The following is a 41,737-nucleotide window of genomic DNA, read 5'->3' as shown; positions in this document are numbered from 1 at the left end:
CGCGACGGCGCCGAAGCCGCTAAGTGGGGCGGGTAGTCCGGCTCACCCGAAAACTCCGGCCGGAATCGTCGGTCCCTGCTCCAACACTGACGGCTTGAGGACGACGTTGAGCGCACCCAGTGCGCCTGCCGGCAAGTCCGGTAACGCTTGAACCGCAGTCAGGAAGCGTCGTTGCGCGGTCTCGTCGACCACACCCTCGGCCAGCCCGGTGAACTTCGCGGCATACTCCTTGCGCCCAAAAGGCCTGGCGCCCAACGGATGTGCATCGGCGACGGCCAGCTCGTCGACAATAACCTCGCCGCTGCGCAGGGTGATTTCCGCACGGGCCCCGAACGCCCGGTCCGCCGGTTCGCTGGAGTGGTAGCGCCTGGTCCACTCGGGGTCCTCCCGGGTCGAAATCTTGTGCCACAGTTCGACGGTGTCCGGCCGGTGTGCCCGCTCTGGTGCGTAGGAGCGTTCGTGATGCCAGGTGCCGTCCTGTAGTGCGACGGCGAAGATGTACATCACGGAGTGGTCCAGCGTTTCGCGGGACGCGTCCGGATCCATCTTTTGCGGATCGTTGGATCCGGTGCCGATGACGTAGTGGGTGTGGTGGCTAGTGTGCAGCACGATCGTCGCAATGCGGTCCAGGTCGGCGATCCGCGTGCGGAGTCGGCGAGCCAGATCGATCAGGGCCTGACTCTGGTATTCCGCAGAGTGCTCCTTGGTGTAGCTGTCCAAGATGGCGCGCTTGGGTTCGCCCGATTCGGGCAGCGGCACCTGGTAGGTGTGCTCCGGGCCGGAAAGCAGCCACGCGATCACGCCGTCCTCGCCTTCCCAGATCGGCGCCGGCGCCCCCTCGCCCCGCATGGCCCGGTCGACTGCTTCGATCCCGACCTTGCCGGCCCATGCCGGCGCAAATGCCTTCCAACTCGAGATCAGACCCTTGCGGGACTGCCGCGTCGCAGTGGTCAGGTGTAGCGCCTGCCCGATCGCCTGGTAGATCGTCGCCATGTCGAGTCGCAGCATGGTGCCTAATCCGGCAGCCACCGAAGGACCGAGATGTGCGACGTGGTCGATCTTGTGCTCGTGCAGGCAGATCCCTTTGGACAAGTCGATTTGAATCTCGTACGCGGTGGCCAGTCCGCGGATCAGGTCCGCCCCGGACAATTCGAGGTGCTGAGCCACCGCCAACAACGGGGGGATGTTGTCGCCCGGGTGTGCGTACTCGGCAGCCAAAAACGTGTCGTGGTAATCCAATTCGCGTACTGCCGCACCGTTGGCCCAGGCGGCCCACTCCGGAGAGTAGTCGCCCTCGACGCCGAACACCTTCGCGCCGGTAACGACCGGGTGGGCCAGCGCTTGCGCGCGTGCGACTGCGACCGGACGTCGCAAGGCTGCGGCCGCCGACACCGCGGCATTGTCGATGATCCGGTTGATCACCATGGCCTCGGTGTCAGCTGGGACGGCTACCGGGTCGGTCGCCACCTCGGCGATCTTCCAAGCCAGGTGCTCAGAGCGGGGAAAGTCGTCAGCGCTGCGGCGGGCCCGCACCTCATGGATACGCATAACCGGCACAGTACGCAACAGCGCCGACTTCGCTTCGCTGTGCGCGAATAGGGCTGTGCTGCATGGCATCCGGCCGGGTTTGTCGGTGGCTGTCCCTAGAGTTCGGGGTATGTCGGGCGGCACGAGCGCAGAGATCGTCCCCCCGACGTCATTGCCACCGGGTATCGCCCCGACCAGCTCACCGAATACGCCCGCGTCTACAGAGACTGCCTCAAACCCGACGGCAACTTCCTGCCCGGGGAGCCCGATCGGGCCCGCACACGCGGCCTCACCCTGGGCCGTTAACAGCCCGACGGGATGTCGACGATCAGCGGCCTGATCACCCCGAAATTCCGGGCCACCCTGGAAGCGGCGTTGGCCAAACTGGCCGCCCCCGGCATGTGCAACCCCGACGACCAGGCCCCGATCATCGAAGGCCGCACCGGCGAAGAAGCCGTCGCCCGCGACAAATTCGCGCGATTTCATGCTGCAATGTACGAAAGTCATCTTCGCCAAACCCAGTGATGATTGGGAGTTCCCAGAACGGTGGATCATCGTCACCGTGGTCGTCGAGAATTTCACGAATAGCGCGTTAAACATGAGCAGCGCTTGGCGGTTGAAGTTCGAAGACGGGCTAGTCACCACGCTGGCAGGCCACGCCGTCACCATCCCGGTCCAGCGCCGGGTGATAGTCGATGTCTCCCCGTGGAATGTTGGTCCTGCCATCAGCCCAAGCCTCAGCACAATTCGCGTAATGGTGGGGCAGGTCGCTGGACGCAGGACTGACGGTCAGGCTGCTGGTGCTGCGAGGTGGCCCAGCCGGTCGCTGGGCCTCGTCGAGCTTGTACCCGGCAAACACCATCACCACCGCCACGATCACCGCGATGACCGACACGATGGCGCGGATCTGCGCCTGAGTCAGGCGCGGGGGCTTATCGCCGTTCGCAGGCGATGCCATCGTTGTCTCGGTCCAGCTTCTGGCTATAGGCCGGGTCGCCCCGGGGAATGTTGTATCTGCCGTCGGCAGCCGCCTGAGCGCAGGTCGCGTAGGGCGGGTCTGCCTGCGCAGCGGGTGCGACAGAGACTCCGATACCCAGGACGGCGGCGACAGCGGCCATGGACAGGATTACAGCGCGGATCGACATTGATCCACTCCCTTCTTCGTGGTTGAACGAAGGGAGCGTAAGAGAGCAGCAGGTGTCGCCGGGTCGGATTCGGCAAACTCTTCGTTGCGGGGTTTACCATCCCCACATGGCCGACCCAGTAGCCAAGCCGAAGTTCGGCAACCGCCCGTACGAAGCCTACTTCTCGGCCCGCAGCTCCTCGGCTTCCGCCTCGTCGATCTCGGCATCAGCAAATCCACGGCATCCTCGCGAGCCAGGCGGCGACCGCAGGGCGTAGACCATCGGCTCGACGAACTCGGCGCGGATCGACACGCTCCGGCAGGTCTTGCAGCGGTACATAGGGCGCTTGGTCTGGTAGTCGCCCAGGCCGACCAGGTAGCCACCACAGTTCTCACGGCCACACCAGAGCATTCGGGTCGACGGGTGGGCCAGGGCCATGAATGCTTCCAACTCGAAAGGACGACGATGCAACCTGTCGAGATCCCACGCCACCACGGCCTGTATCCGGGCCATACAGACCGCCATACAGTCCTCGCGCTGTCGGGCGAGGCCGAGCTCTTCGCCGGTGACGTCGGAGCTGCACCACCCCGAATGAAGACCTGAAACCGACCAGGCCGACGATCCGTAGCGCTATTGCGGCTGCGGCGCCGGTGGCCGATAGAAAATCAGCAGCTGCCCGATGGCGCCGGCCAGACCGAGCCCCAGCGAGATCGCCAGGCCGCTCCATCCGGTCATCCACAGCTTCTCGCCGAACAGCAGGTAGTCCAGGCTGAGCTTGCCCGAGCCGACGGTGGCCACTGCGACGGCACTCAGCGCCAGCACCAGGTTGTACTCCCAGCCCTCTTTGACGATGAAGAAGCCGTTGTGGCGGTGCACCGTCCACGCCGCGACGATCATCAGCGACACGAAACCCGCCGCCGGGATCGGCGTCAGCAAACCGGCTGCCAGGCCCAGTCCGGCGGCGGTCTCGGTGCTGGCGGCCACGGTGGCATGAAACTTCCCGGGCTTCATTCCGATGCTCTCGAACCAGCGCGCGGTCCCCGGTATCCGGCCGCCGCCGAAGAATTTGTTGAGGCCATGCGCGGCCAATGTCAGACCCAGTACCAACCGCAGAATCAATAACCCGACATCGATGGCAGTCATACAGTTCAAACTAGATCATCGCTTGTGACGGACGCGGCCAACCACCGGTGTGGGACCATTGCGGGCGTTCCGGCGTTTGCCCGCAGCACCGATCGGGCAGCTCAAAGACTAGGGGGTGCACCATGGCTCGGGTCGCACCACGCCATGATTCCCCCGTCGGCACCCTGCACGACAGCGTCGTATTGCTCGACGGCCGGGCTGATCGGCCCCGGGAGATCCTGGGCAACAAGGGCCACGGCATCGACACCATGCGCAGGCACCATTTGCCGGTGCCGCCCGCTTTCTGCATCAGCACCGAGGTCGGCACCCGGTATCTGGCCGATCCCGCGCCGACGATGGATGCAATCTGGGACGCCGTCCTGGACCGGTTGGGGTGGCTGGAAGAGCAAACCTCGCGCACCTTCGGGAAGGGGCCGCTGCCGCTGCTGGTCAGCGTGCGCTCGGGCGCCACCCAGTCGATGCCCGGCATGATGGACACGATCCTCGACCTCGGGATGAACGACGCTGTCGAGCAGGCGTTGGCCCGGTACCAGGCCGCGGCATTCGCCCGCGACACCCGCCGCCGGTTCACCACCATGTACCGGCGCGTGGTCGGAGACGACCCGCCCGAGGACCCCTACGCACAGTTGCGCGCGGGCATCGAAGCCGTGTTCGCGTCATGGAACTCCCCTCGCGCCACCGCATACCGCGGACACTACGGCCGCGACGCGCGCGGCGGCACGGCCGCCGTGGTGCAGGCGATGGTGTTCGGCAACCTGACCGCCGACTCCGGTGCCGGGGTGTTGTCGTCACGCAATCCGATCACCGGAGCCAATGAACCGTTCGGCGAGTGGTTGCCGGGCGGCCAGGGTGACGACGTGGTGTCGGGACTGGTCGATGTCGAGCCGATCCATGCCCTGCGCGATCAGCAACCGATCATCTTCGACGAGTTGATGTCCGCCGCCCGACGCCTGGAACGCTTCCACTCGGACGTGCAGGAGATCGAATTCACCGTGGAAGACGGGAAACTCTGGCTGCTGCAGACCCGGGCGGCCGAGCGGTCAGCACCTGCCGCGGTGCGCCTGGCTCTGCAGCTCCGGCACGAACAGCTCATCGACGATGCCGAAGTCCTGCGCCGGGTGACTTCCGCGCACATCGAGACGGTGCTGCGACCCGCGCTACAACCGGAAAGCCGGTTATCCGCAGCGCTTTTGGCCAAGGGTCTACCGGCCTGCCCAGGTGTCGCAACCGGCACCGCATACACCGACGTCGACGAGGCGCTGGACGCCGCCGACCGCGGCGAGCAGGTCATCCTGGTGCGCGACCACACCAGACCCGAGGACGTGCTCGGGATGCTGGCCGCGCAGGGCATTGTCACCGAAGTCGGTGGCGCCGCGAGCCATGCCGCCGTCGTCAGCCGCGAACTGGGCCGGGTGGCGGTGGTGGGCTGCGGTCACGGTGTCGCCGCGGCGCTGGCCGGCAAGCAGATCACCGTCGACGGTTACGAAGGCGAAGTACGCCAGGGCATTCTGCCGCTCACCGCATGGTCCGAGGACGACACTCCGGAGTTGCGCGAACTCGCCGAGATTGCGCGACGGGCGGGAGTCGACCGGTGACCGAATTGGCTGTGCTGCAGGCTGTTCGCCTCAAAGGGCGGGTCAGCGTGCCCGACCTGGCCGCGACCCTGGGGATGGACCACGACACCGTCGGCAAGACAGTAGATCGACTGGCCGACGCCGGGCTACTGGTCGAGGGACCCACGGTACGGATCTCCCCGACGGGTCGCGCCCGGCTCGCCGAATTGCTCGCCGCCGAACGCCAGCATGTCGCCTCGGCCACGATCACCGCGGTCTACGACGAATTCCGTTCGGTCAACGGCGAATTCAAATCTCTGGTCACCGACTGGCAGCTCAAGGACGACCGGCCCAACGATCACGCCGATGCGGATTACGACGCCGCAGTGTTGGCCCGCCTCGACGATGTGCACCGGCGCCTGGTGCTGATCATCGGCCCGGTCACCGCGCAACTGCCGCGCCTCAGCGCCTACGTGACCAAGTTGGACGTCGCGCTGAACCGGGTGAAGTCAGGTGAGATCCCTTGGCTGACAAGGCCACTCATCGATTCCTATCACACCGTGTGGTTCGAACTGCACGAGGAACTGATCCTGGCCGCCGGTCTGACCCGGGAGGAAGCTGCCCGATCCGGCGACGCAGGCTAGTGACTACAGCGCCGTGTCCAGCAGCCGCATGTAGGCATCCACATCGGGAACAGCCGATCCCGACGCGTTGATGCTGACCGCAACGGTGTCGCCGATGCCGTGCACTCCGTGGGTCAGGCCCATCAGCGGGGACAGCGACGGGTACCCGGCGGTCAGCACCACCGGGGCGTCCCCGAAGCGCAGATCGGCGGGGCCGCGATGCACGCTGGAGACCACCGTGTTGCCGGCCACGTGCGCGGGCCGGGCGTCGACGTCGAACTTCGATACTCCCCAACGCAATAACGCCGCGGGGACGCTGGCGAATGCACGGTCACCGGCCCGGACGGCGGGGTGCTCGAGGCGACGACGCGCGTTGGCCAGGTCGACGCCGATCCGCTGCAGCCGTTCGGCGTGCGCGAGTTGCGGATACAGCCCCACCACGGCGTTGGCGAAATGGTTGCAGCCCAGGCGGGCACCCGATTTGGCTATCGGCACCTCGGCACCCAATGAATCGATGTCACCGCCCAGCATTTCCGACATCGCGTCCGAGACCGCGGCCAGTACGCCGACGGTGACGGTGGCACCCGGTAGTTGGGAACGGTGGCGTACCAACGTGCGAATGGACCGCGCACCCCGTGGCCGGGCATTGGTGGCCAGCGGCGGCCGGGTGCCCAGGGCCGGCGCCACCAGCCCGGCTTCGGTATCGGCAACCAACTGCCGGTGGGTACGCACCGCGTCGAGCGCCCGCAGCGGCACCAGCCCGGACCGCGGCCTGGGGACCTCTGGCGCCGGGCCCGCCCTGCCGAACAGGAACGCGGCCAGCGCGGCGCCCCGGCGGCCGTCGGCGAACGCGTGCGTGGCCTGCACAACGACAACGGCGCCCGGTCCGGATGCTCCCGGAATGCCCTGCACCGGGGTGAATAGATGGATGCGCCAGGGGATTCCACCCCTGCTCATTTGGTTGTCGGCCAGGCCGGCCACTGCCGCGAGACAACCGTCCCAGCTGTCGTCGGCCAGATCGTGCCGGGCGGTACAGGCGGGCCCGACGTCGGCGGGCACCCACCGTGGATAGCGGACGGCACAGTCGTCCTCGGCGCGAATCGCCAATGCGGGGCTGGCCTGCGCCCGTCGGCGTACCTGCTCCAGAGCATGCTCGACGTCGTCGGGTGCACCGTCGAACGCGTAGAGCAGGAACTCGTCGTTGGGGACTTTCGCCGACATCCAATAGAACTGGGCGTCGACGGCCGCCATCCGCGGCATCAGGGGGAGCCGATGAACGCCAACACCAAGTCGGCCACTTTGTCCGGCTGTTCGAGCTGCAGGAAGTGTCCGGCGCCGGAGACGATGGCCACCTCGCTACCGGTGGGCAGCACCGGCTGCACCCAGCGCGCGAAAGCCGGTGTCATGCAGCCGTCGTCGTTGCCGTGCAGGTACAGGCTCGGCAACATGGGCGCCTGCACCCAGTGCCGGTGCAACTCGGCGTACTGCTGCGGCGGGCGGGTATTGCGGATCGTGGCACGGTACGGTCCCAGCGCCGCCCGCCAACTCTCCGGCGTGCCGATCGCGGCGTCGACGTGGCGCAGGTCCTCGTCGGCGCGGTAGCCAGGCGACCACCGTCGCCACAGCAGCGGCAGCACCCAGGACGCCGACCGTTCCGGCAACCACGGCAACTGGAAGTAGCTGATGTACCAGCTGCGCACCAGCTGGGGTGGTATCTGACGGAGCAGCCGCCCACGCTCGGGCACTTGCCCGAACGGGCGGAAGGCACCGACCGGCGGCACCGACATGATCACCGCCTTGGCGAATGGGGTGTCGGGCAGCGCGGCGAGCCCGGCGGCGGCCATCGCACCCCAGTCGTGACCGATCACCACGTCGCGCTCAGTGCCGCCCGCGGCCGCACGTACCCGCAGCGCGTCGTCCATCAACGCCCCGATGTGGTAGCTGCCGTCGGTCGGGATCGACGACGGTGCGTAACCACGCATGAAGGGGGCCACCACCCGCCAGCCGGACGAGACCAACCGGGGCGCCACCTTGCGCCAGCCGTAGGCGGTATCGGGAAAGCCGTGCAGGCACAACGCAATCGGGGCATCCGCAGGACCCCACATCAGGGCTTTGAGGTCGGCGTTGGGGCTCCTCACGTCGACCCAGCGTGGTTGTGGCAACACGACTCCTGTTCACCGGCTCAGTCCAACGTAACCGGCAGCCAGGGCGAGCAGAAGCCCGAGCTCACACTTGCACGACAGCTTCCTCCAGATCGGCCACCACGATCCTGCTCATCCCGTGCATCGCCCTGGTGGCCGCGGCGGCGCGTGCCGGGTCGGGGTCGCCGACCAATTCCATCAGCCGGTCCGGGACGACCTGCCAGCTCAGGCCGAACCTGTCTTTGCACCAACCGCACTGCGATTCCTGGCCGCCCTCGGTCAGCCGCTGCCAGTAGTAGTCGACCTCGTCCTGGTCTGCGCAGTGGATCGTGAAGGACACCGCCTCGTCGAAGGTGAAGTGCGGTCCGCCGTTGATGCCCAGGAATCGGGTGCCGTCCAGCACAAACGTCCCGAACGCCACGGATCCCGGTTCACCCGGCCCGGCGTCGCTGTACCGCGTGAACCCCTCGACGTACGAGTGGGGGAACACCGACGTGTAGAACTCGGCCGCCTCTTCGAGGTTGTCGTCGAACCACAATGAGGGCGTGATCGCTGGCATGTCGCCTCCCGGTTGTTGGAAATACCTGCACCGAGATAGACCCGGGCCGCGCCTGAAACTCATCGGCGCTTGCCCCGAAAGATTACGAGTGTAATCATCTGACGGGTGGACTTAGCTGGGTGGTTGACGTGCGACGGGTGATCCAGTATTCGACGGGCAATGTCGGCCGTCACGCGCTGCGCATGCTGATCGAACGGCCCGATCTCGAGCTGGTGGGTGTGCACGCGTCCAGCCCGGGCAAAGTGGGCCGTGACGCCGCCGAACTGTGCGGACTCGCCGCGCCGACAGGCATCACAGCGACCGACGACGTCGATGCCTTGGTCGCCTTGAACGCCGACTGCGTCGTCTACACCTCGCAGGCCGAAACCCGGCCGCAGGAGGCGATGTCGGAAATCAGCCGTTTCCTGCGGGCCGGCACCAACGTCGTGGGGTCCTCCTTCGTGTGGCTGGTGGCACCGGGACACGCCGGTCGGTGGTTGCGCGAGCCACTGCAGCGGGCCTGTGCCGACGGCGACACCACGCTCTACATCAACGGCGTCGACCCCGGCTTCTCCGGCGACACCCTCGCCTACACCGCGCTGAGCCTGGCCGAGCGCGCCACCAGCATCACCGTGCAGGAGATCTGCGACTACGCCAGTTACGATGACGCCGAATTCACCGGTGTGAGTTTCGGTTTCGGCACCACACCGGATCACACGCCGATCATGTTCAGCCCCGGTGTACTCACCTCGATGTGGGGTGTGCAGGTGCGCAGCCTGGCGCAGGACCTGGGCGTCGAGCTCGACGAGATACGCGAGCGGTGCGAGAAGTGGGTGACACCGCAGCCCATCGACTGCGTGATGATGCACGTCGAACCGGGACAGGTCGCGGCCGTGCGCTTCGGTGTCGAAGGGGTGCGGGACGGCGCAGTCGTCATCACCATGGAGCACGTCAATCGTCTTGGCGCGCAAGCTGCTCCCGACTGGGCCTATCCGCCGGACGGTCGTCCCGGCGTGCACCGGGTGGTCGTCGAAGGCAGCCCGGGCGTGGAAATCAACACCCACCTGGGTAGTGCCCGCGTCGACCACAACGACGGTGGCGTGATCGCGACGGCGGCAAGGGTTGTCAATCTGATCGAGGCGGTGTGCCGCGCACCCGGCGGGATCCTGGCCGCCCACGACCTGCGGCCGCTGGATCACCTGCGTGGCGTGATGTGGTGACCCCGTGACAGCACCGCGCCGACCGCCGTCCGGTGGCCAGGCGCGTGCCGAACGCAGCCGCCAGGCCGTCATCGACGAAACCGTCCGCTACGTGCTGCAGGAGGGATTCGCCCCGCCCAGCATGCGGCAGATCACCGAGCGTGCCGGATTGACCTGGGGCGCAGTGCAATACCACTTCGGAGACCTGAACGGCATCTTGATGGCGGTGGTGGACAAGGGATTTGCCGACCTGCTGCAGACCCTCGACGACCTGCCCGCGCAGGTGGCACAGATCCGGTCGCAGGACCGACCGGCTTTTGTCGTCGAGGCGGTCTGGCGCGCGTTCTCCAGCCCGACATCGATGGCCGCCCTGGAGATCCTGATCGCTACCCGCGCAGCCCGCACCGCGTCAACCAACGCCCACCTGACCGCGATGACGGCCCGCATGACAGAGATCGGTGAGCACCTCGCCACCGGCATCACCCCGGGGCAGGCAAGCCGGCTGGGCAACCTCATCTGGAGCACCATCCGCGGCCTGGTCGCCCTTCAGCTCACCTGGCCCACACCGCTGGACAGCACCCGCAACCGCGAGATGCTCGTCGAGGTCATTCGCGCCTACCTGGCTTCTGCACCCCAACCGAAGGAGACTCATCACATGCCCAGCCCCCAGACGGTCGAGTTCTCCGGGGTCGACGGGATCACCCTGGTCGCCGACGAATGGAACCGCGGCGTGCCCGATCCGGCAGACCGGCCGACGATCCTGATGCTGCACGGCGGTGGCCAGAACCGGTTCTCCTGGAAGAACACCGGCCAGGTCCTGGCCGACGACGGCTATCACGTCATCGCGATCGATACCCGCGGACACGGAGACAGCGACCGCGCACCCGATGCCGACTATGACGTCGAGACGCTGACCGCCGACGTCATGCACGTCCTGGACGTGATCGGCCGCCCCGTGGTGATCATCGGGGCCAGCATGGGCGGGTTGACCGGCATCCTGGTCGCCGACCGGGCCGGGCCGCAGAAGGTGACCAAACTGGTCCTCGTCGACGTGGTGCCGCGGTTCGAAAAGAACGGCAGCGCCCGGATCCGGGACTTCATGATGACCAACATCGACGGCTTCGAAACTCTCGAACAGGCGGCCGATGCCGTCGCCGCCTACCTGCCCCACCGGACCAGGCCACGCAGCCCGGAAGGTCTGAAGAAGAACCTGCGGCTGCGCGACGGCCGCTGGTACTGGCACTGGGACCCGGCGTTCATGACCAAGCCCGGCGACGACCCGGAACTGCGCACCGAGGGCTTCGAGCAGGCGGCCGCCGACCTGACCATCCCGGTCCTGCTGATTCGGGGCAAGTTGTCCGATGTAGTCAGTCCCGAAGGCGTGCAACACTTTTTGTCTCAGGTGCCCGGCGCGGAATTCGTCGAGTTGTCCGATGCGGGGCACACCGCGGCGGGCGACGACAACGACGCCTTCAGCGAGGCGGTGGTGCGGTTCGTCGAGGGTTAGTTCGCCGGCTTCTCCGCGTGCCCGCCGAACTGTTTGCGCATCGCCGACAGCGCCTTGTTGGCGAAGTCGTCGAGGTCGCGTGAGGCGAACCGGGACTGCAACGCGGTGGTGAGCACCGGCGCTGGAACGCCTTCGTCGATTGCCGCGATCGAGGTCCACCGGCCCTCACCCGAGTCGGAGACCCGACCGGAAAAGCCGTCCAGATCGGGCGATTCATGCAAGGCGATCGCGGTCAGGTCCAGCAGCCAGGAACCGATCACGCTGCCGCGGCGCCATACCTCGGCGACATCGGGGATGTCGAAGTTGTACTGGTAATACTCGGGGTTGGACAACGGCGCGGTTTCAGCGTCGCCCTCTTCGATGCGGGTGCCGATGTCGGCGTTGCGCAGGATGTTCAGGCCTTCGGCGAGCGAAGCCATCATGCCGTACTCGATGCCGTTGTGCACCATCTTCACGAAGTGGCCGGCTCCGGCCGGGCCGCAGTGCAGGTAACCGTTCTCGGGTTGGGCGACCCTGCCTTCGCGGCCCGGGGTCCGCTCGGCTGCGTTCACCCCGGGCGCGATGGTGGCAAAAATCGGTTCGGCATGGTCGAAGGCGTCCTGGTCGCCGCCGATCATCAGACAGTAACCTCGCTCGCGGCCCCACACGCCGCCGCTGGTGCCGCAGTCGAGTAACCGAATACCGTTGTCGGCCAACGTCTTCGCATGCTTCATGTCGTCGCGGTAGTACGAGTTGCCGCCGTCGATCACGATGTCGCCGGCCTCGAGGATACCGGCCAGTTCGTCGATCACCCCCGTGGTGATGGTTCCGGCGGGCACCATCACCCACACCAGCCGCGGGGCGGCCAGTTTATCCCGCAACTCGCGCAGCGAGGAGACACCGGTGACGTTCTCCTCGCCGGCCATGGCCTTGACCGCATCGGAGCTGTGGTCGTACACCACGCACTGGTGTCCGCCCGTCACGACGCGACGGACGATGTTGGCGCCCATCCGGCCGAGGCCGACCATGCCCAGCTGCATCTCGTCTCCTTCGCGCCGGGTCACCGGCAGTTCCACGAATCACCAACAGATCTGAGGTGCCGACTACACCGTCAGCATGTATTTCCCGGGGCCGCCCTCGTCAACCCTAGACATCATCGGCCCGGCGAGATAGCCGTACAGCGGCCTGTCAGGATGTTCGGCATGGGCGATGCGCTGCGGATCGCGGTCTACATCCTGGGCGGCATCGCCGTAGCCGAAGCCGTCGGATTGGTAGTGCTGTGGCGACTGCTGCACCGTAGCCGCGCCGAGTTGGCCGAACTACAGCACCGCGCCGACGTGCGCACCCGGTTGTGGTCCGGCGGCCGCGAAGCGGTCAAAACGGTGTGGAACACCGCCAACTTGGTGCGCAAAGAAGGTTTCGGAGCGGCGGTGCGCGGCTCTATCGAAGACTTGGCCGACTGGGCCGAGGTCGAACGGCCCGACCTGGCCAAGGTCACCAAGGATGGGCGTGTGGTGATCTTGTTCTCCGACATCGAGGAATCCACCGCGCTCAACGAGCGCATCGGCGACCGCGCCTGGGTCAAGCTGATCGGCGCGCACGACAAGCTGGTGCAGGAGCGGGTGCGAAAGCGCGAAGGTCACGTGGTCAAGAGCCAGGGCGACGGATACATGGTCGCGTTCGCCCGAGCCGATCAGGCGGTCCGGTGTGGAATCGACGTGCAGAACGCGATCTTCAGAGACGGACAACGCAAGCGCCACCAGGAGATTCGGGTCCGGATCGGCATCCACATGGGACGCTCGGTACGCCGCGGCGAGGATTTGTTCGGTCGCAACGTCGCGATGGCCGCCCGGGTTGCCGCGCAGGCCGAAGGCGGCGAGATCCTGGTGAGCGAACCGGTGCGCGACGCCGTTCGGGAGTGCGACGACATCACTTTCGACGACGGTCGGGAGGTGGAGCTGAAAGGCTTCTCCGGCAGTTACCGGTTGTTCGCGGTGGGGGTCGGATCCGATTCGGACTGATCGCGGTCCGCAGCGGACTCGGCCAGCCGCTGATGCAGACGGGCCCGGACCTCGTCCGGCGTGTACGCGCGGCGTTTGCGTTGATCGCGCACCACCACAGCGCCACCGGCAACGACGCCCGCGGCACCGGCCAACCCGATCCACTTCCAGATGTTGCGCATCAGCACAGGCTATAACGGCCTGATCCTGCCTAAAGTGCTCTGGTGGACTCGAGCACCCTCACCCTGGAGCAAGCGCTGACCGAAACCCGCACCGGTGACCTGTGGTTGTTCCGGGGCGGCTCAGGACCGGACCGCGCCATCCAGACCTTGACCAATGCCCCGGTGAATCACGTCGGCATGACCGTGGCCATCGACGATCTGCCACCGCTGATCTGGCACGCCGAACTGGGCGACAAGTTGGTGGACGTGTGGACCGGCACCAACCATCGTGGTGTCCAACTCAACGACGCGCGCGAGGTGTTCCAGCGGTGGACGCAGAACTACCACCAGCGCTGCTGGTTACGTCAACTGACGCCGTATGCCAGCCGCGAGCAGGAGAACGCGCTGCTGCAGGTGATCGCCCGGATGAACGGCACGGCCTTCCCGACGACCGCTCGGCTGACCGGCCGCTGGTTACGCGGGCGGTTACCGACCATCAACGACTGGTTCCGCGGAATCCCGTTGGTGGACAAGAAGGTTCGCGCACACAGCGAGCGGAGAAAAGCGGCGCAGCGCAACATGGGCATGGCCACGGCGTACTGCGCGGAGACGGTCGCTATCACCTACGAGGAGATGGGCCTGCTTCTCACCGACAAGGACACGAACTGGTTCGACCCCGGCAAGTTCTGGAGTGGCGACACGCTGCCGTTGGCGCCCGGCTACCGACTCGGCAAAGAGATCGCGGTCAGTTGAACTGAATTCCCGCATTCGGAATTCGACATTCCGACAATGCGACCAGGAATACGCAAGGAGCTTCGCGGGTATATTCCACAAAGTCTGATAAGCAGGTTGGGGAATTTGACGCAAACCACACCCTGGGCACATTGTGATTCAACCCACAAATGCGCCGCAGGGTGTGGCTGCGGTTATGGTTTGCTGCGACAGGAAACGTTGGTCAGGCGACTGGCGCGTCGGGTTCGCCGACGGGACCCGGGGTAGGCTCGCCGGCCTCAGCAGCGGGTGGAGCCATCTCCGGCGCCGCCGCGTCCACCAGCACAGGCGGACCGTCCGGCACCGGCAATTCCCCTTCAGGCAGGTCGCCTGCGGGCAAGAACATGTGGTGGGTGAAGCCGGCCTGGTAGGCACCGGCGCCACCGATACGCACGCCACCACCTTCTCCGCTGGACACGGCCGTGCCGTCGGGCAGCGTCACCGCAGTGTGCCCGCCATTCCAGCCGATCACCAACGCGTTGGGAGCGGTACCGGGCTGAAAGCCTCGAGCCGCCAATGCGGCCGCTTCGTTTCCGGTATTGAACCTGTTGCCGAATACGGGTTGGTCACTGGCAGCATTTGCGACCCACGAAGCCAATCCTGAACAGTCGGTCCCGGCCGGCGAATCTCCACCCGGAATGTACGGCGTCCCGGACACCTGATTAACGAGTGCTAAAAGCGTGGCTAGTGCAATCATGAATCGGCACGCTACCGACGAGTTCGATAGGTAATCAAAATTTGTGGTGCCGGTCACGCCGTTTCCAATAGCGGATTGACCTGCGCTTACAGCAGCGATGTCACGTATCAATCAATAAAGTGAAACAGATGTGATCAGTGTGATTATTGTAATTGGTCAGCAAATTACGCTACGCAAACGCGTGAACGTTTGACGTGCTAGGACAGCTATCCTCGGTTGAGCGGAGCAATGCTGCAACGTGGACGCCGGGAGATGACTTGGACTCGAAAATCAATGGTCGCGGCCGGTGCAGAGCCGCTCAATGAACACCGAATCGTGTCTCCACTGCGTGGCGTGGGTCATATCGATGTCTACACGAGGGATACGTCACTTTCGCCGTCCCAGCGACCATGCGGCGCCTACTCCGGGATCACCCAGTCCGACCACCGGTTGGCCGGGTTGACCCGATACGCACCGGGGAAGACCCGGGCCATCAGCGCCGGCATGGCCTCGGTTCCGGGCAAGGTTCCCACCCGTTTCCACGTTTCGGGGTCCTGGCAGGACAGCTCGAAGGTGAGTTGTACTGGAATGGACCCCGGCATCGCCTCCGCGCAGGCCTGCGTCGCCGTCACCGTCCGTTCCGCTGCCGCGGTGGGCGCGAGAGTCAGGACTGCGCCCGCGATAACCAGGACTGCCAACGATCTGATCATCTGCGTCTCCCGTCGTCCTTGCCGGTGCTTACACCGGAGTCCAGTGGTTGCTCGGCATCGGGGCCGGGGCCGGGCGATGCCACCCGTCAGGCCGGCAACCGAGCTCGCCGGCGCGGCGCGGGTCAAGAGCCCCTTCGACCGCTGTGCCATCCGCATCTCTCAAGAATTTCCTCGACCGCGTGTGAAGGCAAGTGCTGATGTCAAGCGCAGGCGGCACCAGCCCGTTGCTGGCTAAACTGCGATGGACTCAAGACTCGAGGGGACAGATCATGGTGCCGAAAGCCTTCGCGTTGCTGGTCGTGGCCGTGGGGTTAGCCGCACCGGCCTTCGCCGACACCAAAGACGACGCGTTCCTAGCCAACCTCAACACCTCCGGCATGAGTTTCGGTCCGCCGGACAAAGCGATCGCGGTCGCGAAGACCATCGTCTGCGGGTCCCTGCACGACAATCCCGGCAACACCAATGCGGAGCTGATCGCCAAGGTCATCGATGCGACCAGCTGGCCGTCGTTGAACGCCGCCTACTTCACCGGCGCCGCCATCCAGGCGTACTGCCCCCAGTACGGCGGTGCCCTGACTCCGCCGAGTGTTCCCAGCAAGGTTCCCACCTCGCCCCCCAGCACCGCCCCGGCGGGACCGACGACACCGAGCGTCCAGTCAGCGTGACGGCGGGTCGGCGCGTGCCCTCCTCGCGGCGCCGGTGAGTTCGACGCGATAGGTCACCGCGGCAGCCGCCCGACGGCGCGCACCTCCTCTGGCACCTCATCGAGGGTGCAGGTCTCTCTCAGGCCACTTGAGGAAGTCCGCGCTGGCAGCCCTCAGCGCACGCCACCGAGGAACTCGACGAGCAAGTTCTCTACCGCGGCGCCTCACATCACCTGCCTACTACGCGGTCCTGCTCGATTGCAGATGGATTTCCAAACCGAAACTCGATCGCCACCGCTCCCGGTCACGCCAGCCCAACCCACCCAATCTGGCCTGCGACCAGGACGGCGACCACCACCAACAGGACCACGTCGACCGGGCGGATGCGCACGTTGTCGGCCGGGCTCATCCTCATCTCGCGGGCAATCAGGAATAGCGGGAACGTAACGCTGATCGCGGTAGCGAACCCGCCGAAGACATAGAGCCACACGAACTTCACGCCGTGCTTTCGAGCCTCGACCACCATCAGGACCACAGCGGCAAGCGCCAACACGACAAGATCACCGGTGTACGACCGGCTTGCCGGAGTGACTTTCAGGTCGTTCATGAAGTCGTGCATGAACCCCCCGAAGGTGTAACTGAGATTGGGCACCCAGGTCGCAAAGAGTCCGACGAAGGCGATGCATCCGTAGACCGCGCACCGCACAGTCCGGGAAGTGAAGCCGCGGGACGGGGCCTCGGCGGGGTCAGTTGAAGTCATTCACCAACGCTAAAAGGCCACGACCTGTTTTCACAGCAGAATCCCGGCCCGACGGCTATCCGTGTCGGAACTCCACCACGTCCCCATCGGCCATCACGTAGTCCTTGCCCTCCATCCGGACCTTGCCGGCGGCTTTGGCCGCTGCCATCGAACCGGCGGCGACGAGGTCGTCGAACGACACGACCTCGGCCTTGATGAATTTCTTCTCGAAGTCGGTGTGGATCACGCCGGCCGCCTTCGGCGCGGTGTCACCCTGGTGGATCACCCACGCGCGCGCTTCCTTGGGCCCGGCGGTCAGATAGGTCTGCAGGTTCAATGTGTGAAATCCGGCCCGCGCCAACGCATCCAGGCCCCGCTCGGTCTGCCCGATCGACTCCAGCAGCTCGGCGGCGGATTCGTCGTCGAGTTCGATGAGTTCGGATTCGATTGCAGCGTCGAGGAATACGGCATCGGCCGGCGCGACGAGCGCACGCAACGCGGCGATCCGCTCGGGGTCGGTCAGCACCGCCTCATCGGCGTTGAACACGTACAGGAACGGCTTGGTGGTCAGCAGGTTCAACTCCCGCAGCAGCGTGGCATCCATCCCGGCACCGAACAGCGTCTTGCCGCCGTCGAGGATCTGCTGGGCGGCCACCGCTGCGTCGTACAGCGGCTTGCGCTCTTTGTTGGTGCGGGCTTCCTTCTCCAGCCTGGGCAGCGCACGCTCGAGTGTCTGCATGTCGGCCAGGATCAACTCGGTCTCGACGATCTCGATGTCGGATCCCGGGTCGACCTTGCCTGAGACATGCGTCACATCGTCGTCGGCGAACACCCGCACCACCTGGCAAATGGCATCGCACTCGCGGATGTGGGCCAGGAACTTGTTGCCCAGGCCGGCTCCCTCCGACGCCCCCTGGACCAGACCGGCGATGTCGACGAAGGTCACCGGCGCCGGCACGGTCCGCTCGGATTTGAACAGTTCGGCCAGTTTGTCCAGCCGCGGATCGGGCAGCGACACCACACCCTCGTTCGGTTCGATCGTCGCGAACGGGTAGTTGGCCGCCACCACGTTGTTGCGCGTCAACGCGTTGAAAAGGGTCGACTTGCCGACGTTGGGCAAACCCACGATTCCGAGGCTCAGGCTCACGGGAAGGCAAGTCTACGGGGGACGCTATCGGCGAGTGCCTGGCGATATACGGGCTCTCGCCCGAATTGCCGGTACGGTCAACGTGTGTCAGCGCAGCGGGACAGGTCGACGGTGCAGCCCAGCCACCGCTCGATCGTCCCTACCATCCCGGGTGTGCCCTGGTGGGCGGCGGTCCTCATCGCGGTCGGAACCACCGCGGTGGGGTATCTGATCGACTCCGGACATAAGGAGCTGACCCATGTCTTCGCCGGGTGTTACATCGCCGGATGTGTGGCGGCGGTCCTGGCGGTACGGCAGGCCGCGGTGTTCACCGCGGTCATCCAGCCGCCGCTCATCCTGTTCTGCAGCGTGCCCGGGGCCTATTGGCTGTTCCATGGCGGCAAGGTCGACAAGTTCAAAGACCTGCTGATCAATTGCGGATATCCGCTCATCGAGCGTTTCCCACTGATGTTGGGCACCGCGGGCGGGGTGTTGCTGATCGGCATGATCCGCTGGTACTTCGGCAAGAACGCCGCAGCTGTTCCCGATGCCGCCAATGACGATGAGACCGCGCCCGAGCGGCCCTCGCTGTTCAGCGGCATCGCCGCCAGAGTGAGCTCGCTGTTGGCCGGTCTCTCGGGTGACGACGTCGATGCAACTGAGGCCCCCCAGCCGGCCCATGCGAGGTCTCGGACCGCGAAGACCAGCCGGACCGCGCGAACCAGCCGTTCGGCGCAGCGCCCGGCCCGGACCCGCTCCCGGCATGCTCGGCCGGACGATCCGTACGAGACCGACGAGGAGCGCCCCCGCCGCAGCGCCCGTCGCAGTTCGGTGGCCGACAAACCCGACTTCGACCCCGCCGACCCGCCCCGCCGCCCCCGTCGTCGCCGACCGGACGAGGGTGACACCGATCGGGGCGCCCCGCCGCCGCGGGACGTGCGTCGAGAACCGCGCCCGCGTCGCGGCTCCTACGAACGGTCCTACGAACGGCCAGAGCCCCGTAGCAGCCGCTTCGATCCGTACGACAGTTACGATCGTCCCGAGTCACCTGCCCGTGGTGAACGCCGTAGCCGACACGAGCGGCGCAGCGGTGGCTACGAACCATATCCGCCGTACGAACCGTCCTACGAGCCCCGCAGCCGTCGCGCCGCACCCGCGGGATCGAACGGGTCCAACCCGACCCATCATCCGATCTCCCAGGTGCGGTACCGCGGTCAAGCCGGTCAAGCCGCGCGAGGTGAATCCCAGGACGAGCCGCGTCCGGAACGTCGCAATGGCTCCCGGGCACCGCGCAGGCGAACCCCTGATCCCTGGGACTACGAGGCTTAAGGCTTGGACCGCGCCGGGCGGATCTCCCGGGGCAACGCGAACACCAGCGTCTCGTTGGCCGTGGTCACCGGTTGCACCATGTCGTAGCCATGCTCGGCGAGCCGCTCGAGCACACCCCGCACCAGCACCTCGGGGACCGATGCACCGGAGGTCACCCCGACGGTGTGGACACCGTCCAGCCACGCCGGGTCGATGTCGTCGGCCCAGTCCACCAGGTACGCGGCCCGGGAGCCGGCGCCCAGCGCCACTTCGACCAGCCGTACCGAGTTCGACGAGTTGCGGGAGCCGACGACGATCACCAGCTCGCATTCCGGCGCCATCGCCTTGACCGCGACCTGACGGTTCTGGGTGGCATAGCAGATGTCGTCGCTGGGCGGATCCTGCAGTTTCGGGAAACGCTCGCGCAACCGCTCGACGATCTCCATGGTCTCGTCGACCGAGAGCGTGGTCTGCGACAGCCAGATCACCTTGTCCTCGTCCCGGACGGTGACGTGGTCGACGGCTTCGACACCGTCAACCAGCTGCACGTGATCAGGGGCTTCGCCGGCGGTGCCGATGACTTCCTCATGGCCCTCGTGGCCGATCAGCAGGATGTCGTAGTCGGCGCGGGCGAACCGTCTGGCCTCGTTGTGCACCTTGGTGACCAGCGGGCAGGTCGCGTCGATGGTCTGCAGGTTGCGCGCGGCGGCGGCCGCATGCACCGTCGGGGCGACGCCGTGCGCGGAGAACACGACGATCGCCCCCTCGGGCACCTGGTCGGTTTCCTGCACAAACACCGCACCGGCGCTGGCCAGCGTGTCCACCACGTGCCGGTTGTGCACGATCTCGTGCCGCACGTAGACCGGGGCGCCGTGCTTCTCCAGCGCACGCTCGACGGTCTCCACGGCGCGATCCACCCCGGCGCAGTAACCACGCGGCTCGGCCAGCAGCACCCGCTTACGGGTCGGGGAGTCGACCACCGAGCTCGAAGCACCGGGAATCCCCATGTCAACAGTGGGCACCATGTCCTTCAGGGTACGTTCCGCCGATACCCCGTCGCCATTTCGCGAGCAGGGCGCGCGCTCAGCTTGGACTTAGCCGCTGCTTGAGGCAGTCTTGGACCCATGACTACTGCACCGTATGGGTTTCGGCTGCTGGTCGGCGCGGCGACAGTCGCCGTCGAGGAGACAATCAAGCTACCGCGAACGATCCTCATGTACCCGATGACGTTGGCGTCCCAGGCGGCTCATATCGTGATGCGCTTTCAACAGAACCTCGCTGAACTGGCCATCAAGGGCGATACCACGCTGGAGTCGCTGTTTCCGCCGAAGGATGAGCAACCCGAGTGGGCGACGTTCGACGAGGACCTCGAGGTGCTGGACGGCGGCGGTCAGGGCGGCTTCTCCGCCATCCCGGTCGACGGCGTGGACGGCGAGCGCCGCACTGAGGGCCGCTTTGCGCTGTACTCGGTGTCCGACACCGCCGAAGCCGCCGACTCCGCGAAGCCGCCGACCGACCAGCCCAGCACCCCTGCGGCCGGCGTACCGGTCCCGGCGGTGGCGACCGAACTCGACTACCCGCAGTTGACCCTGGCGCAGTTGCGGGCCCGGCTGCAATCTCTGGACGTTGCCGAACTCGAAGCCCTGCTGGCCTACGAGCAGGCCACCAAGGCCCGCGCGCCGTTCCAGACGCTGCTCGCCAACAGGATCACCCGCGCGTCCGCGAAGTGACACCAGCTCCGCAGCAGAAACCCACGGCGAACTCTGTCGACAACCCCTTCCCGGTCCGCGCGGTCGCCATCCGCGTCGCCGGCTGGATCGACCGGCTGGGCACCGTCTGGGTGGAGGGTCAGCTGGCCCAGATCAACCTGCGACCCAACACCAACACGGTCTTCATGGTGCTGCGTGATCCGGCGGCCGACATGTCGCTGACCGTCACCTGTTCGCGTGAGCTGGTACTCAACGCTCCGGTGAAACTTACCGAGGGCACCCAGGTGGTGGTGTGCGGCAAGCCCTCCTTCTACACCGTGCGGGGCACATTCTCGTTGCGCCTCAACGAGATTCGCGCGGTCGGTGTCGGAGAACTGCTGGCCCGTATCGACCGGCTGCGCCGGTTGCTGGATGCCGAAGGGCTGTTCGATCCGCGGCTCAAGCGCCCGATTCCGTTCCTGCCCACCATGATCGGCCTGATCACCAGCAGAGCCAGCCACGCCGAGCGGGATGTCACCACGGTGGCCACCACCCGCTGGCCGGCGGTGCGCTTCACCATCCGGCACGCCGCGACCCAAGGCGTCAACGCCGTCGCACAGATTGTCGCTGCGCTGGCAGAACTCGACCGGCACCCTGATGTCGACGTGATTGTGATCGCCCGCGGCGGTGGCAGCGTCGAGGATCTGTTGCCGTTCTCCGACGAGACCCTGTGCCGAGCAATCTCGGCCTGCCGCACTCCGGTGATCAGCGCCGTCGGACACGAACCGGACAATCCGCTCTGCGACCTGGTCGCCGACGTGCGGGCGGCCACCCCCACCGACGCCGCCAAGATGGTGGTGCCCGACACCGCCGCCGAGCAACGCCGGATCGACGAGCTGCGCAAGCGCACCGCTCAGGCACTGCGCAACTGGGTGTCACGCGAGCAGCGGGCACTCGCACAGTTGCGCAGCCGTCCGGTGCTGGCCGACCCGCTGCGCATGGTGATCACGCGCGAGGAGGAAGTGCAACGAGCCCGCTCGGCGCTGCGGCGTGACATCAAGCGGTTGCTCGCCGGGGAGACCGAGCGCGTAGGCCACCTCTCTGCCCGGCTGTCGACACTGGGCCCGGCGGCAACCCTGGCCCGCGGCTACGCCGTGGTCCAGGTCGTGACCCCCTCCGGCGCCGAGGTGCTGCGACGCACCGACGACGCACCGGCCGGCACCGGGCTGCGGGTGCGGGTCGCCGACGGAGCCATCGCAGCGGTGAGCGAGGGACGCACTGATGGATCCTGATCCCCGGCACGAGACGACTACACCTATTAGTCAGCTCGGCTATGAAGATTGCCGCGACGAGTTGATCGACGTTGTGCGACTGCTGGAGCAGGGCGGCCTGGACCTCGATGCGTCGCTGAAACTCTGGGAAAGAGGCGAGCAACTCGCGAAAAGGTGTGAGGAGCACTTAGCTGGTGCCCGCCAACGGGTGACCGATGCACTCGCCGCGGGCGACCCTGAATAGGGCCGGCTGCGGTCAAACTCGGACACCTGTTCTATTCCAAACTGGAACACGTTTCAGTTATGCTCCCCGGTATGGGTGATGCAGCACTGACAACCGAACTCGGCAGCGTCCTTGTCACCGGCGGATCCGGCTTCGTCGGCGCCAACCTGGTCCGGACCCTGCTGGAGCGCGGACATCAGGTCCGCTCCTTCGACCGCGCCCCCTCGCCCCTGCCCCAGCATCCGAAGTTGGAGGTGCTGCAGGGTGACATCACCGATGCCGCCGTCTGCGCGGCGGCGGTGGACGGCATCGACACGATCATCCACACGGCCGCGATCATCGACCTGATGGGTGGCGCGTCGGCGACTAAGGAATACCGGCAGCGCAGCTTCTCGGTCAATGTCGGTGGCACCGAGAACCTCGTCACGGCCGGCCGCAAAGCGGGTGTGCAGCGGTTCGTCTACACCGCCTCCAACAGCGTGGTGATGGGTGGGCAGGACATCACCAACGGCGACGAGACGATGCCCTACACCGACCGGTTCAACGACCTCTACACCGAAACCAAGGTCGCCGCTGAGAAATACGTGCTCGGCCAGAACGGTGTCGACGGCATGCTCACCTGCTCGGTGCGACCCAGCGGCATCTGGGGCACCGGTGACCAGACGATGTTCCGCAAACTGTTCGAGAGCGTGATCAAGGGCCACACGAAAGTGCTCGTCGGACCCAAGTCGGCAAAGTTGGACAACTCCTACGTGCACAACCTGATTCACGGCTTCATCTTGGCCGGCGAACACCTGGTAGACGGCGGCACCGCGCCGGGGCAGGCTTACTTCATCAACGACGGCGAACCGATCAACATGTTCGAATTCGCCCGTCCGGTGGTCGAGGCATGCGGCGAAAAGTGGCCCAAGGTAAGGGTTCCCGCCCCCCCGGTACGCCTCGCGATGACGGCATGGCAGCGGCTGCACTTCCAATTCGGCGCTCCCGCACCGCTACTCGAGCCGCTGGCCATCGAGCGCATTGCCATCAACAATTACTTCTCGATCGCCAAGGCCCGCCGCGACCTGGGCTATGAGCCGCTGTTCACCACCGAGCAGGCCCTCAAGGAATGCCTGCCCTATTACGTCGACCTCTTCCACAAGATGAAGAGCGAAATGAAGGCCGGCAAGAAAGCCGGCGCGGCTACCGGAAGCTGACCATCTGGGCGCCCCAGGCTTCCCTGATGCGCGCATCCACGTCGTCGACGATGGTGTCGCGCTTGTCGATCACCAGACACGGGCGATTCGGCTCGGAATAGCGCGGCCAGGCCGGCTCACCGGCCGGGCCATCGGGCTCACCGTGCGCCGCGAAATTCAGCCACCGCGTCCGCATCCGGTGGGAGACGGCGGTGGCGGTCTTGGCACCCCCCAGCTTCAGCGACATGTCCTGCGGCGCGCCGAGAGTGCCCCACACATAAGGCAATTCGGTGGCATGAGCGGCTCGCACCGTCAACAGCTTGAACACCGGTGTCGCATAGTCGAACCGGTACAGGTACACCGGCGCCACCCTGCTGTGGCCGTCGGCCAGCCACACCGACGGCATCCGGAAGCCGATGTCGGTGGCCATCCCGACGCTGCGCGACTTCTGCCGGCGCGAGTAGGCCGACCCGAACTCCTCGAAGGTGGGCAGTTGCAGGTCGGGCTGCTCGACGGCGATCTGACTGAACATCGTGGTGATCGCGTGCGGCGTGATCGGCATCAGCGGTGAGCGCAGCAACCTGAACAACGCCGCCTCGTGCTTATTGGTCCCGATGATCAACGGAATCGGCAGCAGGCGGCCCTCCTGCGCCAGTTTGACCGGCTGATCCTCCAACAGGTCACCGTCGACGATGGGGACGAACGCCAGCGTGCCCGGATTGCTGACGGGGATCTCGTTGAACACTTCACTGGTCGCCGCGATCAGAGCCACGGTGGACGCGGAGGCCACCTTGTGCCCCTCGGACTCGGCGATACCCAGTTTGTTGAGCACAGCCACCGAAACCCGGCGGCCCCTGTCCTGGTCGTACACCGATGTGGCGGGCGAACTCTGCGCAATAGCCCGAACGAACAACCCCGCGGCGGCAGCGACGCCCAACAGCGTCGTCACGATTCCGGCACCGGCGGACTCGCCGAACAGGGTCACGTTGTCGGGGTCGCCGCCGAACGCCGCAATGTTGTCGCGTACCCAGGCCAACGCGGCCAGCACGTCGCGCAGCCCGATGTTGGAGTCGAACTGCCGCTGCGCACTGCTGAACGACGACAGGTCCATGAATCCCAGCGCCCCGACCCGGTAGTTGACCGTGACCACCACGACGTCGCCGTCGGCGGCCAGGACATGACCGTCGTACAACGGCTGGCTGCCCGAACCCAGCACGTAGGCGCCACCGTGCAGCCACACCAGCACCGGTTTCCCGGCGCCCGGGTCGGTGCCGGCCGGCGCCCAGATGTTCAGCCGCAGACAGTCCTCGCCCTGCGGTGCACCCAGGTCCAGCTTCATGTTGGGCAGCGTCGACTGCGGACAGGCTGGCCCGTAGGCGGTGGCGTCGGCGACCTCGGTCCACGGCTCGGGCGGCGCCGGCGCCCGGAACCGCAGATCATCGATGGGCGCCTTGGCGAACCGGATGCCTTTCCACGCGGTGACGCGGCCCGGCGGGCCGGCCAAGTCGGCGCCACGCACCGGACCGTAGCTGGTCTCGACCACAGTCATGCTGTTCCTTCCCAACCGTTAAGGTTACGGAGCGCGCTCAACATACCCGCGGAGGGCGGTCTCGGTCAGGGCATGAACACCGAATTCACGCTTACCCAGAAGCGCGCGCTCGCTATCGTCACGATCCTCGCGGTGTTGTTCGGTTTGTACTTCCTGCGCAGCTATTTCGTCCTCGTGGTGGTGGCCGCCGTCGGGGCTTACCTGTTCGCCCCGCTCTTCGAGTGGTTCAACAAGCGCCTCAACACCGGGCTGTCCGCCACCTGTACCCTGCTGTCCGCGCTGGCGATTGTGATCGTGCCGCTGAGTCTGCTGGTGAGCCTGGCCGTTGTGCAGATCGCCCGGATGGTCGACTCGGTTGCCGAGTGGGTCAAATCGACCGACCTGAGCACGCTGGGCGACAAGACGTTGCACCTGGTCAACGAGTTGCTCGGCCGGGTGCCGTTCGTGCACGTCACGCTCACGGCGGAGAACCTGCGCAAGTCGATGGTCTCGGTCGCACAGAACGCGGGCCACTGGCTACTGAACGTGCTGCAGAACACGGCAGGCAGTCTGGCCGGCACCATCACGTCGGCGATCATTTTTCTGTACGTGTTCGTCGCGCTGCTGGTGCACCGGGAGAAGATCCGGAACCTGATCGCCCAGCTCAACCCGCTCGGCGAAGAAGTCACCGACCTGTATCTGCAGAAGATGGGGTCGATGGTGCGCGGCACCGTCAACGGGCAGTTCGTGATCGCCCTCTGCCAGGGTGTCGCCGGCGCCGCGTCGATCTACCTGGCCGGATTCCACCAGGGCTTCTTCATCTTCGCGATCTTGCTGACGGCGTTGTCGATCATTCCGCTCGGCAGCGGGATCGTGACCATACCGTTCGGCATCGGGATGTGCTTCTTCGGACACATCGGCGGCGGGCTGTTCGTGGTCCTGTTCCACCTGATCGTGGTCACCAACATCGACAACTTCCTGCGGCCGGTGCTGGTGCCGCGTGATGCCCGGTTGAACTCGGCGCTGATGCTGCTCTCGGTGTTCGCCGGGATCAGGATGTTCGGTCCGTGGGGCATCATCATTGGCCCGGTTCTGATGATCGTCATCGTCACCACCATCGATGTCTACCTTGCGGTCTACAAGGGTGTCGAACTCAAACCGGTGGACGATAAACCGGTGCAGCGCAAGTGGTTTGGGCGCCAGAAGAATACACACCAGAGGGACGGGGCTTGATGGCGCGCGAACCCATCCCGACGTGGAACTTCTCCTTGGTGCTGGTTCGGCTGGGCCGACGGTTCCTGTTGGTGCATGAACGCAAACACGGCCAACTCTGGTATTTGCCAGCCGGACGGGTCGAGCCGGGCGAGACATTCGCGGTCGCCGCGCACCGCGAGACGCGGGAGGAGGCCGGCATCGACATCGTGCTGGACGGGGTGCTGCGGATTCAGCACACGCCATTGTCAGGCAATGCACGGATGCGTGTCATTTTCGTGGCCCACCCAGCTGATGACACTCCGCCGAAGTCGGTGCCCGATGACGAGTCCCTGGGCGCGGCGTGGTTCACCGTTGAGGAGATGGCCCGCCTGCCGCTGCGCGGGGCCGAAGTCGCCAACCTCGCCCGCGAGGTGCTCGAGGGGGCGTTCATCCATCCGATGTCGCTGTTCGGGTAAGCCCACATCAGCGTGACCGGGGCGCCGCAGCGTCCTTGAGTTGCACCACTCGGCCGCCGACTCCCCGGACATCGGCCACCCAACAACGGGCGCCAAAAAGCTGTCGTGAGCCGCAATTCAATTCGGGGTGCTCAACCCGCGGCATGAGTTCAGCAGGCAGTGAGCCGCTCGGTGAGGAACTCGACCACCCGCTTGCGCGCCTCGTAGGCGGGTTGACCGTCAATCTCACGGACCTGGTCGGTGAGCACCGAGTGCGCCATCCGGCTGAACCCGTGCTCGTTGCCGGGGCCGGAATCGATTTCGATCACCTCGAAGGCGTCACCCAGACGTGCCTTGAGCGTCTTGAACCGCTCACCCGGTGCCATCGCGTCCGCGCTGAACCGCAGTCCCATTGCGCACAAGCCATCGTTGGCGCAGCGATCGGCGACGACACTGAGTTCGGACTCGCTGAGCCCGGGGTCGCGGCGATGCTTGCCGGTCAGCGGAAACGGCACCGACGGCTGGCTGAGCACCGGGGCCAGCACACTGTCGTCGACGGCGGCGGCCAGCGCGAAACCGCCGGTGAAGCACTGCCCGATCACCCCGACTCCCTTGCCGGGCGTCGCGGCGTTCAGATCGCGGGCCAGCGCCCGCAGGAACAGCGATACCGGCCGCTCCTTGTTGGTGGCCATCGCGGCGAATTCCTTTGCCACACAACCCCGGCTGATCTCGGCCAGGACATAGGGGATCGATATCTTTCGGCCGGGACGGCCGAAGAGCGACGGGATGGCGACGGTGAACCCGTTGTCCACCAGATGATTTCCCAACCCGAGCACGCCGGGATGGATGCCCGGCATCTCCGGGATCAGCACCACCCCGGGACCCGACCCCTTGCGGTACACGTCGTGGGTGTAGCCGGCGGCGGTGAACGGCGCCGCCGACCAGCCGGACAGATCTGCTTCGGGTGCGGTCATCCGGGGTGCCCTTCTATCGGGTAGCGGCCAGCGGCTGCTGCGCTTGCGTCGCGGCAGCCAGCGTACGGAACTCGTCGGGGCTGCCGGCGCCGGTGATCGCGATCTGCGTGGGGCCGGCCGGGCTGGCCAGGCGAGTGGTCCACACCGGCTCGACGGCACCGTCGCGGTCCGCGCCCTGGTAGACCACCCAGCTGGTCCCGGCGATGTTCTCGACGCCCCGCGGGTACATGCCCGAATGGATGGAACCGACCAGCTTGTCTTCGTCGGCGTTGCTCTGGGTCAGGCTCAGATACATCCCGGTCGGGCTGAGGTAGCCCACGGTCGACGTCGCCGCGTGCAGGTGCTCGTCGTGATCGGTGCGACCGCCGTCGATACCGCCCCGGCCGCCCGAATTGGGTCGCCAGCCGCCCGGCAGTTGCGGCAGGCGGATCGGGAAGCCCAGCGTGGCCGCGTCGGCACGCAACGCGGTGGCCGCGTCATAGGACGGGACCGTGCCCCGGTTGGGGCCGCCGGGGGAGATCGAACACATCCCCACCATGCCCGCCAGCACAATGCAGCCCACCACCAGCGGGGCCAGCGACCAGAACATGTCACGACCGTCCTGCAGCAACCGCGGCTTGGCCGGCTTGGGGGTCGGTTGCGGCTCAGTGGTCACTCCCCGAGTATCCCAGCTCCAGCCCGGCGTTCCGCTTCTGGGACAATCGCGCCATGACTGCACAGGGATCCGGCGCGCCGCACAGCGCCGTTGCAAGCCCGTCGGCCGCCCGACCGCCCCGTGGTGAAGCTCCCGACCGCAACTTGGCCATGGAGCTGGTCCGGGTCACCGAGGCGGGCGCGATGGCCGCAGGCCGGTGGGTGGGGCGCGGCGACAAGGAGGGTGGCGACGGCGCCGCGGTCGACGCCATCCGCGAGCTGGTGAATTCGGTGTCGATGCGCGGCGTCGTGGTGATCGGCGAGGGCGAGAAAGACGAAGCGCCGATGCTCTACAACGGCGAAGAAGTCGGCAACGGCGACGGACCGGAGTGCGACTTCGCCGTCGACCCGATCGACGGCACCACCCTGATGAGCAAAGGCATGCCCAACGCCATTTCGGTGCTGGCGGTGGCCGACCGCTACGCCATGTTCGACCCGTCGGCGGTGTTCTACATGAACAAGATCGCTGTGGGGCCCGAGGCCGCACACGTGCTGGACATCACCGCACCGATCGGTGAGAACGTCCGCGCAGTCGCGAAGGTCAAGGGACTGCTGGCGGCCGACATGACCGTGTGCATCCTGGACCGCCCCCGGCACGCACAGTTGATCGCCGATGTCCGCGACACCGGCGCCCGCATCCGGCTGATCACCGACGGCGACGTCGCCGGCGCGATCTCGGCGTGCCGGCCCGGCTCCGGCACCGACATGCTGGCCGGCATCGGCGGCACGCCCGAAGGGATCATCACCGCCGCCGCGATCCGCTGCATGGGCGGGGCGATCCAGGCACAGCTGGCGCCCAGGGACGACGCCGAACGTCGCAAGGCGCTGGACGCCGGCCACGACGTGGAGCGGGTGCTGACCACCGAGGACCTGGTGTCCGGCGAGAACGTCTTCTTCTGCGCCACCGGGGTCACCGACGGCGACCTCCTCAAGGGCGTGCGGTATCAGCCGGGCGGCTGTACCACCCAGTCGATCGTGATGCGGTCCAAGTCCGGCACCGTGCGCATGATCGAGGCCTACCACCGGTTGTCCAAGCTCAACGAATATTCCGCAATCGACTTCACCGGCGACACCAACGCCGCCTATCCCCTGCCGTAACCACTCTCAGTGAGGATCTGATTTATGGCCGACTCCGCCAGTAACGACGGCGACTACCGCATCGAGCACGACACCATGGGTGAAGTCCGGGTGCCGGCAAAGGCGTTGTGGCGCGCCCAGACTCAGCGGGCGGTAGAAAACTTCCCGATCTCCGGGCGCGGGCTCGAGCGCGCCCAGATCCGCGCGCTCGGGTTGCTCAAGGGAGCGTGCGCCCAGGTGAACAAGGACCTGGACTTGCTGGCACCGGAGAAGGCCGACGCGATCATCGCCGCCGCCAACGAGATCGCCGACGGCCAGCACGACGACCAGTTCCCGATCGACGTCTTCCAGACCGGTTCGGGCACCAGCTCGAACATGAACACCAACGAAGTGATCGCCAGCATCGCAGCCGGCAACGGCGTGACGGTGCATCCCAACGACGACGTCAACATGTCACAGTCGTCCAACGACACTTTCCCGACCGCCACCCACATCGCGGCCACCGAAGCCGCGGTGAGTCATCTCATTCCGGCGCTGCAGGTGCTGCAGGATGCGTTGGCGGCCAAGGCTTTGGAGTGGCAGACAGTGGTCAAGTCGGGTCGGACGCACCTGATGGACGCCGTTCCGGTGACGCTGGGCCAGGAGTTCAGCGGATACGCCCGCCAGATCGAGGCCGGTATCGAAAGAGTGCGCGGGTGCCTCCCCCGGCTGGGCGAACTGGCCATCGGCGGCACCGCGGTCGGAACCGGGCTCAACGCCCCCGAAGGATTCGGCGTGAAGGTGGTCGCGGTGCTGGTGGAAAAGACCGGCATATCCGAGTTGCGCACGGCGTCAAACTCTTTCGAGGCGCAGGCAGCGCGCGACGGGTTGGTGGAGGCTTCCGGCGCGTTGCGCACCATCGCGGTGTCGTTGACCAAGATCGCCAACGACATCCGCTGGATGGGGTCCGGCCCGCTGACCGGGTTGGGCGAGATCCAGCTGCCCGACCTGCAGCCGGGTAGCTCGATCATGCCGGGCAAGGTGAATCCGGTGCTGCCGGAGGCGGTTACGCAGGTCGCGGCGCAGGTGATCGGCAACGACGCCGCCGTGGCGGTCGGCGGGTTGTCGGGCGCGTTCGAACTCAACGTCTATATCCCGATGATGGCCCGCAACATCCTGGAGTCGTTCAAGCTGTTGACCAACGTCTCCAGGTTGTTCGCCGAGCGCTGCATCACCGGACTGGTCGCCAACGAAGAACGGCTGCGCGAACTGGCCGAATCGTCGCCGTCGATCGTGACGCCGCTGAACTCGGCCATCGGCTACGAGGAGGCCGCCGCGGTGGCCAAGCAGGCGCTCAAAGAACGCAAGACCATCCGCCAGACTGTCATTGATCGCGGCCTGATCGGCGACAAGCTGTCCGAAGAGGAACTGGATCGCCGACTCGACGTGTTGGCGATGGCCAAAGTCGAACCGATCGACTGAACGAGCAGAGCTGCCGCGTCCCCCGGATAATCGGTGACGCTGGTCCGTGGTCGCCGCGGGGAAGGCGGATAACGAGAATGAGAGTGGTTGACCTATGACCGTGCCTCCCGGCGGCCCTTACGGCCTGGATCCTTACGCACCGAATCCTTATGGGCAGCAACCCTATTGGGGTGGACCGCCGCAGGGCCAACCCCCGACACAGGGTGAGCCCTACGGTTACCCACCCCCTGCGCAGCACGGCACCGACGGTTGGGGCGCCCCGGGTTACCCACCGCAGCAGTATGCGCAGCCCGGCCAGCAGGTGCCGCCGGGCTGGGGTCCGGGCGGTTACCCGCCGGGGCCGCCGCCGCGTAACTCGAAGCTGCCATGGCTGATCGTCGCCGGCATCGCACTGGTGGGCGTCATCATCCTGGTGGTGATCTTCGTGGCATCGCTCAACAGCGGCAATGACCCCGCCTCGACCGCGTCGTCGACCAGCACCAGCACCGAGGCCCCCTCGGGCCCGGGCAGCGGCCAGCAGACCGCAACGGACTGCGCCTCCAACGTGTCCGGCGGCGCCAAGCCCACCGGTGACACGGTGAGTGCAGGCAAATTGTCGTTCCCCGCCAGCGCGGCACCAGGGTGGGCGCCGTTCATCGACGATCAGAATCCGAATCTGATCGACGCGGTGGGCCTGGGCCGCGAAGTGCCCGGCGGCAGCCAGTGGATGATGCAGGTCGAAGTGGCCGTGACGAACTTCGTGACCAGCATGGACGTCAGCGCGCAGGCCGGCAAGCTGTTGGACTGCCTGGCCAATGGTCCCGGCTACAACCAGGTTTCGCCGACGCTGGGACCCAAGACGACGTCGTCGACGACGGTCGACGGGGTGAAGGCGGCCCGCGTGCAGGCCGACATCTCGATCGCCGACACCACGCGCGGCGTCAAGGGCGACACGGTCACGGTCATCGCGGTCGACACCAAACCGGTCACCGTCTTCTTCGCCGCCGTCCCGATCGGTGACTCGGCGTCGCAAGCCGTTGTCGACAGTGTCATTGCGGCACTGAAGGTTTCGCGCAAGTAGCCGGGCGCTAGTCGATGCTGGTCGGCGCCGAGACACGGGTGGGTTCGGAGCGGCCCCGCAACACCGTGGAGTAGCACTCGGCCCAGCAGTTGCGCTCTGCGCCGGCGCGCTCGATCGCGGCACCCGAGCACAGGATTCGCCGTTCGGAGGTCTTGGCGAGGTCGGCCAGCCGGGCGGCTTCGTTGACGGCGTCGCCGATCACGGTGTATTCGTACCGGTTCTCCGCACCGATGTTGCCGGCGAACATCCGGCCCGCCGACACCCCGATGCCGAAGTCCACCAAGGGAAGTCGGCGCAGCTTGCGGGCCAGCGCGCGCGCCGTGGCCAGCGCGTCCGACGCCGGCTCGTCGGTGCGCAACGGAGCACCGAAGATCACCAGGGCCGCGTCACCTTCGAATTTGTTGATCAGTCCCCGATATTCGTCCACGGTGTCCACCACGATGCGGAAGAAATCGTTGAGTAACTCGGCAACCTCTTGCGGCGGCAGGTTTTCCGCGAGCCGGGTGGAGCCGACCAGGTCGATGTAGAGGACCGCCGCCTCCACCACGTCACCGGACAGGGAGGTACCTTCCTCCAGCGCCCGGCGGGCCACGTCGGCTCCCACGTGGCGGCCGAACAGGTCGCGGATCCGCTCGCGTTCCTCCAGGCCGGCGACCATCCGGTTGAAGCCGCTCTGCAGCCGCCCGATCTGGGAGCGCTCGTAGACCCCGACGTAGGTGGCCATGTGACCGTGCTCGATCTCGCCCATCGCGTCGGCAACCTCGCCGAGCGGATCCGAGATCGAGCGGGACGTCAGGATCATCGTCGGCAGTCCGAGGACCAGCGCTGCCATCGCCACCACCAGCACCGGCACGTCCAGGGCGGCCGATGAGTCGATGAGCCACCCCGCCGAGCGCAGGGCGACGACCGTTGCGATCACGCCGATGGGCAGCGCGCTGACCAGAAACCACAGCAGGACCATCCGGGCGAACACGCCCGGTACGGCCAGGCGCGGCTCGCAACCCCGGGTGGCGACACCCATGATCGGCCGCAGGGTGCGCTGCGCCAGCAGCAGGCCGGTGCCTGCGGCGGCGGCGGCGCCGATCACCACTCCGATCGCGATGGGCACGATCAGCGCTGCTCCGCCACTGAGGTTCAGCAGGATCAGGATCACGCCGCACGCCGTGTAGGCCGCGGCCATCAGCAGCGACTGGCGGCCCGCGATCTTCATCGCGGCCTCGCGCTGCTCGGGGGTGGGTTCGTGGCCCGGGGCATACCAGCGCAGCGTCGGGGCGATGATCGCGGCACCGCCGATCGCGACCCCGCAGGTTGCCAGCAACACCAGCAGCACCACCAGACCGGTATTCTTCTCGGCGAAGTCGGCGCTAGCGATGCCCGGCGTGTGACCGCGCAGCGGGATCAGGATCGCGGCGGCGTCGGCGACGGCCAGCAGATAGGCCAACGCCAGGTCGGTTGCGTACCGAAACGAGAGCCGCACCGCGGACTTCGGCGCCTGCTTACCCTCAACCACCGTTGTTCGGCCCGCCCGAGTTCTGCCCCGGAATATCGGTGATCGGCAGATTGGGCATCGGCTTGGGCGAGGGAGTGTTGGGCAGCGGCGGCACCTGGACTGCCGGGATATCGCGCAAGGTGTGCACCGGCGGCCCGTTCTCCCGGCTGCCGTAACTGCTGCCGGGGGCGCGGGGCCCGAGCATTTCGCTGACCGTCACCAAGTGGTAGCCATTGGCCTTGAGCACCGGGATGAACTGGTAGACGAGGTCGACGGTGCTCGAGTAGGTGTCGTGGAACAACACCACCGAGCCCGGTTTGATCTGGGCCATCAGCACCTGGCGGGTTGCCGCGGTGTTGGCGTCGTTGGCCCAGTCGAAGGGAATGACGTCCCAGAGGATCTCGGCCATGCCCAGTTGCGCGGCGGTCTGACGCACCTGCGCATTCGACAGGCCGCCTGCCGGCCGGTAGAGGGTGGGCCGACGGCCCGTCGCGGCGGCGATCGCGTCGTTGGCGCGGGTGAACTGGCTGGCGATCGCCTCGGGCGGGATGGACGTCATGTTGGGGTGTTCCCAGGTGTGGCTGCCGATCTCCATGCCCGCGTCGGCGATGCGTCTCGCGCCGCCAGGATTGGCTGCCACTTTGTTGCCGATCAGGAAGAACGTGGCCCGGGCGTCGTCGTTCCGCAGGATTTGCAACAGCCGGTCGGTGTAGGGGGACGGCCCGTCGTCGAAGGTCAGGGCGATGCACTTGACGATCGAGCAGTTCAGGCTGTCGGCGCGCGTGACGTGGCCGGTCAAACCACCGATCACCAGGATGACCACCGCGGCAACGACGCCGAAGACCATGCGCCCGTAGCGCCAGGCCTGGTTGTCGGGTCGTTTCGGCACGCAGGCAGTTTACCGAACCGCCGCCCGGCGACAGCGCCGTCAGTGCGGCCCGGCGATCTCCTCGAGCATCTCGGTGACCAGCGCCGCGATCGGCGAACGCTCGCTGCGCAGCAGCGTGATGTGGGCGAACAGCGGGTGACCTTTGAGCTTTTCGATCACCGCGGCGACCCCATCGTGGCGGCCGACCCGCAGGTTGTCGCGTTGAGCGATGTCGTGGGTGAGCACCACGCGGGACCCGGTGCCCAACCGGGACAACACGGTCAGCAGCACGTTGCGTTCCAACGACTGGGCTTCGTCGACGATCACGAACGAGTCGTGCAGCGACCGGCCCCGGATATGGGTCAGCGGCAACACCTCGAGCATGCCGCGGGACAGCACCTCCTCCAGCACCGCCGGGCTGGCCAGCCCTTCGAGGGTGTCGAAGACGGCCTGCGCCCAGGGCCCCATCTTGTCGCTCTCGCTGCCCGGCAGATAACCGAGTTCCTGGCCGCCCACGGCGTAGAGCGGACGGAACACGACCACTTTGCGCTGGGTGCGGCGCTCCAGCACGGCTTCCAGCCCGGCACACAGCGCCAGCGCCGATTTGCCGGTCCCGGCCTTGCCGCCCAGGGACACGATGCCCACCGACTCGTCGAGCAGCAGGTCCAGGGCCACCCGCTGCTCAGCGGAACGGCCACGCAGCCCGAACACCTCCCGGTCGCCGCGGACCAACTGAACCCGCTTGGCCGGGGTGACCCGGCCCAGCGCGTGCGAGGTACCGCCGAGCAACCGAATTCCAGTGTGACACGGCAGGTCCCGGGCCTCAGCCAGGTCGATCTCACCGTCGGCGAACAACGCGTCGATGTCCTCGGTGGCCGTCTCGATCTCGCGCATCCCCGACCAACCTGAGACGACGACGTCCTGCGCGTGATACTCGTCGGCCGGCAGACCGACGGCGGCCGCCTTGACCCGAAGCGGAATGTCCTTGCTCACCAACGTGACTCGCTTGCCCTCGGCAGCGAGGTTGGCGGCGCAGCTCAAGATCCGGGAGTCGTTGCTGTCGGTCCGGAAACCGGCGGGCAACACCGCCGGGTCGGTGTGATTGAGCTCGACGTGTAGCGAACCGCCTTGTGCGCCAACCGGAATCGGCTGATCGAGCCGGCCGTGCTCCAACCGCAGATCGTCGAATAACCGCAATGCCTGACGGGCGAACCAACCCAGCTCATGGTGATGGCGCTTGGCTTCCAGTTCGCTGATCACAACCAGCGGAACCACCACCTCGTGCTCGGCGAACCGGCTGCATGCCCACGGGTCGGAGAGCAGCACGGAGGTGTCGAGCACGTACGTCCGGGTTTCGGTCACGGGGCGCTCCTCGAGCGAATGACGCCCGGGCGGACCCACTCGAGCGTGTCGGCGGGGGCCGCGGCACCAGGACCGGGGCCGGTCCTGCCTTTCCAACGACCGGTGCAATGACCGGTGCAGGAACCGGGAGTGCCGCCCTGGCAGCAGAGCAGATCGCTGGCCATCGAAAGCGACGCTACTCCGGTGGCCGCACCGCCGCAGTGCAGGCGCGCCGAGACACCGGAAACCGGTTGATCAGTGCCGAATTGCTCGTCAGTCCGTGACGAATTGGTGCAGCGCCGGCTCGTCGGCCAGACCCCAGGCGCTGATGCGCTCGGAGATCACCTGCTGCAGCTGCGCCTCGTCGTAGATGCCGGCGTCGGCCACGTTCTGCAGCTTGTCCCGGTAGGCGTCGATGTCGGCACCGGGCACCTGAAGCTCGGCCGCACACGTGGCGATCGCCGCGATCGTCTCGTCGTGGGTGTAACCCAACAGGTGGGTGACCAGGCTGGCCCAGAATTCCTCGTGCCGCGCTTCGTCTCGGGCGATCCGGTCGATCAGGCCGGCCAGGATGGGCTCCTCGATCCGGGCGGCCAGGTTGCGGCAGAACGTGGCATAGGAACGTTCCACGAAGGCCATGTACACCAACGTCTCAACCTGCGAGTAGGTTTCGGCGCGGTAGCCCTTCGTCACGTACTGGACGCGGGCCTGCTCGTTGGCTGTCGGGTCCATCTCGCGCGTGACCACCAGGTACTGGCGCAAAGCGATTGCGTGGTGGTGTTCCTCGGCGGTCCAACGACCCAACCACCGGCCCCAGTAGTCCTCGAGGATGAAGTGGTCGATGAGCTCGCGGTGATGGGCGGCCAGATTGTCCTTCGTGAGCAGCAGGATCTCGCAGGCGTCGATCAGCGGCCGGGGCAGCGTGGCCTGAGAGGGATCCCAGTCGCGCCCACCGAGGAACGCGAAGTTCTCACCGCGGTCGAACGGTACGTAGTCGTGGGCGAACCACAGGTCCTCTGTGCTGAGGTGGCGATCGTGGAGGGCTTCGACCACGGGTTCGAGTTCCAGCGTCAGCGCATTAGCGACAGGTTTCTGTGCCATGCGGTAACTGTAACTCGCATACACAGACGCTTTCAAATTTGACGCGCCGTGATCGCCACCACCCGCGACAGACGCATGAGCACCCGTTTTCGGGGCTGTTCCGGCTCCCGGCTCAGCGGCCGACCAGGCTCCAGTCTTCGAGGCCGTCGTACAACGGGAACTCGCGGGCCAGCCGCGTCACCCGCTCCCGCAGCCCGGCCACCTGCCCCTCGGAGGCCGAGGTGCCGGCCGCCAGCGCCGCCGCAATGATGTCGGCGACTTCGGCGAACTCGGCGTCACCGAAGCCGCGGGTCGCCAACGCGGGGGTTCCGATCCGCAGGCCCGACGTCACCATCGGCGGTCGCGGGTCGTTGGGGACGGCGTTGCGGTTGACGGTGATACCCACCTCGTGCAGCAGGTCCTCGGCGGCCTGGCCGTCCAGCGGCGAATTGCGCAGGTCGACCAGCACCAGATGGACATCGGTGCCGCCGCTGACCACCGAGACACCGGCACTGGCGACATCGTCGGCCAGCAGCCGCTCAGCCAGGATCCGGGCGCCGGACAGCGTGCGCTGCTGACGTTCGGCGAACTCCGGGGTGCCGGCGATCTTCAGCGCGACCGCCTTGCCGGCGATGATGTGCATCAGCGGCCCACCCTGCTGGCCGGGGAACACCGCGGAGTTGATCGCCTTGGCGTACTCCTGCTTGCCCACGATCATCCCGGACCGGCCACCGCCGAGCGTCTTGTGAATCGTGGTGGACACCACGTCGGCGTGCGGCACCGGCGAGGGGTGCAGACCCGCGGCGACCAGACCGGCGAAGTGCGCCATGTCCACCCACAACTTGGCGCCGACCTCGTCGGCGATGGACCGGAACGCGGCGAAATCCAGCACCCGCGGGTAGGCGGACCAGCCGGCAATGATCACCTTCGGGCGGAACTCGAGCGCTTGGGCCCGCACCACGTCCATGTCGACCAGGTGGGTGGTCGGGTCTACACCGTAGAAAGCGTTCTCGTACAACTTGCCGGAGAAGTTCAGGCGCATGCCGTGGGTCAGGTGGCCGCCGTTGGCCAGGTCCAGGCCCAGCAGCCGCTCGCCGGGCGCCATCAGGGCGTGCAGCACCGCAGCGTTGGCCTGTGCGCCCGAGTGCGGTTGCACATTGGCGAAGTCGGCGCCGAACAGCGCCTTGGCCCGGTCGCGGGCGATGTTCTCCACGACGTCGACGTATTCACAGCCGCCGTAGTAGCGCCGCCCGGGCAGCCCCTCGGCGTACTTGTTGGTCAGCACGCTGCCCTGGGCCTGCAACACCGAACGCGGCACGAAGTTCTCCGAGGCGATCATCTCGAGGGTGTCGCGTTGGCGCCCGAGTTCCTTGCCCAGCAGCTCTGCGATGTCGGGGTCGACCTCGGCCAGCGGGGCGGACATCACATGGGAGGAAACGCGGGCGTCAGGTGCGGCAGTCACGGTGGTCAGTCTATCCAGCGCATATTTGACCGGCCCACCCGTGAGGCCCGCTGACGTTGCTGCAAAAATAGGCCAATGCCGCGGCCGAGCGAGCCGAGCCCGTATGTCGAGTTCGACCGACGGCAGTGGCGCGCGCTCCGGATGGCCACCCCGTTGGCCCTCACCGAAGAAGAGCTGATCGGGTTGCGCGGCCTCGGTGAGCAGATCGACCTGTTGGAGGTCGAAGAGGTCTACCTTCCGCTGGCCCGGCTGATCCACCTGCAGGTCGCGGCCCGTCAACGACTGTTCGCGGCTACCGCGGAGTTCCTGGGCGAACAGCAGCAGAACCCGAACCGTCCGGTGCCGTTCATCATCGGAGTGGCCGGCAGTGTGGCCGTCGGCAAATCGACCACCGCCAGGGTGCTGCAGGCACTACTGGCCCGCTGGGATCACCATCCCCGGGTGGACCTGGTGACCACCGACGGCTTCCTCTACCCCAACGCCGAACTCGATCGACGAAACCTGATGCACCGCAAAGGGTTTCCCGAAAGCTACAACCGTCGCGCGCTGATGCGGTTCGTCACTTCGGTGAAGTCCGGTTCGGAGGCCGCCTGCGCCCCGGTGTATTCGCACCTGCATTACGACATCATCCCGGGTGCCAAACACGTGGTCCGCCACCCCGACATCCTGATCCTCGAGGGTCTGAACGTGTTGCAGACCGGTCCGACGCTGATGGTGTCGGACCTGTTCGACTTCTCGCTGTATGTCGACGCCCGGATCGAGGACATCGAACAGTGGTACGTCTCGCGGTTCCTGGCGATGCGCAGCACGTCGTTCGCGAACCCGGAATCGCACTTCCATCACTACGCGGCGCTGTCGGACCCGCAGGCCGTGGTCGCCGCCAAGGAAATCTGGCGCTCGATCAACCGGCCCAACCTCATCGAGAACATCCTGCCGACCCGGCCCCGCGCCACGTTGGTGTTGCGCAAGGACGCCGATCACTCGATCAACCGGCTCCGGCTGCGCAAGCTCTGACGGCGGCCCCGCGTCGGCTCTGCGGTGCGGGCGGCGGGCAGCCGCACTTAGTCGCGCAGGGCGCAACGTCAGCGCGATTCGTCCTAGACCGCCTGCGCTTCGAGCACGCTGAACGGCGAGGCGGTCGCCACCACCCGGCGCAACCGGTAGCCGGCACGGTCGAACAGCCGCTCGAATTCCGCTGCCGTTCGTTCCCGCGCGTCGAGGGCGAGCAGCATCTCGAGGTCCAACCAATTGCCTACGAATTCCCGGTGGTGTTCGGGGATCACAAACTCGATCAGCAGCAGGTGGCTGCCCACTTCCGCCGCCGCCCGCACGTTGCGCAGGATCCGCACCGCGTCGTCGTCGGGCCAGTCGTGGATCACGCTTTTGAGGACGTACGCGTCTCCCCCGGCCGGGACCGACTCGAAGAACGACCCCTCGACTACCTCGATGCGGTCGGCCACACCGCGTTCGGTCAGCACGGCCGGGGCCCCCGCCACCACCTGCGGTTGGTCGAACAACACCCCGCGCGCGGTCGGGGTAGCCGCCAGTATTTCCGCCAGCAGGCGGCCGTGCCCACCGCCGACGTCGACGATGGTGGCGAACGCGCTGAAGTCGTAGGCGGCGATCACCGGGCCGATCGACAACGCCGATCCGCCGGTCATCGCCTGGTTGAAGATCTCGCCGAGTTCCGGCTCAGCGGCGAGGTACTCGAACGCCGGCTTGCCGCGCAGCGCCGGTATGACGGATCGGCCGGTACGGATCGCGTCGGTCAGATGGCTCCAGTGCTCCCGGTGCTGAGGCGACCCCAGCCAGCGGGCCCAGCCGGTGAGCGGCACCTCGGCGTCCCGGCGCAGCGTGCCGGCCAGTGGAGTCAGGTCATACCGACCATCGCGGCGCTGCCGGAACACGCCCCTGCTGATCAGCGCCCTGAGCAGGCGGGCCACGGCATCGGGATCGGCGTCGACCGCGGTCGCCAATTCCTGGGCCGTCAGCGGCCCGTCGGCGAGCGCGTCGGCGATGCCGAGTTCGGCCGCCGCGACGATGGCCTGGGACACCCACGCGTTGGAGACCATCTCCATCATTGCGACCGGCGGCGGCACCATGCGGCGGTGCAGCGCGGCCAGATGATGGCGCGCGGTGTCGATCAGCTGAACAACTCTGGGCGGGGGAAGTTTGGGCATGGGATGTCCTTTCCTTGCGCGCGTAAGCGCAGTCGGGCTTCGGGCGACGACGGTCAGTCGTTGGAAACGGGGACCCGGCCGCGCAGATCGGCGGCGATCAGCTTCGCCGCCGCATACTGCCAGTTGCGCAGCGAGCGCTGCGGCACCTCGGTGACCAGCCACTGCCCTGCCTGGCGTGCGGCCGGATCCAGACCTGCCGCGAAGCCGCACAGCCCGGCTGAGGCCAGCACCGGCACGGGCTTACGCGGATCGCGGCCCAGCAAATACCGACCCAGCCACCCGCTCAGTGGGCACACCGCCACCGACAACGCAGCCATGCAACCTAGTTTGGCACGGCCAACTTGCCATCGCTGCGTCAGCAGCCGGCCTACGCCGCTACGTGGTGGTGGTGACGAGGCTCGCCCGGAACGGCGAAATGGCTGCCAGCGCCTGTTGCAGCGCACTCATCTGGCCGTGCAGGAAACCGGAGACCTGGCTGCCGATGTTGCCGACGCCAGACATCAACGCGGCCCCGGCCACATCGCTGGTGTTGGCGATGCCCGACATCGCCTCGCCCAGGTTCTGCCAACCCGACAGCAACGAACCGGAGTTGTACCAACCCGACGTCAACGCCCCGTTGGCATTGGCGAAACCCGAACTCAGATCGCTGGAGTTGAAGAACCCGGACGTACCGCTGGAACTGCCGTTGAAGAAGCCCGACGACAGCGACCCGGAAGAGTTCCCGATACCGAGCAGGCCCGGTGCCGTGAGGTTGAGTTGGCCCAGCAGTGTCATGTCGATGGGGATCTGGATATTCGCCCCGACCATGAGGTCCTTCAGGACGATCGGGTTGATGACGATGGGGTCCACCACCGGGGACAGGAGGGTTCCCTCGAAAGTGAAAGTGAAGAGAACTTGAATCGAGACGTCGACTGGGATGCCGAACTGAGGGATCGGTTGAATGGTGATCGGGTAGAAGAATCCGGTGATGGGGATGGCCACGTTGGTAGCCGCCACCAGATCGATCGGAATCGCCGGGAAGTTGATCGGGATGGTAGCTCCTTCCAGCC

General features: G+C 66.6%; 44 protein-coding genes and 2 pseudogenes. 20 read left to right on the top strand and 26 right to left on the bottom strand.

Features of this window, described 5'->3' with window-relative positions; all coding sequences use genetic code 11:
- Window positions 1–42: 42 nt before the first annotated feature.
- Entirely contained in the window at window positions 43–1,548 is a 1,506-nt protein-coding gene (gene prpD, locus AC5Y3Z_RS25105) for a 2-methylcitrate dehydratase PrpD (RefSeq protein WP_463828858.1), read from the bottom strand.
- Between the two features lie 297 nt (window positions 1,549–1,845).
- On the opposite strand from prpD, the gene AC5Y3Z_RS25100 reads away from it, so the two are divergent.
- Window positions 1,846–2,052 (top strand): DUF222 domain-containing protein, encoded by a 207-nt coding sequence (locus AC5Y3Z_RS25100; protein WP_463828857.1) that lies wholly within the window; start codon window positions 1,846–1,848, stop codon window positions 2,050–2,052.
- Window positions 2,053–2,161: 109 nt separating this feature from the next.
- On the opposite strand, the gene AC5Y3Z_RS25095 is transcribed toward AC5Y3Z_RS25100, so the two are convergent.
- From AC5Y3Z_RS25095 to AC5Y3Z_RS25080, 4 genes and pseudogenes are all read right to left on the bottom strand, one after another.
- The gene (locus AC5Y3Z_RS25095; RefSeq protein WP_463828856.1) at window positions 2,162–2,485 is read right to left on the bottom strand and encodes an excalibur calcium-binding domain-containing protein; all 324 of its coding nucleotides are present in this window, start codon (window positions 2,483–2,485) and stop codon (window positions 2,162–2,164) included.
- Window positions 2,460–2,645: an excalibur calcium-binding domain-containing protein gene (locus AC5Y3Z_RS25090; RefSeq protein ID WP_463828865.1), complete on the bottom strand. Its 186-nt coding sequence runs from the start codon at window positions 2,643–2,645 to the stop codon at window positions 2,460–2,462. Before AC5Y3Z_RS25090 ends, AC5Y3Z_RS25095 begins: the two co-directional genes overlap by 26 nt.
- 432 nt (window positions 2,646–3,077) lie before the next feature.
- A pseudogene (locus tag AC5Y3Z_RS25085) lies at window positions 3,078–3,155 on the bottom strand (hypothetical protein); the annotation flags it as partial.
- Window positions 3,156–3,281: 126 nt separating this feature from the next.
- Window positions 3,282–3,794: a DoxX family protein gene (locus tag AC5Y3Z_RS25080; RefSeq protein ID WP_463828855.1), complete on the bottom strand. Its 513-nt coding sequence runs from the start codon at window positions 3,792–3,794 to the stop codon at window positions 3,282–3,284.
- A 122-nt stretch (window positions 3,795–3,916) separates the two neighbouring features.
- Between AC5Y3Z_RS25080 and AC5Y3Z_RS25075 the strand changes: the two genes are divergently transcribed.
- Window positions 3,917–5,389 carry a pyruvate, phosphate dikinase gene (locus AC5Y3Z_RS25075; RefSeq protein WP_463828854.1) on the top strand — a complete coding sequence of 491 codons (1,473 nt, stop codon included), beginning with the start codon at window positions 3,917–3,919 and terminating at the stop codon, window positions 5,387–5,389.
- Window positions 5,386–5,991, top strand: coding sequence for a MarR family transcriptional regulator (locus AC5Y3Z_RS25070; protein WP_463828853.1), 606 nt, complete (start codon window positions 5,386–5,388; stop codon window positions 5,989–5,991). The genes AC5Y3Z_RS25075 and AC5Y3Z_RS25070 overlap by 4 nt, the downstream gene beginning before the upstream one ends.
- A 3-nt stretch (window positions 5,992–5,994) precedes the next feature.
- Here AC5Y3Z_RS25070 and AC5Y3Z_RS25065 read toward each other — a convergent pair whose 3' ends face one another.
- The 3 genes from AC5Y3Z_RS25065 to AC5Y3Z_RS25055 all read right to left on the bottom strand — a co-directional run bounded on the left by AC5Y3Z_RS25065 (window position 5,995) and on the right by AC5Y3Z_RS25055 (window position 8,670).
- Window positions 5,995–7,221 (bottom strand): WS/DGAT domain-containing protein, encoded by a 1,227-nt coding sequence (locus tag AC5Y3Z_RS25065; protein WP_463828864.1) that lies wholly within the window; start codon window positions 7,219–7,221, stop codon window positions 5,995–5,997.
- 8 nt (window positions 7,222–7,229) lie between these two features.
- Window positions 7,230–8,132, bottom strand: a complete 903-nt coding sequence (locus AC5Y3Z_RS25060) for an alpha/beta fold hydrolase (protein ID WP_463828852.1) — start codon at window positions 8,130–8,132, stop codon at window positions 7,230–7,232.
- A gap of 64 nt (window positions 8,133–8,196) precedes the next feature.
- Window positions 8,197–8,670 carry a VOC family protein gene (locus tag AC5Y3Z_RS25055; RefSeq protein ID WP_463828851.1) on the bottom strand — a complete coding sequence of 158 codons (474 nt, stop codon included), beginning with the start codon at window positions 8,668–8,670 and terminating at the stop codon, window positions 8,197–8,199.
- 128 nt (window positions 8,671–8,798) lie between these two features.
- On the opposite strand from AC5Y3Z_RS25055, the gene AC5Y3Z_RS25050 reads away from it, so the two are divergent.
- Complete coding sequence (locus tag AC5Y3Z_RS25050) at window positions 8,799–9,869, top strand: NAD(P)H-dependent amine dehydrogenase family protein (protein ID WP_463828863.1); 1,071 nt, start codon at window positions 8,799–8,801, stop codon at window positions 9,867–9,869.
- A 634-nt stretch (window positions 9,870–10,503) separates the two neighbouring features.
- Window positions 10,504–11,355 (top strand): alpha/beta fold hydrolase, encoded by an 852-nt coding sequence (locus AC5Y3Z_RS25045; RefSeq protein WP_463828862.1) that lies wholly within the window; start codon window positions 10,504–10,506, stop codon window positions 11,353–11,355.
- Here the strand turns inward: AC5Y3Z_RS25045 and gnd are convergent.
- Complete coding sequence (gnd, locus tag AC5Y3Z_RS25040) at window positions 11,352–12,374, bottom strand: phosphogluconate dehydrogenase (NAD(+)-dependent, decarboxylating) (protein ID WP_463828861.1); 1,023 nt, start codon at window positions 12,372–12,374, stop codon at window positions 11,352–11,354. The genes AC5Y3Z_RS25045 and gnd overlap by 4 nt on opposite strands.
- Before the next feature lie 153 nt (window positions 12,375–12,527).
- On the opposite strand from gnd, the gene AC5Y3Z_RS25035 reads away from it, so the two are divergent.
- Complete coding sequence (locus AC5Y3Z_RS25035; protein WP_463828850.1) at window positions 12,528–13,355, top strand: adenylate/guanylate cyclase domain-containing protein; 828 nt, start codon at window positions 12,528–12,530, stop codon at window positions 13,353–13,355.
- Here AC5Y3Z_RS25035 and AC5Y3Z_RS25030 read toward each other — a convergent pair.
- Window positions 13,313–13,516: a hypothetical protein gene (locus AC5Y3Z_RS25030; RefSeq protein WP_463828849.1), complete on the bottom strand. Its 204-nt coding sequence runs from the start codon at window positions 13,514–13,516 to the stop codon at window positions 13,313–13,315. The genes AC5Y3Z_RS25035 and AC5Y3Z_RS25030 overlap by 43 nt on opposite strands.
- Before the next feature lie 42 nt (window positions 13,517–13,558).
- On the opposite strand from AC5Y3Z_RS25030, the gene AC5Y3Z_RS25025 reads away from it, so the two are divergent.
- Entirely contained in the window at window positions 13,559–14,248 is a 690-nt protein-coding gene (locus tag AC5Y3Z_RS25025) for a guanylate cyclase (RefSeq protein WP_463828848.1), read from the top strand.
- A gap of 202 nt (window positions 14,249–14,450) precedes the next feature.
- On the opposite strand, the gene AC5Y3Z_RS25020 is transcribed toward AC5Y3Z_RS25025, so the two are convergent.
- Window positions 14,451–14,864 (bottom strand): hypothetical protein, encoded by a 414-nt coding sequence (locus AC5Y3Z_RS25020; RefSeq protein WP_463828847.1) that lies wholly within the window; start codon window positions 14,862–14,864, stop codon window positions 14,451–14,453.
- 497 nt (window positions 14,865–15,361) lie between these two features.
- Complete coding sequence (locus tag AC5Y3Z_RS25015) at window positions 15,362–15,652, bottom strand: hypothetical protein (RefSeq protein ID WP_463828846.1); 291 nt, start codon at window positions 15,650–15,652, stop codon at window positions 15,362–15,364.
- A 269-nt stretch (window positions 15,653–15,921) separates the two neighbouring features.
- Between AC5Y3Z_RS25015 and AC5Y3Z_RS25010 the strand changes: the two genes are divergently transcribed.
- Window positions 15,922–16,317 carry a DUF732 domain-containing protein gene (locus tag AC5Y3Z_RS25010; protein ID WP_463828845.1) on the top strand — a complete coding sequence of 132 codons (396 nt, stop codon included), beginning with the start codon at window positions 15,922–15,924 and terminating at the stop codon, window positions 16,315–16,317.
- A 283-nt stretch (window positions 16,318–16,600) separates the two neighbouring features.
- Here AC5Y3Z_RS25010 and AC5Y3Z_RS25005 read toward each other — a convergent pair whose 3' ends face one another.
- Window positions 16,601–17,056 (bottom strand): DUF2834 domain-containing protein, encoded by a 456-nt coding sequence (locus tag AC5Y3Z_RS25005; RefSeq protein WP_463828844.1) that lies wholly within the window; start codon window positions 17,054–17,056, stop codon window positions 16,601–16,603.
- 55 nt (window positions 17,057–17,111) lie between these two features.
- A complete protein-coding gene (gene ychF / locus AC5Y3Z_RS25000; protein WP_463828843.1) occupies window positions 17,112–18,182 on the bottom strand; it encodes a redox-regulated ATPase YchF in 1,071 nt (356 codons plus the stop codon).
- A gap of 84 nt (window positions 18,183–18,266) precedes the next feature.
- Here ychF and AC5Y3Z_RS24995 point away from each other — a divergent pair, with 84 nt between their 5' ends.
- Complete coding sequence (locus AC5Y3Z_RS24995; RefSeq protein ID WP_463828842.1) at window positions 18,267–19,490, top strand: DUF6542 domain-containing protein; 1,224 nt, start codon at window positions 18,267–18,269, stop codon at window positions 19,488–19,490.
- Here the strand turns inward: AC5Y3Z_RS24995 and AC5Y3Z_RS24990 are convergent.
- Entirely contained in the window at window positions 19,487–20,494 is a 1,008-nt protein-coding gene (locus AC5Y3Z_RS24990; RefSeq protein WP_463828841.1) for a 4-hydroxy-3-methylbut-2-enyl diphosphate reductase, read from the bottom strand. The two genes, AC5Y3Z_RS24995 and AC5Y3Z_RS24990, sit on opposite strands and share 4 nt — an antisense overlap.
- Before the next feature lie 99 nt (window positions 20,495–20,593).
- Here AC5Y3Z_RS24990 and AC5Y3Z_RS24985 point away from each other — a divergent pair, with 99 nt between their 5' ends.
- The 4 genes from AC5Y3Z_RS24985 to AC5Y3Z_RS24970 are packed head-to-tail and all read left to right on the top strand — an operon-like array spanning window position 20,594 to window position 23,847.
- Window positions 20,594–21,199 (top strand): lipid droplet-associated protein, encoded by a 606-nt coding sequence (locus AC5Y3Z_RS24985; protein WP_463828840.1) that lies wholly within the window; start codon window positions 20,594–20,596, stop codon window positions 21,197–21,199.
- A complete protein-coding gene (gene xseA / locus AC5Y3Z_RS24980; RefSeq protein ID WP_463828839.1) occupies window positions 21,196–22,449 on the top strand; it encodes an exodeoxyribonuclease VII large subunit in 1,254 nt (417 codons plus the stop codon). The genes AC5Y3Z_RS24985 and xseA overlap by 4 nt, the downstream gene beginning before the upstream one ends.
- On the top strand, window positions 22,439–22,672 hold the full coding sequence (locus AC5Y3Z_RS24975) for an exodeoxyribonuclease VII small subunit (protein WP_463828838.1): 234 nt from the start codon (window positions 22,439–22,441) through the stop codon (window positions 22,670–22,672). The genes xseA and AC5Y3Z_RS24975 overlap by 11 nt, the downstream gene beginning before the upstream one ends.
- Window positions 22,673–22,731: 59 nt before the next feature.
- Window positions 22,732–23,847 (top strand): 3-beta-hydroxysteroid dehydrogenase, encoded by a 1,116-nt coding sequence (locus AC5Y3Z_RS24970; protein WP_463828837.1) that lies wholly within the window; start codon window positions 22,732–22,734, stop codon window positions 23,845–23,847.
- Here AC5Y3Z_RS24970 and AC5Y3Z_RS24965 read toward each other — a convergent pair.
- On the bottom strand, window positions 23,834–25,375 hold the full coding sequence (locus AC5Y3Z_RS24965; RefSeq protein WP_463828836.1) for a carboxylesterase/lipase family protein: 1,542 nt from the start codon (window positions 25,373–25,375) through the stop codon (window positions 23,834–23,836). The genes AC5Y3Z_RS24970 and AC5Y3Z_RS24965 overlap by 14 nt on opposite strands.
- A gap of 72 nt (window positions 25,376–25,447) precedes the next feature.
- On the opposite strand from AC5Y3Z_RS24965, the gene AC5Y3Z_RS24960 reads away from it, so the two are divergent.
- Together AC5Y3Z_RS24960 and AC5Y3Z_RS24955 are read left to right on the top strand one after the other, a co-directional pair.
- Window positions 25,448–26,587: an AI-2E family transporter gene (locus AC5Y3Z_RS24960; protein ID WP_463828835.1), complete on the top strand. Its 1,140-nt coding sequence runs from the start codon at window positions 25,448–25,450 to the stop codon at window positions 26,585–26,587.
- The gene (locus tag AC5Y3Z_RS24955) at window positions 26,587–27,024 is read left to right on the top strand and encodes an NUDIX hydrolase (protein ID WP_463828834.1); all 438 of its coding nucleotides are present in this window, start codon (window positions 26,587–26,589) and stop codon (window positions 27,022–27,024) included. The genes AC5Y3Z_RS24960 and AC5Y3Z_RS24955 overlap by 1 nt, the downstream gene beginning before the upstream one ends.
- A gap of 149 nt (window positions 27,025–27,173) precedes the next feature.
- On the opposite strand, the gene AC5Y3Z_RS24950 is transcribed toward AC5Y3Z_RS24955, so the two are convergent.
- Complete coding sequence (locus tag AC5Y3Z_RS24950) at window positions 27,174–27,977, bottom strand: dienelactone hydrolase family protein (protein WP_463828833.1); 804 nt, start codon at window positions 27,975–27,977, stop codon at window positions 27,174–27,176.
- 13 nt (window positions 27,978–27,990) lie between these two features.
- Window positions 27,991–28,632: a DUF4245 domain-containing protein gene (locus AC5Y3Z_RS24945; RefSeq protein ID WP_463828832.1), complete on the bottom strand. Its 642-nt coding sequence runs from the start codon at window positions 28,630–28,632 to the stop codon at window positions 27,991–27,993.
- 53 nt (window positions 28,633–28,685) lie between these two features.
- Between AC5Y3Z_RS24945 and glpX the strand changes: the two genes are divergently transcribed.
- The 3 genes from glpX to AC5Y3Z_RS24930 all read left to right on the top strand — a co-directional run bounded on the left by glpX (window position 28,686) and on the right by AC5Y3Z_RS24930 (window position 32,268).
- Window positions 28,686–29,768, top strand: a complete 1,083-nt coding sequence (gene glpX, locus AC5Y3Z_RS24940; protein WP_463828831.1) for a class II fructose-bisphosphatase — start codon at window positions 28,686–28,688, stop codon at window positions 29,766–29,768.
- 24 nt (window positions 29,769–29,792) lie between these two features.
- Window positions 29,793–31,208: a class II fumarate hydratase gene (locus AC5Y3Z_RS24935; RefSeq protein ID WP_463828830.1), complete on the top strand. Its 1,416-nt coding sequence runs from the start codon at window positions 29,793–29,795 to the stop codon at window positions 31,206–31,208.
- A 94-nt stretch (window positions 31,209–31,302) separates the two neighbouring features.
- Window positions 31,303–32,268, top strand: coding sequence for a hypothetical protein (locus AC5Y3Z_RS24930; RefSeq protein ID WP_463828829.1), 966 nt, complete (start codon window positions 31,303–31,305; stop codon window positions 32,266–32,268).
- A 7-nt stretch (window positions 32,269–32,275) separates the two neighbouring features.
- Here AC5Y3Z_RS24930 and AC5Y3Z_RS24925 read toward each other — a convergent pair whose 3' ends face one another.
- The 3 genes from AC5Y3Z_RS24925 to phoH2 are packed head-to-tail and all read right to left on the bottom strand — an operon-like array spanning window position 32,276 to window position 35,987.
- Complete coding sequence (locus AC5Y3Z_RS24925; RefSeq protein WP_463828860.1) at window positions 32,276–33,715, bottom strand: adenylate/guanylate cyclase domain-containing protein; 1,440 nt, start codon at window positions 33,713–33,715, stop codon at window positions 32,276–32,278.
- Window positions 33,716–33,770: 55 nt separating this feature from the next.
- Entirely contained in the window at window positions 33,771–34,646 is an 876-nt protein-coding gene (locus AC5Y3Z_RS24920) for a polysaccharide deacetylase family protein (protein ID WP_463828828.1), read from the bottom strand.
- 39 nt (window positions 34,647–34,685) lie between these two features.
- The gene (gene phoH2, locus AC5Y3Z_RS24915) at window positions 34,686–35,987 is read right to left on the bottom strand and encodes an RNA 5'-3' helicase PhoH2 (protein WP_463828827.1); all 1,302 of its coding nucleotides are present in this window, start codon (window positions 35,985–35,987) and stop codon (window positions 34,686–34,688) included.
- A gap of 107 nt (window positions 35,988–36,094) precedes the next feature.
- Here phoH2 and AC5Y3Z_RS24910 point away from each other — a divergent pair, with 107 nt between their 5' ends.
- Complete coding sequence (locus AC5Y3Z_RS24910; RefSeq protein WP_463828826.1) at window positions 36,095–36,250, top strand: hypothetical protein; 156 nt, start codon at window positions 36,095–36,097, stop codon at window positions 36,248–36,250.
- On the opposite strand, the gene AC5Y3Z_RS24905 is transcribed toward AC5Y3Z_RS24910, so the two are convergent.
- Window positions 36,240–37,067 carry an acyl-ACP desaturase gene (locus tag AC5Y3Z_RS24905; RefSeq protein WP_463828825.1) on the bottom strand — a complete coding sequence of 276 codons (828 nt, stop codon included), beginning with the start codon at window positions 37,065–37,067 and terminating at the stop codon, window positions 36,240–36,242. The two genes, AC5Y3Z_RS24910 and AC5Y3Z_RS24905, sit on opposite strands and share 11 nt — an antisense overlap.
- Window positions 37,068–37,179: 112 nt before the next feature.
- Entirely contained in the window at window positions 37,180–38,469 is a 1,290-nt protein-coding gene (gene glyA / locus AC5Y3Z_RS24900) for a serine hydroxymethyltransferase (RefSeq protein WP_463828859.1), read from the bottom strand.
- 114 nt (window positions 38,470–38,583) lie between these two features.
- Between glyA and coaA the strand changes: the two genes are divergently transcribed.
- Window positions 38,584–39,522, top strand: coding sequence for a type I pantothenate kinase (gene coaA / locus AC5Y3Z_RS24895; RefSeq protein ID WP_463828824.1), 939 nt, complete (start codon window positions 38,584–38,586; stop codon window positions 39,520–39,522).
- A gap of 83 nt (window positions 39,523–39,605) precedes the next feature.
- Here coaA and AC5Y3Z_RS24890 read toward each other — a convergent pair whose 3' ends face one another.
- The 3 genes and pseudogenes from AC5Y3Z_RS24890 to AC5Y3Z_RS24880 all read right to left on the bottom strand — a co-directional run.
- Window positions 39,606–40,688: a methyltransferase gene (locus AC5Y3Z_RS24890; RefSeq protein ID WP_463828823.1), complete on the bottom strand. Its 1,083-nt coding sequence runs from the start codon at window positions 40,686–40,688 to the stop codon at window positions 39,606–39,608.
- A gap of 53 nt (window positions 40,689–40,741) precedes the next feature.
- A complete protein-coding gene (locus tag AC5Y3Z_RS24885; RefSeq protein ID WP_463828866.1) occupies window positions 40,742–41,005 on the bottom strand; it encodes a hypothetical protein in 264 nt (87 codons plus the stop codon).
- A 58-nt stretch (window positions 41,006–41,063) separates the two neighbouring features.
- Window positions 41,064–41,737: pseudogene (locus tag AC5Y3Z_RS24880) on the bottom strand (hypothetical protein); the annotation flags it as partial.

Source organism: Mycobacterium sp. NGS61 (genome assembly GCF_059812325.1).
Note: the sequence above shows the minus strand (reverse complement) of the source record. Positions and strands in the feature narration are given on the sequence as shown.

Excerpts from the sequence above, each read along its gene's own strand:
- prpD (WP_463828858.1), bottom strand. The coding sequence starts at position 1,548 with ATGCGTATCCATGAGGTGCGGGCCCGCCGCAGCGCTGACGACTTTCCC.
- AC5Y3Z_RS24975 (WP_463828838.1), top strand. The coding sequence starts at position 22,439 with ATGGATCCTGATCCCCGGCACGAGACGACTACACCTATTAGTCAGCTC.
- AC5Y3Z_RS25005 (WP_463828844.1), bottom strand. The coding sequence starts at position 17,056 with ATGACTTCAACTGACCCCGCCGAGGCCCCGTCCCGCGGCTTCACTTCC.
- AC5Y3Z_RS24955 (WP_463828834.1), top strand. The coding sequence starts at position 26,587 with ATGGCGCGCGAACCCATCCCGACGTGGAACTTCTCCTTGGTGCTGGTT.
- AC5Y3Z_RS25015 (WP_463828846.1), bottom strand. The coding sequence starts at position 15,652 with ATGATCAGATCGTTGGCAGTCCTGGTTATCGCGGGCGCAGTCCTGACT.
- AC5Y3Z_RS24885 (WP_463828866.1), bottom strand. The coding sequence starts at position 41,005 with ATGGCTGCGTTGTCGGTGGCGGTGTGCCCACTGAGCGGGTGGCTGGGT.
- glpX (WP_463828831.1), top strand. The coding sequence starts at position 28,686 with ATGACTGCACAGGGATCCGGCGCGCCGCACAGCGCCGTTGCAAGCCCG.
- AC5Y3Z_RS24890 (WP_463828823.1), bottom strand. The coding sequence starts at position 40,688 with ATGCCCAAACTTCCCCCGCCCAGAGTTGTTCAGCTGATCGACACCGCG.
- AC5Y3Z_RS24990 (WP_463828841.1), bottom strand. The coding sequence starts at position 20,494 with ATGGTGCCCACTGTTGACATGGGGATTCCCGGTGCTTCGAGCTCGGTG.
- AC5Y3Z_RS25100 (WP_463828857.1), top strand. The coding sequence starts at position 1,846 with ATGTCGACGATCAGCGGCCTGATCACCCCGAAATTCCGGGCCACCCTG.
- AC5Y3Z_RS24950 (WP_463828833.1), bottom strand. The coding sequence starts at position 27,977 with ATGACCGCACCCGAAGCAGATCTGTCCGGCTGGTCGGCGGCGCCGTTC.
- AC5Y3Z_RS25030 (WP_463828849.1), bottom strand. The coding sequence starts at position 13,516 with ATGCGCAACATCTGGAAGTGGATCGGGTTGGCCGGTGCCGCGGGCGTC.
- AC5Y3Z_RS25065 (WP_463828864.1), bottom strand. The coding sequence starts at position 7,221 with ATGGCGGCCGTCGACGCCCAGTTCTATTGGATGTCGGCGAAAGTCCCC.
- AC5Y3Z_RS25075 (WP_463828854.1), top strand. The coding sequence starts at position 3,917 with ATGGCTCGGGTCGCACCACGCCATGATTCCCCCGTCGGCACCCTGCAC.
- AC5Y3Z_RS24965 (WP_463828836.1), bottom strand. The coding sequence starts at position 25,375 with ATGACTGTGGTCGAGACCAGCTACGGTCCGGTGCGTGGCGCCGACTTG.
- AC5Y3Z_RS24905 (WP_463828825.1), bottom strand. The coding sequence starts at position 37,067 with ATGGCACAGAAACCTGTCGCTAATGCGCTGACGCTGGAACTCGAACCC.
- AC5Y3Z_RS25095 (WP_463828856.1), bottom strand. The coding sequence starts at position 2,485 with ATGGCATCGCCTGCGAACGGCGATAAGCCCCCGCGCCTGACTCAGGCG.
- AC5Y3Z_RS25055 (WP_463828851.1), bottom strand. The coding sequence starts at position 8,670 with ATGCCAGCGATCACGCCCTCATTGTGGTTCGACGACAACCTCGAAGAG.
- glyA (WP_463828859.1), bottom strand. The coding sequence starts at position 38,469 with ATGTCCGCCCCGCTGGCCGAGGTCGACCCCGACATCGCAGAGCTGCTG.
- AC5Y3Z_RS24935 (WP_463828830.1), top strand. The coding sequence starts at position 29,793 with ATGGCCGACTCCGCCAGTAACGACGGCGACTACCGCATCGAGCACGAC.
- coaA (WP_463828824.1), top strand. The coding sequence starts at position 38,584 with ATGCCGCGGCCGAGCGAGCCGAGCCCGTATGTCGAGTTCGACCGACGG.
- AC5Y3Z_RS24985 (WP_463828840.1), top strand. The coding sequence starts at position 20,594 with ATGACTACTGCACCGTATGGGTTTCGGCTGCTGGTCGGCGCGGCGACA.
- gnd (WP_463828861.1), bottom strand. The coding sequence starts at position 12,374 with ATGCAGCTGGGCATGGTCGGCCTCGGCCGGATGGGCGCCAACATCGTC.
- AC5Y3Z_RS25035 (WP_463828850.1), top strand. The coding sequence starts at position 12,528 with ATGTTCGGCATGGGCGATGCGCTGCGGATCGCGGTCTACATCCTGGGC.
- AC5Y3Z_RS25090 (WP_463828865.1), bottom strand. The coding sequence starts at position 2,645 with ATGGCCGCTGTCGCCGCCGTCCTGGGTATCGGAGTCTCTGTCGCACCC.
- AC5Y3Z_RS24960 (WP_463828835.1), top strand. The coding sequence starts at position 25,448 with ATGAACACCGAATTCACGCTTACCCAGAAGCGCGCGCTCGCTATCGTC.
- AC5Y3Z_RS25080 (WP_463828855.1), bottom strand. The coding sequence starts at position 3,794 with ATGACTGCCATCGATGTCGGGTTATTGATTCTGCGGTTGGTACTGGGT.
- AC5Y3Z_RS24930 (WP_463828829.1), top strand. The coding sequence starts at position 31,303 with ATGACCGTGCCTCCCGGCGGCCCTTACGGCCTGGATCCTTACGCACCG.
- AC5Y3Z_RS24970 (WP_463828837.1), top strand. The coding sequence starts at position 22,732 with ATGCTCCCCGGTATGGGTGATGCAGCACTGACAACCGAACTCGGCAGC.
- AC5Y3Z_RS25010 (WP_463828845.1), top strand. The coding sequence starts at position 15,922 with ATGGTGCCGAAAGCCTTCGCGTTGCTGGTCGTGGCCGTGGGGTTAGCC.
- AC5Y3Z_RS25045 (WP_463828862.1), top strand. The coding sequence starts at position 10,504 with ATGCCCAGCCCCCAGACGGTCGAGTTCTCCGGGGTCGACGGGATCACC.
- AC5Y3Z_RS24910 (WP_463828826.1), top strand. The coding sequence starts at position 36,095 with ATGACCGGTGCAGGAACCGGGAGTGCCGCCCTGGCAGCAGAGCAGATC.